Consider the following 54,825-nt stretch of genomic DNA (forward strand, 5'->3'; position numbering starts at 1 on the left):
GCGCAGAATATCGGGCGTGCCCGTCGGGTTGATGACGCGCGGTTCCGTTATGGCGAGCGGGTCAAATCCTCGCTTCCGCGCGATGTGCGTCTGGATGGTTTGAAAGTGGTGATAGACTGCGCCAATGGGGCAGCCCACCGCACGGCTCCTGAGGTCCTGTGGGAGCTTGGCGCCGAAGTCATCCCGATGGGCGTGTCGCCGAACGGCAAGAACATCAATCTCGAATGTGGGTCGACCAAGCCGCGCGTGGCTGCGGAAACCGTTGTCTCGCATGGCGCGGATGTTGGAATCTGCCTCGATGGAGATGCGGATCGGGTTGTCGTTATTGATGAAAATGGCAAGGTTGCCGATGGCGATCAACTGATGGCCCTTTTGGCCGGGGCTTGGGCTCGGGCTGAGCAGCTGCGTGGTGGTGCCCTGGTGGCGACGGTCATGTCCAACCTCGGGCTGGAACGGCATCTGCAAGGGCAAGGCCTGCGGTTGGAGCGGACAGCGGTCGGGGATCGGTATGTCGTAGAACGGATGCGCCAGGGCGGCTTCAACCTTGGCGGCGAACAATCCGGCCATATCGTCATGAGTGACTATGCGACAACCGGCGACGGCCTGATGGCTGGGTTGCATTTCCTGTCGGAGATGGTTTTGAGCGGACGCAAAGCCTCTGAGCTTGCGCAGCAGTTTGAAACGGTCCCTCAGCTGTTGAAAAACGTACGCTACCAACAGGGTCAACTGCCGCTTGAGGTGGCCAGCGTTCAAGCCGCGATTGCCGATGCCGAAGCGCGCCTCAACGGGCAGGGTCGTTTGCTGATCCGCAAGTCAGGGACCGAGCCTCTGATCCGTGTCATGGCTGAATGCGAGGACGCCACCCTTTTGATGCAGGTGGTTGATGGCATCGTGGCCGAGGTCGAGGCAGCGGCGTCCTAGCGGCCGATCAGAGCTTTGCGCAGACTGAACCACTGGCTGATGGCCATGCCCGTCAGAATCAGGGTCAGTGCGATGTAGAACCGCAGGGGCAGGGCTTCGGATAGGATCCACGCTCCGAAGACCATCGACCAAACAGGGACCTGATAGTTCACGAGGGTCAGAAATACCGACCCCGCGCTGCGCGTGATCGAGACACGCAAGAGGTTCGCCAAGGCTGTCGGTACCAGGCCCAGTACGATCAGCGCCAGAGTGGGGCGGGTGCCTTGCCATTCGGGCAACCCCTCGGTCATCAGCATGATTGGCAGCAGCAGCGCCGCGCCCACCAGCAATGTCAGGGCCGCCAGTGCAACCGGATCAACCGGGGGGCACCGTCGCGTCAGGATGGATGAAACCGCATAGCACAATGCCGCCGTGATGCAGGCCATTTGCGCAAGTGGCTCGGTTCCTTGACCGAGTTGCAAAAGCCCCGGACCTATCAGGACCAATGCGCCGGAAAACCCAAGGCACACCCCAAGAAAACGACGCAAGTTGAGCGGTTCGTCAGAGAAGAAATGCGCCAGTGGCAGCACCATCAAGGGGATGGCCGCCATAGACAGGCCCGCAAAGACCGACGGCACAAATTGCTGTCCCCAACTCAGCAGCATGAACGGTATCGCCGTGGACAGCACGCCGATCAGGATGATCGAGCCGCCGAGTGCCGGGGTGAGGGTTGGAAACCGACGTCCGGTGATCCGCATCAGCAAGAGCAGCGTCAAAGCGCCAAGCGTGGTGCGAGACGTCGCAACCGTGATTGGGCCATACCCCTCAAGCGCCATGGCCACGACCATGAACGTACCGCCCCAGATAAGGCCAAGCGAGAAGACGCCGATCCAATCCTGTTTTGTGGGCTGGGACACCATGGAAGCACCTGTGGTTTGGGAAGAAAGTCGATTTTAGTCAGATGTTTATGGGTCGAGTTATACGCGGTTGCAAATGAAAAAGGGCGGCCAAACGGGCCGCCCTTTCGCCGACGGATGCCGGGCTTAGTTCTTTTCTTTGTCGACCATTTTGCCGGCCGAGATCCAGGGCATCATGGCGCGCAGTTTGGCACCGGTTTCCTCGATCATGTGCTCGTCATTGGCACGGCGCGACGCTTTGATGGTCGGCTGGCCAACGGCGTTTTCCAGCATGAAGTCACGAACGAATTTACCCTGCTGGATGTCGTTCAGAACCTCTTTCATACGCGCTTTGGTCTCGTCGTATTTCAGGATACGCGGGCCGGTGACGTACTGGCCGTACTCAGCCGTGTTCGAGATCGAGTAATCCATGTTGGCGATGCCGCCTTCGTAGATCAGGTCAACGATCAACTTCACTTCGTGCAGACACTCGAAATAGGCCATCTCGGGCGCGTAGCCCGCTTCGACCAGAGTTTCAAAGCCGCAGCGGATCAGCTCAACCAGGCCGCCGCACAGAACAGCTTGTTCGCCGAACAGGTCGGTTTCGCATTCTTCACGGAAGTTGGTCTCGATGATGCCCGAGCGACCGCCGCCGATGGCCGAGCAGTAGGACAGGCCGGTTTCCAGCGCTTTGCCGGTTGCGTCGTTGTTGACGGCAACAAGGCAAGGCACGCCGCCGCCTTTAGTGTATTCGCCACGTACGGTGTGGCCGGGGCCTTTGGGGGCCATCATGATGACGTCGACACCTTCTTTCGGCTCGATCAGGCCGAAGTGGACGTTCAGACCGTGCGCGAAGGCAATGGCCGAGCCGGGCTTGATGTTGTCATGCACGTATTTCTTGTAGGTCTCAGCCTGTAGTTCGTCGGGCATGGTGAACATGATGACATCGCACCATGCGGCCGCTTCGGCGATACCCATGACCTCCAGACCTTCGGCTTCAGCTTTCTTGGCCGAGGGCGAACCTTCGCGCAGGGCGACGACCAGGTTCTTCGCACCCGAGTCGCGCAGGTTCAGCGCGTGCGCGTGACCTTGCGAGCCATAGCCCAGGATGGCCACTTTTTTGTCTTTGATCAGGTTGATGTCGCAATCGCGATCGTAGTAGACGCGCATTTCGCTGGTCCTTTCTGTTTCGATTGCTGTGCTTTTAGCCTGAGCCTTTGGTATTGGCGATAGGGTTGAGATTGAGTATTTGTAAAAAAGATGAAGAATAATTCTCTGAATTGTGGAAACGTGAAAAAATCATGCTTGATGATGTTGATCGGCGGATACTGCGCCATTTTCAGGCGGAGCCAAGCCTGACAACGGCCGAACTTGCCGAACGGTGCCGTATCAGTTCGGGTGTTTGCTGGCGACGGATGGAAAAAATGCAGGCGGCAGGGGTGATCGAAGGCCAAGAGGCCGTGATCGACTGGGCCGCCTTGGGCTACGCGGTTGAGGTCTCGTTGCGGATCACGCTGGACAAGACGCAGGCTCGGGCATTTGACGAATTCACCGCGGCCGCGCGCGAGGTTGCCGAGTTGATCGAAATTCAGACCTTCCTTGGCCGCGTGGATGTGCGCCTTTCGGTTTTGGCGCGGGATATGGCGCACTATCAGCAGGTCTATCGGGACCGCATTCTGACCCTACCGCATATCGCCGATATCGAGGCCTTGATGCACATCGCGCGCCTCAAACGAGACGAGGTGCTGCCAGTATGATCGAGCTGGATGAGATCGACCGCAAGATCCTGCGAGCTCTGGTTCAGGACGCGACCCAAAGCGCCGGCGCGCTTGGGCGTCGTCTGGACCTGTCGCAACCCGCCACGTGGCGGCGCATTCGCCGGCTGGAAGAGGCGGGCGTAATCAAGGGCCGTCGTCTACGCCTGAATGCTGAGGCTTTGGGGTTCGGCGTCACCGTCTTTCTCGGCGTCAAGCTGGCGCGCAAAGGGCAGGTGAGCCTTGAGGATTTCGAGCGCGCCGTCAGTGCCATCCCCGAGGTGCAGACCGTCGAGCACGTTCTGGGGTTGTACGACTACCGCCTACGAGTGGTTGCGCGAGATCTGTCGGATTTCGAACGGGTCCTGCGGCGGCGGATTATGACCCTTCCCGGTGCCGGAGATGTCGAGGCAAATGTCTTGCTCAGCGAAGAACGGTTGCCCGGACCAATTGGTTGAACCGGATCAGTACTTGGTGCGAATGCAGAAGCCCGGATGATGCGTCATCCGCGCAAAGGTCAGGGGCTTTTCATCCTTCCAGGTTGTGCGCTCCAATTGAATCATCGACGTGCCCGCGGTGGTGCCCATGAATTCGGCCAATCGGCTGTCGGCTGACACGGCGCAAAAGGCGACCTCGGCATCGGTGAACGGCGCTGCATTCAGCAGCCATTCATGTGGGCCATTATCGCTCAGGTCGGCCTCCTCGACTTCGGGCACCGTATCAAGGTTGATCCAGCGTTCCTCCAACTGAAACGGCCTGTTGTCGGCGTAGTGCATGCAAATGACGTGCAGGATGCGCGCATCTGGCGCCACGCTGAGTTGCGATGCCAGCCAGCCGGGGCTGGTGACAACGTTGCGCTCGACCAGGGCATAGCGATACGCCGCGTTCTGGTTTTCGACCACCTGACGAGTCAAGGAAAACTCCAGCTTGGCATGTTTGCTGGGCTCTTTCTTGACGCGTGTTCCGCTTTTGCGTTTGCGTTCGACGACTCCCTGATCGGCCAGTTCGCGCAGGGCGCGGTTAACGGTCGCGCGGGCGCAATTGAACTCTTCCGCCAGCTGGGTCTCGGTCGGCAGCAATGATCCCTGAGGCCAAATACGGCTTTCGATCCTGCGCTTTACTTCATCTCGAACACTCTGAAAGCTGATCCGCTTATGTGCAGTCACGGGTTTTAATTTCCCTTCGTTTTAAAAGTGTATGCATCTGGGCAGAAGCACGCAGAAGTGTAAAGGGTATGTGATACTAGTTGGCGTCAATACTAAGATAATGGCGTGTTTGAGGGTTAATTTTTACTTAAAAACAAAGGTGACTTTACGTCACCTTTTCGTCGGAAATGCGCTTTACCCGCAATGATAATGTGTTGAAGGTGCCGTCAACACTGATTGAAAGGACATCAAATGCCCGCCTTGCTGGATTCCATCGACCCAAATGGCCTCGAAGAATTTTCGGTTGTGTTTACGGACCGATCCCTGAATCACATGTCTGCGAGCTTTCAGCAGGTGATGCGCGATATCTCGGGCATGCTGAAACAGGTCTACAATGCCGACAGCGTTGCCATCATCCCTGGTGGTGGCACCTATGGGATGGAGGCCGTGGCCCGTCAATTTGCCCGTGATGCCAATGTCTTGGTGGTGCGCAACGGGTGGTTTTCGTACCGTTGGAGCCAGATTGTCGAAAACGGCGCGCTGACCGGATCGGTCACGGTGATGAAGGCGCGTGAGACCGGCAATGACAGCCCTTCGCCGTTTGCGCCCGCACCGATCGACGATGTGGTTGCGGCGATCCGCGAGCAGCGCCCGGATGTTGTGTTTGCCCCGCATGTGGAAACTTCGGCCGGGGTGATTCTTCCGGATGACTATGTCTCGGCCATGGCTGCAGCTGCGCATGAGGTCGGCGCGCTGATGGTTCTGGATTGCATCGCGTCGGGCTGCGTGTGGGTCGACATGAAGGCCACCGGTGTGGACGTGCTGATCTCGGCCCCGCAAAAAGGCTGGAGCGCGTCGCCCTGTGCTGGTCTGGTCATGCTGTCCGAACGGGCTGATGCGCGGTTGCAGGACACTCAGTCCGACAGCTTTGCCATTGACCTCAAGAAGTGGCGGCAAATCATGCAGGCTTATGAGGACGGCGGTCACGCCTATCACGCGACCATGCCAACCGACGCGCTGCGCGCGTTCCGCGATACGATGGCCGAGACGCAGGACTACGGCTTTGAAAAATTGCGAGAGGCGCAATGGGCCTTGGGCAATGGCGTGCGCGCGATGCTGAAGGACAAGGGCATCGTTTCAGTCGCGGCCGAGGGCTTTGGCGCTCCGGGCGTCGTGGTCAGCTATACCGCCGATCCCGAGATCCAGAACGGCAAGAAATTCGCCGCTTTGGGGATGCAGATCGCGGCTGGCGTGCCTCTGCAATGTGATGAGCCTGCCGGTTTCAGCACGTTCCGGTTGGGTCTGTTCGGTCTAGACAAGCTCTATGATGTCGATGGCACGATTGCGCGTTTGAAGCGCGTGTTGGATCAGGTTCTGTAAGCCACTGGGCCTCAGCGCGTACCGAGGCCCATCTGCATCAACGTCTTGCGTACCGGCGCCATGGAATAAAGCGCGTTGATGCCCATGGCGCGTGCATCCCTCAGGGGTCGCGCCTCAAGCATTGAGGTGCGGTTCAGAAGGTCGATCCCCTTCACCCGCAGCTCGATCTCGGCATGGCGGGCTTTGTGGTAGGCCTCAAGCATCTGGGCATCGCCCAGACCTTCTGGCCGGGCCTGCGCGAGGTCCATCAAAGTCCGCAGATCGCCCAGCGACATGTTCAGACCCTGCGCGCCGATGGGCGGCACGACATGGGCGGCTTCGGCCATCAGGGCAATACGTTCACCCGACAGCCGTTCGGCGGATTGGCTGATGATCGGCCAGATCGTGCGGCGTGAGGCCAGTTTCAAAGGTCCGAACAACCCGCAAGAGCGTTCTGTCATCGCGGCCTCGAAGGTCTCGGCGTCGAGGTTCAGCAGTTCGACCGCGCGGGGGCCGCGCTCCATCCAGACGATGGCCGAGGATGGCTGACCCTGCCAATCGGGCAAGGGCACCAGGGTGAACGGCCCGCCAGAGCGGTGGATCTCGGTCGAGACATTCTCATGCGCGATGGGGTGTGTCACGGTAAAGGCCAGGGCCTTTTGACCGTAACGCGTCGTGTGAACGGAAATCCCGGCGGCTTCGCGCATCGGTGAGTTGCGCCCGTCTGCCGCGATCATCAGTTTGCAGCGGATACGGCTGCCGTCGCTCAGCCCCACGCGGGCCTCGGCGGTGCGGGTGAACAGGCTGACCGTTGCGGTGCCGGGGCGGAAATCAACATTGGGCAACTCGGACAGTCGCGCGACCATCTCGCGCCGCAGCAGCCAGTTAGGCAGGTTCCAGCCAAAGGGTTGCTCGGAAATGTCCGAGGCGTTGAAATCTCGCACAACGCGCGGTTCGGGAATGTCGCCGCCCGCGTCAACGATCCGCATGACTTGCAGTGGTGCCGCGTAGCTGTCCAGCCGGTCCCACAAACCGCATTGTTCCAGTAAAAGGCGGGAGGGTTGCAAAAACGCGGTGGTCCGAAGGTCCGAGCCATCCACATCGCGTTCCATGATTGGCGGTGTAGGGTCCACGCACACCACGTTGAACCCAGCGGCGCCGAATGCGGCGGCAGCGGTCAGCCCGGCGATGCCGCCGCCGGAAATCAGTATGTCACAGCTGTCAGTCATGGCGCATTCTCCGTTCCCGGCAAAACCTAGTTCGGTTCATGCCTCTGCGCCAAGCGACATCCTGTCCCGCGTATTAGCCCCGTGAAATCAGGATGAGGACCAGAAACATCACCGGAACCATCATCAATGCAGGGATGTATAGGCCCGGCAGACCAAACAGCAATGCCGAACAGCCCCACATGCTGACAATCGCAACAGCGGTATAGCCCAGATCCTCGGGGCGGCCATCGGCCACGTCGCGGGCCATCCAGCCAAAGAGGGGAATTGCAAAGAGAAGGCGCTGCCAAATCGGCAGGCGCTGCGGCATCATGGTCGCGGTCATCGAGGTCTCCGTTCTGTTCGTCGCAGACCGGCATATAGGGATGATTTTGCAGCTGCAGAATATACAGATCGTCGCAGTGTGACAGCCTATCGCAGGCGGGCGAGGAAGGCGGTCAGATCGTCGGTATGATGGTGGATATGATCGGCATCATGCGGGTCGGGTGCGACGTGAACCGTGCGCATTCCCATCTCATGCGGAGCGGCCAGATTGCGCGGATCGTCTTCGAACATCGCAGCCGTTTCCGCTGTGATCCCGTCTTGTGTAAAGATTGCCTCGAACGCGGCCTTTTCGGGTTTAGGCCGATATCCGGCATGTTCGACTCCGTAGATGGCATCAAACAGACCGGTCAGCCCACGCGCCTCAAGAACGCGCTCTGCATAAGGGGCGCTGCCATTGGTGTAGACGATGCGGCGACCGGGCAGGGCGCGGATATGGTCGGCCAGTTCGGTGTCCGGGTCCATGTGGCTCAAGTCGACTTGGTGAACCGCGTGCAGATAAGGGTCGGGATCCAGATCATGTTCGGCCATCAAACCGGCCAGAGTCGTTCCGTATTCGCGCCAGTAATGCCCCCGCAGCCGGTCAGCCTCGGCCCGGTCGACGCCGATGGCTTGCACGACGTAGTCCGTCATCAACACCTCGATCTGATCGAACAGGCGCATCTGTGGCGGGTAGAGGGTGTTGTCCAGATCGAACACCCATTGCGTGACGTGGCTGAAGGACGGTTTGACCATGCCTAGGGTGTAGGGCGCTGCGGGCGGGTTTTCAATGCCGCACTTGATTGCAGGCGGTCAGGACGGATAGACAGGTTCGAACGAGGAGACCAATCGCCCCATGCCCCAATCCAGACACCCCAGCAAAGACGCGTATACGCTGATACTCGACGCCATTGACGTCGGTATCTACAAGCCCGGAGATCGTCTGGTCGAAAGCGAATTGGCTGAACGGTTCGGTGTATCCCGCACCCCCATTCGCGAGGCGCTGCAACGTCTTGAAACGCAGTCTCTGTTGGAGCGGGACGGGCGATCGCTGATCGTGGCTTCCCTGAACCACAACCAGATGGCCGAACTTTACATCGTGCGGCGCGAGTTGGAGGGGTTGGCTGCAAGCCTCGCGGCCAAACATGCGACCGAGGAAGAAATTCGCGTGTTGCAGGAGATGGTGGCCGAGGATGATGCCTTGGTCGATGATCCAGCGGCGCTGTCGCGGGCGAACCGACGGTTTCATGAGCAGATCCATTTGGCCTCACACAACCGCTATCTAGTGCAGCAACTGGACCTTGTGCATCGCACCATGGCGCTGATGGCGACCACGTCTCTGGCGGCGCAAGGGCGCAGTGAAATCGCCCAGAGCGAACATAAGGGCATCGTCGAAGCCATCGCTGCACGGGACGAAGAGGGCGCGGCGAAAGCGCTGAAAGAGCATATCTCGGTCGCGTTCATGACCCGTTTGAAGCAGGATGCGATCCGGCGCGACGGCTAAAGCGTTTTGCGTTTTTCTCAGGTAAAGTTATCGAAATGCGCGTTCGACCGTAGGGAGAGGCAGCGTATTTCGATTCAAATCAAACGCAAAGCGATCTAGGCGTCCTGCGGCGGCAGGTCCTCTGAGGCCTGCCCGTGTTGGGTTTTGTCCCAGAAGAACGGTTTGGCGGCCAGTTCCCACAATGCTTTGTAGGCCGCCACGACCCCGAGCGGGAAATAGAGGATCATCGTAGGGACCCAGGGTAGCAGGAACCGTCGCTCTTTCGCCCAGACGGCGATGACGCCGATTATGAAGTTCAACGCTTCTGCGGCCAAAAACAGCCAGATCAGGGTTTTGAAGGTCTGCATTGGGAGCACCTGTAGGAACGGATTGTTCAGCCCCAGCGTGGTCAGCCAGAACATCCACAAGACGGGGGCCAGCAAAAACTGCCCGACCGTACCCAAGAAAAATGCCTGAATACCGATGAATTTCGGCGGCCCCAGATCTCGCAGCAGGCGCAAGGGTGCACGCATATGGACAAGGTAGGTGACCATGAACCCCTTGAGCCAGCGCGAGCGTTGCTTGACCCAAGGCCAGGCGCGAAAGTTGGCCTCTTCAAAGGTGGTAGTGTTAACGATCTCGGTCCGGTAGCCGGCGCGGCAGAGGCGCACGCCCAGATCGGCGTCCTCGGTCACGTTGTGGGCGTCCCATCCGCCAAGCTCCAGCAGCTTGTCGCGGCGAAAGAAAAAGGTCGTGCCGCCCAGAGGGACCACGAAACCCAGTTTGGCGATCCCCGGAAGAATAACGCGGAACCAGCTGTTATATTCGATTGTAAAGCAGCGAGAGCGCCAGTTGGTGCGCGGGTTGTAGTAGTCCAGCGCGCCTTGCAGGCAGACGACTTCGGGCGCGGCCTGCGTGAAATGATCAACGACCCGCTCGATCTGATCGGGCTGCGGGGCGTCCTCGGCATCCCAAACCCCCAGAATGTCGCCCCGACAGAAATCCAATGCGTAGTTCATGGCGCGAGGTTTGGTGGTCAGGCCGTTCAACTTGGGCACTTCGATGGTTCGGATCCAATTGGGCAGGTCAACCTTTGACAATGTGTCCCGTGTGACATCGTCCTTTTCCTCTAGCACCAAAATCACGTCCAACAGCGCTTTGGGGTAGGTCAGGCGCTGAAGTCGCCGGATCAACGCGCCTGCGATCTCACGCTCTTTGTACAAAGGCACCATGATCGACACGCAGGGTTGTCGCAGAGCGGTCACCGGCGAGGAGGGGGCAGGCTGCGGGCGCAAGTTTTGGTGGGCAAAAGCCAAGAGGCCCGAGAACCGCATGACCATGAACAGCAGAAGCGACACCACAGCCGCCGTCGCCAGAACGGCCATCCCGGTCAACGGAAACGAAACGAAAGCCAGCAGCGCCAGCACCACAATGCTCGCGCTGCGGGTCCGGCTCCAGGCGGTCCAAGTGCGGCAGCTTTGATCCTCGGTCACGCGGGCCTCGGCGTTTTGGGCTAACTGGTCCGAGAAGATCTGCGCAATCGAGCGGTCGATCTGATCGGCAGCGGCGACAACCGGAACGATGGTTAAATCGCAGCCCGCCATTTCGGCCGACACCGTGGCAAAGCGATCCGGGCGTGCGGTGGCGACAAACAGAAGCGGACCGATCCGCAGCCACGGGATCACATTGTGCCGCAGCCAGAACTCCATGGGTTTGAGCGTGCTTAGCTCAGCAGAAGGCGGTGTTTGAGCCAGATCGGCGATCTGCAGATTGGTTTGCGCGGACAAAGCGGCCAGTACATCCTTGCGGCTGGCCCAGCCCTCACTCACCAGAATTTCTCCGAGCGGAGCGTTCTGGCGGGCCTGAAGGTTCAACGCGTGATCCAGCTGGTCCTGCGTGATCACTCCGGCATCAACCAGACACGCACCTACGGGTTTGCGAAGCTCAGGCGACGGGACCGGATCTGTTGCAGAGATTTGTTGTGCGTTCAAATCAACCATAAAAGAAAAAACCCCGACGCCTTTTGCTGGGGTCAGGGTTGAACGACTAAGGTTAACGCGCGGTTAACTCTGATAAACACACGGAATTTTGGTGTTTATGCCTTTGCTTTTGCATCCGCCATCGCGCTGGCAAAACGTTCGAACAGGTAGAAACTATCCTGCGGTCCGGGGGAGGCCTCGGGGTGGTATTGCACCGAGTACACTGGGCGGTCTGTCATGCGGATGCCGCAGTTGGAGCCGTCAAACAAAGAACGGTGCGTTTCAACCACCCCGTCGGGCAGCGACTGCGCGTCGACCGCAAATCCGTGGTTCATCGAGGTGATCTCGACCTTGCCGGTTTCCAGATCCTTGACCGGGTGGTTTGCGCCGTGGTGGCCGTGGTTCATCTTGACGGTCTGCCCGCCAAGCGCCAAGGCCAGCATCTGGTGACCAAGGCAAATGCCGAATACCGGCAGTTTGGTGGTGTCGAGGATCTCTTTGATCATCGGCACGGCGTATTCGCCCGTGGCCGCCGGGTCGCCGGGGCCGTTGGACAGGAAGACACCGTCGGGCTCATGGGCCAGAACCTCGGCCGCTGTCGCGGTTGCTGGCAGAACGGTCACGTCACATCCGGCCGACGCCAGGCAGCGCAGGATGTTGCGCTTTGCGCCAAAATCAAGGGCGACAACCTTGTGGGCAGGGGCCTCTTGCCGCTGGTAGCCGTCTGGCCAGGCCCAACGCATCTCATCCCAGCGGTAGCTTTGGGCGCAGGTGACGTCTTTCGCGAGGTCCATCCCTTCAAGCCCCGCAAAGCCGCGCGCGGCGGAAACCAGAGCTTCGATATCGAAGTTGCCTTCGGGGTCATGGGCCAATGCGACGTGCGGCGCACCCTGCTGGCGGATCGCGCGGGTCAGGCGGCGGGTGTCGATGCCACCTATCGCGATACGGCCACGACGCTCCAGCCAGCCCTTTAGCTCTTCAGCCGAGCGCCAGTTCGACGGCTCGGTCGGGTCCCACTTGACAACCATGCCAGCAGCTACCGGATCACCGGTTTCATCGTCTTCAGGGTTCACGCCGACATTGCCGATATGCGGGAAGGTGAAGGTGACGATCTGACCGGCATAGGAGGGGTCGGTCATGATCTCTTGGTAGCCGGTCATGGCGGTGTTGAAGCACAGCTCGGCCACGGTTTGTCCGGTGGCGCCGAAGCCCATTCCGTAGAACAAAGTTCCGTCGGCCAAAGCCAGACATGCGGTGGGCTTGGACGGGGCGTTCTGGGCCATGGCGCAACTCTCCTGCAGGTAAATCGGCGCATACCTAAGGGGGTTATACGTTCGGGTCAAGTCTGATCATTTTTTGGGCTATTGTTATTTTTCAATGGGTTAGTGGTATTCGCCCCCTGTTGTATCACGCTTTTTGTTTGGATATGTTCGGGGTTCCTTTGTCATGGGGATGGACAAACCATATGGACATGCGATCACGGGTGAATGCCGCCCTGAAGCAAGCGATGAAAGACAAGGCGGCCGAGAGGCTGTCGACTCTGCGGTTGATTAATGCTGCGATCAAGGATCGCGATATCGCCGCGCGCGGCTCGCAAAACGAAGAGGCCAAGGGCTGCGGCGACGCCGAGGTTCTTGAAATTCTTGGTAAAATGACCAAGCAGCGCAAGGAAAGCGCCCGCGCCTATGAAGAGGGCGGACGTCTGGATCTGGCAGAACGGGAATTGCTGGAAGTCTCGGTGATCGAGGAATTCCTGCCCAAGCAGCTGGATGAAGATGAGGTCTCGAAAGCGATTCAGACCGCCATCACCGCGACCGGAGCGGGCTCGATCCGCGATATGGGGAAGGTGATGGGCGAGTTGAAGACGCGCTACACCGGTCAGATGGATTTCGGCAAGGTCGGACCGATGGTTAAAGACCATCTATGCGCCGCGTCGAACGGCGACTGCTGAGATTGAACCCCTTTACTGCGCGGCTGGTCCGCGCAGTTTTGATATCAGGTCGTCATAGAGGGTGATCCGTTCATCCTCGGACAGAAACGCGCCAATCTCGACCTCGCGACCGGCTCCGATCAGGGTCACATAGTGCGGCACCGGACCACCGGTTTCATGCATCTCGGGGCGGGCCCAATACCTGTTGCAAGACCATTCCTGACGCTGTTTTCCCGGAGACTGATGGACCAGACGCGCCTGCGAGCCGCTGAGGGTCAGAACCTCGACCGCGCTGCGCGCTCGGTAGTTCGTCTGGATCGCGAGCCAAAGGCCCAGAACTGTCAACAACAGGAAGGGCAGCAACCCCCACAAGACAACCGAGCCCAGCATGGCCAGAACGGGAATAAGGCCGAAGGTGAAGACCGACAGGATCACGATCATCGCGCCGCGTGGGGGCAATGAGTTATGCGGCCAGAGGCGCAATTCCTGTTCTGTGTCCGAGGTATGATTCCATTGGTAGGGCATAGCGGAAAACTAGCGCAAAGTTATGTGCTGTCTAAGGATAAAGATCACACGACGTGGCCAACCCGAACCCATGACAACGCATCGTCCAATCTGTCATCACCCCAGAAAACCTCGCCTCTTACGACAAGGCTCGGTGCGCCGAAGACTCCGAGGCGTTTTGCGTGTTCGGTTTCAACCTCCAACGCCGCAACGGCATCAGGGCCGCGCGCGCGGGAAAGGACAAGGCGGGGATCTTGCTGGCACCGCAAAAGGGCCTCGGATAGAGCGGTCTCGCTGCCTGCCTCGACGCCGTCTTCAAACCAGATCCGGTAGAGGTTCTGGGTGAAATCCTTGCCCCAACCTTCATTCATCCCGAGTAGGGCGATCTGATTGGCCAGAGGCAGGTCCGAAATGGGGTAGGGCGCGGGCAGCTTGGCATGGATGTGATACTTGGCCGCCCGGCGTTCGATATCACGCCACATATAGGCAGATTTCACCGGCTTGCCGGCAAAGGGCACGTTCTGCTGTTCGGACATCACGCTGCGCACGTTGAACGGCCGCCAACGCACTGAGGCGTCGTTTTCGGCACACCAATCATCAAGGCGCATGATCGTCAGAAAGCTGTATGTGCTGCCGATCGAATACCAAAAGTCAATTTCGGGCATCTGGACCCTCCCCGGATTGCCGGATGAGTTTCCCTTACCAGAATAGCCTATTTTGCCCGATCTGGCGATGTGTTGTTCCAAAAGGTAAGTGCGCAAAGAAAAACCCCGCCGGGATGGCGGGGTTTCTTTGTTTCTCAGTTTGGGCTTAGTGCGCGTGGCCTTTGTCCCAGTCTTCCTGCTTTGGCAGCTGCTCGAACGTGTGCTCGGGCGGCGGTGTAGGCAGGGTCCATTCCAGAGTATCCGCGTACTCGTTCCACGGGTTCGGACGCGTTTCCTTTGCGCCGCGGAAGAGGGCGTAGAACACGATGCCGAAGAACAACAGGAACGAAGCGAAGGACACGAAGGCACCGATCGACGACACGAAGTTCCACTGAGCGAATGCCTCAGGGTAGTCGATATAGCGGCGCGGCATGCCTTGACGGCCCAGGAAGTGTTGCGGGAAGAAGGTCAGGTTGGCGCCGATGAAGAACATCCAGAAGTGAACCTTGCCCCAGAACTCCGAGTACTGACGACCGGTCATCTTCGAGAAGTAGAAGTAGACGCCAGCGAAGATCGCGAAGACGGCACCCAAGCTCATCACATAGTGGAAGTGTGCCACGACGTAATAGGTGTCGTGATAGGCACGGTCGATACCGGCCTGCGACAAAACCACACCGGTCACACCGCCTACGGTGAACAGGAACAGGAATCCGAAGGCGAACAGCATCGGTGTCTTGAACTCGATCGAGCCGCCCCACATGGTCGCGATCCACGAGAAGACCTTAACACCAGTCGGAACCGCAATGACCATAGTGGCCAGCATGAAATAGGCCTGCTGACGCAGCGACATGCCAACGGTGTACATGTGGTGCGCCCATACGACGAAGCCCAGAACACCGATCGCGATGATTGCCCAGACCATCGGCAGGTAACCGAAGATCGGCTTGCGCGCGAAGGTCGCGATCACGTGGCTGATGATGCCGAAACCGGGCAGGATCACGATGTAGACTTCCGGGTGGCCGAAGAACCACAGGATGTGCTGATACAGGATCGGGTCGCCGCCACCGGCCGGATCGAAGAAGGTGAAGCCAAAGTTGCGATCCATCAGCAGCATGGTTATCGCACCTGCCAGAACGGGTAGCGACAGCAGAATCAGCCAAGAGGTGACGAAGATCGACCAACTGAACAGCGGCACCTTGAACAAGGTCATGCCCGGGGCACGCATGTTCAGGAAGGTGGTGATCATGTTGATCGCGCCCAGAATCGACGACGCGCCCGAGACGTGAACGGCGAAGATCGCGAGGTCCATGGACATGCCGCCCTCGGTCGTGGACAGCGGCGGGTAGAGAACCCAGCCCACGCCTGAACCCAGCTGGTCGTTACCGCCGGGGCTGAGCAGCGAGGCCACACCCAGAGAGGTACCAGCGACATACAGCCAGAAAGACAAGTTGTTCATCCGCGGGAACGCCATATCCGGCGCGCCGATCTGCAACGGCATGAAATAGTTGCCAAATCCGCCGAACAGGGCAGGGATGACAACGAAGAACATCATCAGAACACCGTGATAGGTGATCATCACGTTCCACAGATGGCCGTTGGGTGTACACGGATCGGCCATGAAGCCTTCCAGGCACATGTACTGAACACCGGGGTGCATCAGCTCAAGCCGCATGTAAACGGTCATCGCCACCGAGATGAACCCGGCGATAGCCGAGAAGATCAGGTAGAGAATCCCGATGTCCTTGTGGTTGGTCGACATGAACCAGCGCTGAAAGAACGAGCGCTCGTCTTCATGATCGTGGCCATGAATGGCTGCGTCTGCCATTTTAGGTGCCTCCTGTTGCAACTACGCCGCGCAACCAGACCTCTCCGGTGCGCGGGATTACTGCTGGTTTTAGATTGCGTTGAGGTTGCCTTCAATGGCCGAGTTTGATCTGGATCAAGAATAATTGTCGCGGGCAGAGCGCTGCGCCGCGAATTCAGATCATCGATGGGTCGAATCTGGCTATTTCATCCCAGCTTTCAAGAGGTCACGCAGGTTCGTCAGCCTGAATCGGCCGAGTTCCGCCTTGACCGACGCACGTTCGAACCGCAGAACTCCTTTGAACCCATTGCAAATTCAGAGGCCCGACATGTCAGCATATGATCCGGACAATATTTTCGCCAAAATCCTGCGCGGCGAAATCCCCTCGACCCGCGTATACGAAGATGATGAGACGCTGGCATTCATGGACATCATGCCCCGCACCGATGGTCATCTGCTGGTCATCCCGAAAACCCCATGCCGCAACGTGTTGGACGCCACGCCCGAGCAGTTGAATGCCGTTATGGCAACCGTTCAGAAACTGGCACGTGCTGCCAAGCAGGCGTTCGACGCCGGTGGGGTGACGATTCAGCAATTCAACGAAGCCGCAGGCGGGCAGGAGGTCTTCCACCTACATTTTCACATTCTGCCCCGACATGAAGGTGAACCCCTGCGCGCACCCGGCAAGATGGGGGATTTCGAAGCGATCGCCAAACACGCTGAACAGATCAAGGCGGCGCTCTAGGCTTAGAACATTCGGGTATTGGGCCGCCCTAGGCACCTGAAACATAACCCGGAACGAAATTGCCGTTCCGATTTGGGGTCGGAACGGCAGACTCGTACTCATACACATTACGGGTCACCGGAGCAGATCCGGGTTACCGGTTAACATACCACTCACTCAAGACTGGTAGGACAATGTTACTCTTTAACCGGGCGAATGTATGCCGGTTTAATGGAATTTGGTTAAGCTTTTACTTAAATGGCCACAATTGCTGTCGAATATTGCAGGGTTGAAATGACCGATAGCTGCAGCTTGGAAACAGAGGGGCGCGTGCGCAGGGATTGTACCTGGATTTGGGTGCCTCGGCGATTCGATCAGGGCATTTGAGGCGCTAGGCTCAGGACCAATAGCCATTAAGAAAAGAGTGCGACGAACGAGGTCGCAGACAACAATGCCTTGGGGCTCTAGTCCTACCCTATTGCCATGCGCCGCCAGTCCTTCAGCCTTCCAAACAAGACCGCGTATCTGGGTGCCTGGAACAACCTTCTTGGCGCTAAAGTCGTTTTGTTGTGCGACAGTCAGAAAACAAAGGCGCGGCAATGGTGATCCGTCAAAGACGGGCGCAAAGCTACTTTTCATTTACAAAGAACAGTCGCAGCATCGAGGGGAAGCGGCCAAGCTATTGTTTTTGTTGGTGCGGTCGAGAAGACTCGAACTTCCACGGGTGTTACCCCACAGCGACCTCAACGCTGCGCGTCTACCAATTCCGCCACGACCGCACTGCCAATGACTTGGTAGCGCGGCGTATAGACCCTTGGAACCCGGATGTGAAGAGGCAAAAGCGCGTTGGTTTAAATTCAGCACCGGCATTCATATGTGTATCAGCCAACCACCCTGTAGGAGCCACCGATGACCACCCCGGATACCCGCCCCGTTGTTCAGATTGATGTTGTCTCTGATGTTGTATGTCCTTGGTGTATCGTCGGCTTCAAACAGCTTGATCAGGCGTTGCAACAGCAAAACGTACTCGCACGGCTCAGGTGGCATCCGTTCGAGCTGAACCCGCAGATGCCAGCCGAAGGGCAGAACCTGCGCGACCACATCATGGAGAAATACGGCAGCACCGCCGAGCAAAGCGCGCAGGCGCGCGAGAGGCTGACCTCGATTGGGGCAGAGCTTGGCTTTGCTTTCAATTTCACCGACGACAGCCGCATGGTGAATACTTTCCAGGCGCATCAGTTGTTGGACTGGGCCGAGGGGCAGGGGCGGCAGCATCCCCTGAAGCTTGCGCTTTTCGAAGCATATTTCACGGATCAAAAGGATGTTTCTGACATCGATGTACTGGCAGACGCGGCTGAGGTGGCCGGGTTGGACCCGCAAGCCGCGCGGGCGGCTTTGGCATCCGGGGATCATCAGGCCTCGGTGCGGGAGAAACAGCAATTCTGGACCAGTCGCGGCATTTCCGGCGTGCCCTCGATGGTGTTCGCCGGGAAATACCTGACTACAGGGGCGCAAGGGGTCGAGACATACGCCAATGTCCTCAAGCAATGTCTGGAAGAGGCCGCGTGACCTCTTTCCCCCAACCGACCGGCACGGTATGAGGCAAGCATGGAATGGAAGATCTCAGACGGGCTGACTGACTACCAAGAGGCCGTCGCCTTTATGGAGGCGCGTGTAGCGGCTATTGCGGCAGGCGAGGCCGAGGAATGCGTTTGGCTGCTGGAACACCCGCCTCTTTACACAGCGGGTACGTCTGCGCGCTCTGAGGATCTGACCGACCCTGACCGGTTCCCTGTCTATGAAAGCAAGCGTGGCGGGGAATACACCTATCACGGCCCCGGTCAGCGCGTCGCCTATGTCATGCTCGACCTGAACAAACGAGGCCGTGATGTGCGCCTGTTTGTAAAGCAGCTCGAGACCTGGGTGATCGCCGCATTGGATGAGTTCAACGTCAAAGGCGAGATTCGCAATGGGCGCGTTGGCGTTTGGGTGCAGCGAGACGACAAACCGCTGACAATCACCGGACAACCCGCGGAAGACAAGATCGCCGCTATTGGTCTGCGCCTGCGCAAATGGGTCAGCTTTCACGGCATCTCAATCAATGTCGAGCCTGACTTGGACCACTTCTCGGGCATTGTGCCCTGCGGCATTCGGGAGCACGGCGTGACATCGCTGGTTGATCTGGGGTTGCCGGTGACCATGTCCGACGTGGATACCGCGCTACACAAGACCTTTGCGGAAGTTTTTGAACAAGCCGACGCCTAGGGTGCCTAGGGTTCCAGCACTATCTCTTGCCGCAGTTTCGCGGTGGTTTTGTCGAAGATCAGGATGCGGTTGTCGTCGGTAACGACGGCATACCAGTTGTTCCCGATCGTTACCGCTTGTGCTTTGGCGCCATCTGGCAGTTCGATCTGATCGGGCAGGGTTGGGGTTCGGTCCGATAGCCGGATGACAATCAGTGCGAATGTAACTAGAACCCCGCCAATCATCACCGCGGTCAGCAACATGACCATGCGCCGAAGCAGCCTCAGCTGCGGCGTTTCCTGCGGTTCTTCTTGGGGTTCGGAAGGGACAGTCATGGGCACCCGACAGGTTGAGTTTCAGATCGCGGCCGCTCCGCCGCCTCGCCTTGATAAGGCGCTTTCGCGGGATGTTCCAGCCGAGGAAAACCTGTCACGCACCCGTCTGGCGCGTTTGATCGAGGAAGGTTCGGTTCTGGTCGAGGGCGCTGAGGTGCGCGATCCGAAGGCCAAGGTGGCGGAAGGAGCCATGGTGGTCATCACGGTTGCTGAGGCCGAAGACAGCCATATCGGCCCCGAGGATATCCCGCTGGATGTGGTCTTCGAGGATGACGAGCTGATTGTGGTGAACAAACCCGCCGGGATGGTCGTGCATCCTGCGCCAGGTTCGCCGAGTGGAACGCTCGTGAATGCGTTGCTTCATCATTGCGGGGCAGACTTGTCCGGGGTTGGCGGGATCAAACGACCTGGCATTGTCCACCGGATCGACAAGGAAACCAGTGGGCTTCTAGTGGTCGCCAAGTCGGATGCAGCTCACCACGGGCTGGCAGCGCAATTCGAGGCGCATAGTGTTGAACGCTATTACCGAGCGGTTTGCTACGGGGTGCCGGATGCCAATGATCCGCGCTTGCGGGGTGTCAAAGGTGTCAGTTTCGAGCCGGGCAACATCATGCGCCTGACCACTCAGCTTGCCCGGCACAAGACCGACCGTCAGAAACAGGCGGTTCTGTTTCACGGAGGACGGCACGCGGTGACGCGCGCGCGCGTGGTCGATACATTTGGTGCCCCGGCGGGGCTGGCACTAGTGGAATGCTGGTTGGAAACAGGGCGTACACATCAGATTCGCGTGCACATGGCCCATGCAGGTCATGGTCTGGTCGGCGATCCGGTCTATGGCGGCAAACGCAAATTGGCGGCCAAGGCGTTCAGTGCGGCAACCTCTGAGGCCGTACGCGCCTTTCCGCGTCAGGCGTTACATGCCGCCGTTTTGGGCTTTGAACACCCGGTAACAGGCGAAAACCTTCGATTTGAAGCGGATCTGCCGCCGGACATGCAGGACCTGATTGAAACGCTGCGCACCCCTCTGTCATAATACACAAACTCCTGTGAGTAAGAGTTTCTTAGCTTTCCTTTACCCAAGCTTAATTTCAAACTGTTAACGGTACCTCTTGAAAGGGATGGGTTCCTTACCCATATCGTATGTTAAAGAGCTAAACATTTGTCGGAGGGACATCAAAATGGCAAATTACGCAAATCTCCCCGCGCCGACGCCTGAGGGCGGCCTGAACCGCTATATGCAGGAAATTCGCAAGTTTCCTCTGCTGGAGCCGGAAGAAGAATACATGCTGGCCAAGCGCTGGGTCGAAGAGCAGGACACCGAGTCCGCTCATAAAATGGTCACGTCGCATCTGCGTCTGGCGGCCAAAATTGCCATGGGCTATCGCGGCTACGGTCTGCCGCAGGCCGAGGTTATTTCCGAGGCCAATGTGGGCCTGATGCAGGCGGTCAAACGGTTCGACCCGGAAAAGGGCTTCCGTCTGGCGACCTATGCAATGTGGTGGATTCGCGCCTCGATCCAGGAATACATACTGCGGTCTTGGTCGCTGGTGAAGCTGGGCACAACCTCGGCGCAGAAAAAGCTGTTCTTCAACCTGCGCAAGGCCAAGGCCCGTATCGGTGCGTTGGAAGAGGGCGACCTGCGCCCTGAAAACGTCACTCAGATCGCCAATGATCTTGGCGTGACCGAGGAAGAGGTCATCAGCATGAACCGGCGTATGTCCGGCGGCGATGCCTCGCTAAACGCGACCGTCGGGTCCGAAGGCGAAGGCACCATGCAGTGGCAGGACTGGCTTGAGGATGAAGACGCCGATCAGGCGGGCGACTACGAAGCCCGTGATGAACTGGACGCCCGGCGTGAGCTGCTGGCAGCCTCCCTTGAGGTGCTGAATGATCGCGAAAAGGACATCCTCACCCAGCGCCGCCTAATGGATCAGCCGGTGACTTTGGAAGAGCTCAGCACTCAATACAATGTGAGCCGCGAGCGTATCCGTCAAATTGAGGTCCGCGCTTTTGAGAAACTTCAAAAGAAAATGCGCGATCTGGCCCGCGAGAAGGGTATGTTAACTACCCGCTAGATCCAAGGATCGCACAGCCCGCAGATACCTGCGGGCTGTTTTTTATAATGATGAAAATCAAAGTGCTGCGCCGGATACCTCATCCTCTTTGCATCGTTTGTTGACACTTGCCCCGCCTCGGTCTTGAGTCAGCGGCACATCTAAATGGCCTGATCAGGGAGAGAGCGATGCAGAAACCGGTTCAATTTGGTGTTCTGGGGGCTGCCAAATTTGCGCGGCAATATATGGCGCCTGCAATTCACGCCGCAGACGGGGCGCGGTTGGCCGGGCTAGCGACCTCGGACGCGGCCAAGGCCCAGCCTTTTCAGGCCTTTTGCCCCGATCTGACCGTCTATGACAGCTACGACGCGCTGCTGGATGATCCCGAGATCGAGGCCGTCTATATCCCTCTGCCAAATCACATGCACGTCGAATGGAGCCTGAGGGCGCTGGACGCGGGCAAACATGTGCTGTGTGAAAAGCCGATGACAATGCAGGCGGCAGAGTTCGATGCGTTGATCGAAAAGCGCGATCAGACAGGTTTGCTGGCGGCTGAGGCCTATATGATCGTGCATCACCCTCAGTGGCAGTTCGTACAGAAACTCATCGCCGATGGCGCCATTGGTAAGCTGGTCCATGTGACAGGCGCGTTCAGTTTCGACAATCGTGAGGAAACCACGAACATTCGCAATCGTGCAGAAACCGGCGGGGGCGGGCTGCGGGATATCGGGGTGTATGTCATCGGTGGCGCGCGGTTTGCCACACGGCAGGAGCCTTCTGCGGTTCAATCCGCGATCCGTTGGCAGGACGGCATCGACACGTTCACCGAAATTCGTGCGCAATTCCTGGGCTTTACCTATTCGGCCTACGTCTCGATCCGGATGCATCCGCATCAAGAGATGGTGTTTCACGGCGAAGGCGGTGTCATCCGCCTGACCGCCCCGTTCAACGCACGGGTGTTCGGTGAAGCCCGGGTCGAGCTGCACCGACCGGGGCTTGAGGTTCAGGTGACCCGGTTCCCCGGCGACGATCACTACAAACTACAGGTTGAGGCCTTCTGTCGCTCGGTCCGCGGCGGGGTGGCCTATCCATGCCCGCTGGAATTCTCGCGCGGGACGCAAGAGATGATTGATCGCGTGTTCGCGGATGCCGCTCCCCTCTGACTTGCCAGCGATCGTCCAGCGCGCGTATCCTATGCTTCATCCATAAAAGGAGAGGTGTCATGGCCGGAGGTTGGGCCCGCGATGGTGCGGTCAGCGAACAGATCGAGGCGTCGATTTCCGACGAACTGGCCCGCATGCAGGCGCAAAAGCGCCCCGTAGGCGAAAGCCTGACCCATTGCGCGGAATGCGAGGAACCCATTCCCGAAAAACGTCGCCAAGCGCTGCCCGGCGTCAAACTGTGTCTGGACTGTCAGCAGGATAGGGATGGGACCTATCAACAGCGGTCAGGCATTAACCGACGCGGATCAAAAGACAGCCAGTTAAAGTAGGCCAGGCGCAGGATGCCTAACTCTACTGCAAAACAACCATTGATGCAGAACGGGTTGCTACTTGGGTTTCTAGCCGCGTTTCTCTGGGGCACGCATAGTGTAATCGTGCGCTATCTGACGAGCGATTTGGGTGGACTACAGATCGCGGTGACCCGCTTGTTCATCGCGGCACTAGCGGTTTATTGCATTTTGCGGGTCATGCGTGTGCCCGTTTCGATTGAGCACAAAGACTGGAACTTTCGGCTGGCCGTACTGTCGACAGTCGTGAACTATATCCTGTTTCACGTAGGGCTGGAATACACAGGTGCCGCCAACGCCATGGTACTGGAAACCACCGCCCCGTTTTTTGTGCTGCTTTTCCTTTATTTCTTTGCAGATACACCAGTTACGCGCGTGGATGTAATCGCTACGATACTGGCGATCTCTGGGGTGTTCTTGACCGTGTTCCGCGATTTTCAGGGCGGTGGAGAGCCTTTGTTCGGTGATCTTTTGGAAATTGGCGCAGGGCTTAGTTGGGCCGTGTTTCTGGTTTCAAGTAGCCGGGCCATGCGCAATTCGACCTCAACGGCCGAGCGATTGAACTTTCTTTTCGGAATTTTTGTCTGCGCGGGCGTACTGTTGCTGCCATTGGCTGCGTATTCCCTGCAAACCCCGACGGCGAAAGATGTGATCTTTCTGATCCTACTGGGCGTCCTTCCGACTGCGATGGCCTACTACCTCTGGTACGAGGCCGCAGCGCGCGTATCGACTTTGACGGCAACGTTGATGTTTGCCGCTTCTGTCGTTTTCACGTTTATCAATTCGGCGCTGTTTCTGGGGGCCGCGATTACACCGATAGCGGCCCTAGGAGCTATTTTGATCGTGGCTGCAGTCTTCCTGACGACAAAGAAACAGGAGTGATCAGCCTTCCATCGCCTCCAGTTCGTCAATGAATCCCGAGATCATTGACAGGCCCTTGTCCCAGAATTGTGGGTCGCTGGCGTCCAGGCCAAACGGAGCCAGCAGGTCTTTGTGGTGTTTCGACCCACCGGCGCGCAGCATCTCGAAATACTTGTCCTCGAACCCCTCAGCGCCGCTTTCGTAGACCGAATAAAGCGCGTTCACGAGGCCGTCTCCGAACGCATAGGCGTAGACGTAGAAGGGGGAATGCACGAAATGGGGGATATAGGCCCAGAACGTTTCATACCCTTCCATGAACTCGAATGACGGCCCGAGGCTTTCCGCTTGAACGCTCATCCACAGGGCGTTGATGTCGTCCGGGGTCAGCTCGCCTTCGCGGCGGGCGGCGTGCAGCTTGCATTCGAAATCGTAAAAGGCGATCTGGCGGACGACCGTGTTGATCATGTCTTCGACCTTGCCGGCCAACAGCACTTTGCGCTGTTCCTTGGTTTCGGCCTTGTCCAGCATTTTGCGGAAGGTCAGCATTTCACCAAACACGCTAGCGGTCTCGGCCAGTGTCAGCGGGGTCGAGGACAGCATCTCGCCCTGATCTGCCGCCAGTACCTGATGGACACCGTGGCCAAGTTCGTGTGCGAGGGTCATCACGTCGCGCGGTTTACCCAGATAGTTGAGCATCACGTAAGGATGGACATCGGTCACGGTTGGATGGGCGAAGGCGCCGGGCGCTTTACCCGGCTTCACCGCCGCGTCGATCCAACCTTTCGAGAAGAAGGGCGAGGCGATCTCACCCATGCGCGGATCAAACGCGTTGTAGGCATCCATCACCGTCTTTTCGGCCTCGTCCCAGCCGACGATTCTTGTGTCTTCCATGGGCAGCGGCGCGTTGCGGTCCCAGACTTGCATCACGTCCAGACCCAACCATTTGCGTTTGAGCTCGTAGTAACGGTGGCTCAGCTTGGGGTAGGCGGCGACCACTGCTTCGCGTAGGGCTTCGACCACTTCGGGCTCTACGTCGTTCGACAGATGGCGACCGGTCTGAGCGGTTGGCATGTTGCGCCAGCGGTCGACGATTTCCTTTTCCTTGGCCTGCGTGTTGTGTACGCGGGCGAAGGTTTTGATGTTCTCCTGAAACACTGAGGCCAGCTCGCGCGAGGCCGCCTCACGTTTGCTACGGTCCTGTTCTGTCAGCAGGTTGAGGGTGCCTTCGATGTTCAGCTCTTCGCCGTCGACGGTGAAGGTTAGGCCCGCGATGGTTTCGTCGAACAAACGCTCCCACGCGTCACCGACAACGCCCAGGTCGTGGAGGAATTTCTCCAGCTCGTCAGACAGTTGATAGGGTTTCATCGCGCGAATGCGGCGGAAGACAGGCTCATAACGCGCAAGATCTGTATTGGCCGCGAAATGCGCCTGCAGCACGTCATCTTCGATGCGGTTGATCTCGAGCGTGAAGAACACCAGAGGGGTGGTGAAGACGGTGATCTTTTCCTGCATGTCCGACAGGAATTTTGCGCGATCGGCGTCGGTCGTAAGTTGGTAGTAGCGCAGACCGGCGAAGGACATGATCCGCCCGGCGATGGCGTTGATCTTTTCGTTGCGATGCACACAGGTCAGCAGGCCTGCGGCGTCCAGATCGGCCAGTTTGCCTTCGTAGTCCGAGGCGAAGGAGGCGCATTCGCCCTCGAGCCAGTCCAGATCCCGCGTCAGCTCGGCCGCCTCTTCCGAGGCATAGAGGTCGGTCAGGTCCCATTCGGGCAAGTTGCCAAGGTTATCGGCACCGCCGACTGCATTTGCATCACGGACGGGAAAGGGCAGGTCGCGCATGGAACACCTCTGATTAGCTTTGTTGCCAAACATCTAGGGCTGGCGCGCCCGGATCACAAGCCGCCAGTCAAGATCAGTGCCGTGCGGACGTCCTAGGGGCGATTTGCCAGGAAATGCGCTGTCAGCTCGTCCAGAACCGGGTTGCGAACCTCGGGTGCCTCCATCAGCACCTCATGCTCACCATCGGGGATCTCGACCAAGCGACCATTGGGCCAGTTCGCCATCCGAGACCGGATCGCCTTGCGGTCCACGATCTGTTCGTGGCTGCCCAGATAGGTCAGGCACGCGGTGTCCGGCGCCGGTTGCTCCATCAGCCATTCACATTCGCTGAGCGCCTCACGCAACCACTGGTTGGACGGGGCACCAAGCGCCAGTTCGGGGTGCGCCTTCAGTTGATTTTGCATCATCTTGAACATGTCCGGGTCGCGCGTCAGCGAGTTACCCTCGAACGGTTCCGCCAGGACATAGCTGGTCAAAGAAGTGGTCGGTGGGGTGCGTTCCCCCAATCCCAGCGCCGTGCCCCAATAGGCGGTCAGACGGCTGAGGGGTTTCATGAGCGGGACAAAGAAAATGCCCCACATCGGCCCGGTAAACGCACAGGCTTCAAAGCAATCGTTCTGGATGACTGCACGCAGGCCGATGGCACCGCCCATCGAATGCCCGATCACATACCACGGGCGCGGCAGATCCAGTGTCTCAGCCAGCTCCAGCACCACGGCGACGTCATGTTGATAATCGGTGAATTTATCGACATGCCCGATGCGGGGTTCGTCCAGCATGCGGTCGGCCAAACCCTGTCCGCGCCAGTCGACGGCGAGGGCGGCAAATCCGCGATTCAGAAATTCCCCTGCGGTGCTCGCGTATTTCTCGATATACTCGGTGCGGCCCGGAAACAGGAATACCGTGCCGTTCTTTGCATCCTCGGGCAGCCAATGCCCGACACGGATGCGTTTGCCGTCGGCGGTGTGGAGCCAATGGGCTGTACCACCGGCCGGGTCGCCGGCCACATCATCATAAAAGGGGGCCGGCGAGTACTCCATCAGGCCAGAACCGATGCAAGCTGCATGGCGATTCCCATGTCACCGTCAACGCTGAGCTTGCCGGACATGAACGCGCCGGTCGGGTTCAGATCGCCGCTGAGAATCTGTTCGAACGTGTCCGCATCCGCGCTGAGTGTCACATCGGCGTCGTCATCACTGACGCGGGCGCCGTCGCCATCCAGAACAATTGCGCCCAAATCGGCGATTGCAAACTTGGCGGACGCATCAAAGCCACCACCGGCCAGCTTTTCGTTCAGCGCGGCCGCAGCCTTTTCAAGAATCTCGCTCATGCTTTTCCTCATATTGTTTATGCGCCGTGAATGGACATCCTCGGTCGCAACGCTACACTGACCATTGTTATGGGTATTGCAATCACCAATCTCAAAGGTACCGTTGCGGCACTTGCCGTTCTAGTCATGTTTTCCACCAGTGGTGGAGCGCAACAAGCGGATTCCCGCGACGAAGAAGCGCTGTTGCGGCAACTTGCGCAGGCAACACCGGAACAAGCCATCGGTCTGGATCGTCAGTTGCAGGCGCTGTGGTCGCAATCGGGCTCGGCCTCGGCTGATCTGTTGCTTGAGCGGGGGCGCGAAGCGCTGGATGATGGCGATATCGAGGCCGCAATCGAACATCTCACCGCGTTGACCGACCACGCGCCCGAATTTGCCGAAGGCTGGCACGCGCGGGCCTCGGCCTTTTTCGGCATCGACCGGTTTGGAATGGCCGCCGCCGATCTGGAACACGCGTTGACCCTCAACCCGAACAACTATCAGGCCATTTACGGTCTGGGCCTGATCTTCGAGGTGGTCGGCAAACCCGATCAGGCGCTTGAGGCTTATTCCCGCGCGTTGGCTATACATCCCCATCATGAAGAAGTAACCAATGCCATGAATCGGCTGAAGCCTCAGGTTGAAGGCAAGGCGCTGTAAGTCGGAAGGCGCAGGGGGCAAAGGTGAGCGGGTCATCCCGAGTAGTGGCCGTACTTGGCCCAACGAACACAGGTAAAACTCATTACGCGATCGAACGCATGCTGGGGTATCGGACTGGTGTTATCGGCCTGCCTCTGCGTCTGCTCGCGCGTGAGGTCTATGACAAGATAGTCGCCATTCGCGGCCCCTCGGTCGTGGCGCTGGTGACCGGCGAGGAGCGGATCGTACCGCCGCGTACGCAGTATTGGGTCTGCACGGTCGAGGCGATGCCCGAAGGCATGGGCGCAGATTTCGTCGCGATTGATGAAATTCAGCTCTGCGTGGATCCCGAACGCGGACACGTCTTCACCGACCGGTTGCTGCGGTCGCGGGGAACGAGCGAGACGCTGTTCATGGGGTCCGACACCATGCGCGGACCGATTGCGGCACTTGTGCCCGAGGCGCAGTTTGTAAGGCGCGAGAGGATGTCTCAGCTGGTGTATTCGGGATCGAAAAAGATCAGCCGAATGCCCCCGCGAAGCGCCATTGTCGGGTTCTCGGTAGAAAACGTCTATGCCATCGCAGAACTGCTGCGCCGCCAAAAGGGTGGGGCGGCCGTGGTCATGGGTGCACTCAGCCCGCGCACACGGAACGCGCAGGTCGACCTCTATCAGAATGGTGAGGTCGACTATCTGGTTGCCACCGATGCCATCGGGATGGGCCTGAACCTAGATGTGAACCACGTGGCGTTTTCGTCCCTGACCAAATTCGACGGTCGCCGGATGCGCCCCTTGGCCCCGAATGAGTTGGCCCAGATCGCGGGCCGGGCAGGCCGGGGTATGTCGGATGGCACGTTCGGCGTGACTGGCGAGGCCCCGCCATTGGACGAAGGTGTCGCGCAGGCGATCATGGACAGCCGCTTTACGCCGATGAAAAAGCTGAACTGGCGGAATGCCGCCCTTCGCTTCGGCTCAGTGGACGCGCTGATCGACTCGCTAGAGGTCAGCCCGAATGACGAACATCTGACCAAGGCCCGCCCTGCAGATGACCTGAACGTGTTGAAATCGCTGTCGCAAGTGACCGAGGTCGCGGCCCGCGCCAGCGATGGCCCATCGATCCGATTGCTATGGGATGTGTGCCGAATTCCCGATTTTCGGGGCATTAGCCATTCGGAACATGCCAATCTGCTCGAGGTGATCTACGGCCATCTGCACGAACGCGGCGCGATCCCAGATGACTTCATGGCGCGGCAAATCCGCCGGATCGACCGCACGGATGGGGATATTGATGCGCTGTCCAAAAGGTTGGCTTATATTCGCACTTGGACATATGTTGCGCAACGAAACGGCTGGGTCCGTGACGAATCGCATTGGCGTGAGGAAACGCGCACTGTAGAAGACAGGTTGTCGGACGCTCTGCATGATCGTCTGACGCAAAGATTTGTGGACCGGCGCACCTCGGTGTTGTTGCGCCGGCTCAAACAGAAGGAGGCCCTTTTGGCCGAAGTAAATGACAAGGGTGAAGTGACCGTCGAAGGCGAATTCGTCGGTCGTCTGGAAGGGTTCCGGTTTACACCGGACAAAAGCGCGCAAGGGGCTGAGGCGAAAGCGCTCAAGTCGGCCTCGCTGCAAGCACTCGCGCCGCAATTCCATCTGCGTGCCGATCGCTTCTACAATGCACCCGATACCGAAATTGATTTCACTGATCAGGGCGGCCTGATGTGGGGCGAATACGCTGTCGGCAAACTGGTTGCCGGGGCCGAGCCTCTCAAGCCGATGGTCGAGGTTTTTGTGGATGAGGCCGCGGGGCCGGACGTCGAACAGAAGGTGCAGCGCCGTCTGCAGCACTTCATCGACCGCAAAGTGGCCGCACTTTTCGAACCGCTGCTTAACCTGTCTCGAGACGAGGAACTGTCCGGTCTGGCGAAAGGCTTTGCCTTCCGTATGGTCGAGGCGCTGGGCGTGCTGCCCCGCGCGCAGGTCGCGCAAGAGGTCAAGGATCTGGATCAGGATGCCCGTGGCGCGCTGCGCAAGCACGGCATCCGTTTTGGTCAGTTCACCATCTTCATGCCCCTGCTGCTGAAACCTGCGCCCACTCGCCTGCGCCTGGTTCTCTGGGCACTGTCCAGTGGTCTGCAGGAATTCCCCGAGGCACCGCCTCCGGGTCTGGTTACTGTACCGGTCGCAAAGGATGCACCGCAGGGCTACGATACCATGTGCGGCTACCGCGATGCGGGCGAGCGCTCGATCCGGATCGACATGCTGGAACGTCTGGCCGATATGCTGCGCTCTGAGGACAGCCGGGGCGGCTTTGAAGCCAAACCCGACATGCTCTCGATCACTGGTATGACGCTGGACCAGTTCGCGGACCTGATGCAGGGCTTGGGCTACAAGGCCGAACGCGGCGAGCGTGAAAAGGTCAAAGCCACACCGGCTGAGGCCCCTGTGACTGAAGCGGCAGAACAACCCGCCGCCGAAGAAACCCCGGTAGCTGAGGTTCCGACCGATGAGGTTGCCGCACCCGCCGAGGCGCCAGCCGAGGCCACCGAAAGCACCGAGGCTCCGGCCGCAGAACCCGCGAATGACGAACCCGAGGTCGAGGTGTTCTACACCTTCACATGGGGCCGTCAGCGCCAGCAAAATCGCGGCCCGCGCCGCGAGCAGGGGCAGGGCAAAGGCAAGCCGCGTGGGAAACCTCAGGACGGTCGCAAGCCGCAAGGCAAGAAGGGCGGCAAGCCGCAGGGCGCAAAGTCCTTCTCGTCCCGGCCTCCGAAGAAGGAAAAGGCGATCGATCCCGACAACCCGTTTGCAGCAGCGCTGATGGGTTTGAAGGGCGGCAACTGATCCGTCATGGATCAGGCCAAGCTGCGGATCGACAAATGGCTATGGCAGGCGCGGTTCTTCAAGACCCGTAGCCTGTCGGCGAAACAGGTCAGCAGCGGCCATGTCAGGCTGAATGGCAACCGGGTTCTGAAACCAGCCCAGACGGTAACGCCGGGCGATGTTCTGACCTTCCCACAGGGCAAAATAATTCGGGTCGTGCGCGTTGAAAAACTCGGCGACCGCCGCGGCCCAGCCCCCGAGGCGCAAACATTGTACTTCGATATGACGGAAAAGCAGGACACACCGCCCAAAAACCCGTCATATGAGGGAAAAGGTCGTCCAACCAAGAAAGATCGGCGCGCGCTTGATCTTTCTCGCACGCCAAACGGCCCCACATCTTGAAGCCAAACCCGGACTGAACTAGCTAGACGCCAAACCTTAATGGGATTCTGAACATGACCTACGTCGTTACCGAAAACTGCATCGGCTGCAAATACACCGACTGTGTGGAAGTGTGCCCTGTGGACTGTTTCTACGAAGGTGAAAACACACTGGTTATCCACCCAGACGAATGCATCGACTGCGGCGTGTGTGAACCAGAATGCCCGGCTGATGCAATCCGTCCCGACACCGAGCCGGGCATGGAATCTTGGGTCGAGTTCAACCGCAAATACTCGGAAATGTGGCCGGTCATCGTCACCAAAAAAGACCCGTTGCCAGAGGCGGAAGAACGCGATGGCGAGGAAGGCAAGATGGAGAAGTACTTCTCCGAAGCTCCGGGTGAAGGCGGGTAAGTGATTCGCACCCCATTTGGATGGCTAAGATATGCGGTCTTCGAAGCCTAATCCCTTGATTGCAGGCCGTTTATAAAAAAATTCCCCTAGGGAAACTTTTGAGTGTCTCATTTTTGTGATATACTCTCTCCCTACATGATGACTGAGATTGGGATGTACTCCGTAAGTATGCTCGCTTTGGAGTTCTGAATTTGCGACAAACAGACCGCCTGCCGGGGCCACAATAGGCACCGAGCGTGGGTTTTTTGTTGTTCGCATCCCGGTCCAAAACCAAGGAATGAATTGAATGTCGAAGTCGAAAAAGCTTGAGTTCCGCCCGAACGACTATGTTGTCTACCCCGCCCATGGTGTGGGTCAGATCATCTCGATCGAAGAGCAGGACGTCGCTGGATTTTCGCTCGAACTGTTCGTCATCTCTTTTGAGAAGGACAAGATGACCCTGCGTGTGCCGACAAACAAAGTGACTGAATCCGGTCTGCGTTCGCTCAGCTCGCCGGATGTGATCAGCCAGGCGATGAAGACGCTGAAGGGCAAGGCCAAGGTCAAGCGGGCCATGTGGTCGCGCCGGGCGCAGGAATACGAACAGAAGATCAACTCGGGCGATCTGATCTCGATCGCCGAAGTGGTTCGCGACCTGCACCGCACCGATGACCAGCGCGAGCAAAGCTATTCCGAGCGTCAGCTTTATGAAGCCGCGCTGGAGCGTCTGACCCGCGAGGTCGCCGCCGTGTCCGGAGACGGAGAAATTTCTGCCGCCAAGCAGGTCGATGATGTTCTGACCTCACGCGCCGCTGCCGCTTAAGTCCAAGACGATTGAAACGGAAAGGCCGCTCCGGCATCGGGGCGGCCTTTTTCGTTGCTTGGTGGATTGGCGAAAACCGGTTAGTTTTTCTGTAGATGCAAGCAGATACCGGTTCCGCATGAAGAAGACGGTCAAGTTCCTATATATCGGAAAGGCTCCGATTTCGGTTTGGTTCCGCTATGGTTTGATCCTGTTCGATGTGGTCACCATCATCTTCTTTGTCGCCACCGCGCATTTTCCGCATGGCCCATGGGTTACCGGTATCAGTTGGGTGGTTGGCTTTATTATCCTTCTGGATTTTTCCGCCAGAATGTGGATCGCCAAGGATCGCTGGAAGCTGTTGCGTAAAATTTATACGCTGGCGGATATCGTGGTGATCGTGTCACTGATCCTCGATCCGTTTCTGACCGGTAATCTCGCGTTCCTGCGTATCCTGCGCGCCCTTCGGCTGATCCACTCGTACCATCTGCTGTGGGATTTACGGCGCGACAGCACCTTTTTCCGCACGCACGAAGATGCGGTCATCGCGGCCATCAATCTGCTGGTCTTCGTGTTTGCAACTTCGACAGCCGTTCTTGTCTTTTTCATCCCCGAAGATGCCAAGAACCCCTATATAGACGCGCTGTATTTCACCATGGCGACCCTGACGACGACGGGATTTGGCGACATCACCCTGTCGACGCCTTGGGGCAAGCTGTTTTCGGTGTTTATCATGGTGGTGGGTGTTGCCCTGTTCGTGCGTCTGGCGCAGGCGATATTCATGCCTCAGAAAGTGCGCCACAAATGCCCCAGCTGCGGGCTATTCCGGCATGATCCGGACGCGGTGCATTGCAAGCATTGCGGCTGCACTCTGCGGATCGAAACGGGTGGGGTGTCTTAAAGCTGAGCCGCTATTGCTACCAGGAAGGTGATTTCGGCCAATTGCTGAGAAGCGCCGAGGATATCTCCGGTCTGTCCGCCGATCTTGGCCCTTGCCATAAGGGCCAGAGCACCTACAACGAGCGCGGCGCAAAGGGCGGGCAAAATGACCTGCCCACCGATCAGCAATACTCCCGTCAAGCCAGCCAGAGCGAGCGAAACGGCGACAGGAACGACGGACGGAGCACCGACAGAATGGCTGAGGCCGGATTTACGCGCATTAGGCAATGCAGCCATCAGCAGGGGCATGAACGCGCGTGACACCACACAAGCGGCAATGATCGCCAGAAACGCGTCGGCTGACAGAAGGGCCGAGACGGCGGCAACGCGCATCAGCTGCGAACCAATCAGGGACAGAACGCCATATGTGCCGATATGGCTGTCCTTCATGATCTCCAACCGGCGATCCGGTGTGAACCCGCCCCATAGGCCATCAAACGTATCGGCCAGCCCGTCCTCATGCATTGCGCCGGTCGTCATGGTCAGGGTCGCCACAAGCAGAACGGCGCACACGAATGGCGGAACCGACAGCGTCAGCGTCAGCCACCCGATGCCGCAAGCCAATGTGCCAATCACCAGGCCGACCACCGGAAAGGCCCAGACCGCCTGCGCTTGCCGGGCAAAGACCTGTTCGGGCAAACGGGGCAGGGGCAGGCGCGTCAACAGGACCAGCGCCAGCGGGATATCCCATGCGGAAACCGGATTGGTGTCGTTTTTTTGCACTTCTGCGCCTTTCGGGGCCTTGTTGGATTCAGTGCTTCGGTTAAACACACAGGACCACTCTGATGCAATGAGGCTTTGATGCTGCCTGAACTGAATGATTTGAACACGTTCCGCGACGCGTTGACCAACGCTCAAGGGCCGGACATGGCGGCGGCGGATGGCGCGGCTGAACGCAACAGTCAGTTGACCAAACCGCCGGGCGCACTGGGGCGGCTTGAGGATCTGGCGATCTGGTACGCGGCCTGGCGTGGGGATGCGCGACCGCAGGTTACGGCCCCTCAGGTCATTGTCTTTGCGGGTAACCATGGGGTCACGGCGCAGGGCGTTTCAGCGTTTCCGCCCGAAGTGACCGTTCAGATGGTGATGAATTTTGAACATGGCGGCGCGGCGATCAATCAGTTGGCCAAGGCGGCGGGCGCGAAGATGGACGTCCACGCGCTGGATCTGGATCATCCCACTGCAGATTTCACCCAAGGCCCTGCCATGAGTGAGGCCGAGTTGCTGAGCGCACTGCAAACCGGCTGGCAGGCGGTGGACCCGAAGTCCGACCTGCTGGTGGTCGGCGAGATGGGGATCGGCAACACCACCCCCGCTGCTGCCATCGCCTGTGCCCTTTTCGGAGGTGAGGCCGCCGATTGGACCGGTCGCGGTACAGGGGTCGACGATACCGGCCTTGCCAACAAGACGCGCGTAGTGGCTGAAGGCGTTGCGCTGCATGGCAATGACGACGGGTTGGAGGTTCTGCGCTGCCTCGGCGGGCGCGAGATCGCGGCCATGGCCGGAGCGATTGCGGCGGCCCGGATGTTGCGCATTCCCGTCATTCTGGATGGCTTCATCTGCACATCGGCCGCGGCCTGTCTGGCGCGTATTTCGTCCTCAGCTCTGGATCATACCGTTGCGGGGCACCAAAGCGCAGAAGGCGCGCATGCGGCGATGCTGTCAAAACTGGGTAAAGAGCCGCTGCTGAGCCTCGGCCTACGTCTGGGTGAGGGGTCCGGCGGTGCGCTTGCGATCAACATTCTCAAAAGCGCAGTTGCCTGCCACTCGGGCATGGCAACCTTTGCCGAGGCGGGTGTCTCGGACGGGTAACCTAAGCGCCTGACCGGAGCTAGATCGCTTTGCGTTTGATTTGAATCGAAATACGCTGCCTCTCCCTCTGGTCGAACGCGCATTTCGATAGCTTTACCTCAGATAAAACGCAAAACGCTTTAATTGCTTCGGTCAGGCAGAATCCTTTGCGTGCTGTTCCGCCAATTCCAGCAACGCGGTTTCCAGATCCTTCTCAAGCTTTTGCGCGCGTTCGATGTATTTCGTATTCTCGGACGTGGGCATACCGGGAATCCAAAGCTCGGCCAAATCGCGCACGGACGTCCTGTCATGGTGATAGAAGGTCTGTTCGGCCTGCGCGGCCTCGTATTCGCTCAGCCCGATATTCTCCAGCACATAACGGCCTGCGCGCAGAGAGCTGTCGAACATTTCGCGCACGATGTCATTGGCGCCGGCCTGATACAGCTCATACACGTGGGTTCGATCATGCGCCCGTGCGATGATATGCAGATCGGGGCGCTGGCGGCGGGCGTAGCCAACCAAACGCGTCACCGTCTTTCGATCATCCATCGCAGCGACAAGTACCGAGGCTTTCTCAAGCCCCGCAGCGCGCAGCAGTTCCGGCCGGGTCGGGTCTCCTAAAAAGCCTTTGACGCCAAAACGACGCATCAGTTGGATCGTCTCGATATCGTGGTCCAGAACAACGGTTTTGAAGCCGCTGGCCCGCACCAGCCGGTTGACGATCTGACCAAATCGACCGATCCCGGCGATGATCACGGGGCCTTTTTCGTCGATCTCATCAGGTTCCGGCGTGGCGCTAGTGTCAGCCATCTTGCGGGACAGAAGGTCATAGATGATGAACAGAAGCGGGGTAATCAACATGGTCAGCGCAATGATCATCAACATCTTTTGCGACAGGTCCGGCGGGATGACATTCTGCTGTGTCGAAAACGCCAGAAGGACAAAGCCAAACTCACCCGCCTGGGCCAGTCCAAGGGTGAACAGCCAGTGATCCCGGCCCTTCAGTTTGAAGGCCTTGCCCACGAGATAGAGGATGACGCCTTTGACAAGGATGACCAGTAAGGCCAAACCGATCAGGTCAAACGGGTCGTTGAAGAAATAGCCAACGTTGATCCCGGCTCCGACTGTGATGAAGAACAGCCCCAGAAACAGGCCCTTGAACGGCTCAAGGTCGCTTTCCATTTCATGGCGGAATTCCGAGCTGGCCAAAACCACACCCGCCAGAAACGCGCCCAGAGCGGGTGACAGGCCCACCAGTGTCATCAGGAATGAAATCCCGACCACGATCATCAGCGCCAGCGCGGTGTACATCTCGCGCAGGCGGGTTGCGTGAATGAACCGAAACAGTGGCCGGGTCAGGTAGACGCCCGCTAGAATGACAAAGGCAATTGCGCCGATGGTGACCAGAGTGACAGCCCAGCCCGGCAGCCCTTCGACCAGAGACAGGCTGTGATGCCCGGCATCATGCAGATGCTCAGCGCCGCGGTCGATGGAGCCGTCTGCCTCAATATGCGGCATGGCAGGAAGCGCGAGCAGCGGCAGCAGGGCCAGAATCGGGATAACGGCAATGTCCTGCGTCAGCAGAACTGAGAACGTCGCGCGGCCTCCGTTCGTTTGCATCAAGCCCTTCTCAGACAGGGTTTGCAGCACGATCGCGGTCGAGGACAAACACAGAGTTAAACCGACCGCCAGTGCGACGGACCACGGGTGGTTCGCGTACATCGCGACACCGGCAATAACGGCGGTGGACAACAGAACCTGAAGCCCGCCAAGACCCAACAGCTTGTCGCGCATATCCCACAGGGCGCGCGGCTCTAGCTCGAGACCGATGAGGAACAGCATCATGACCACGCCGAACTCGGCGACATGTTGCAGGTCTTCAGTCTCGGCGCCGACAAGCCCGAGGACGGGGCCGATGATCAAGCCAGCCGCCAGGTATCCGAGAACCGACCCAAGGCCCAACCGCGCCGACAGGGGCACGGCGATAACGGCCGCAGCCAGATAAATAGAAGCCTGATATAGGAAATCGTCCATCTATGTCCTCATTGCCCGCTCAGGTTGGCAGGGGTGCGTCGCGTTTGAGTTGGTCCATCACGATCTGGCTTTGTACCCGTGCCACTGCAGGATGCGGCAGGATCACCTCGTGAAGCAAGCTGTTGAGCGCAGAAAGATCGTCACAATAGACGTGAAGCAAGTAGTCTGCCTCGCCCGTCATCGTCCAGGCACTTGTGATCTCGGGTTGGGTGTTAACCATCCGGGCAAAGCTGGCGGATTGATCGGGGCCGTGTGTGCCAAGATGGACCTGAACGAAGCCCTGAACCTGCAAGCCGAGTTTCAACGGATCCAGCCGGGCCGCGTAGCCGGTGATATAGCCCTCGGCCTCAAGGCGCTGACGGCGGCGGCCTGCCTGGCTGGGGGAGAGGTTCAGCAGCTCACCCAATTGATGCGCGGTCAGATGCGCGTCCTTTTGAAGCGCTGAGAGTAGGCGTGTATCGGTTGCATCAAGCATATGCGGCAAGATCTCATATTTCAGGTCATTCATGCGCAGTTTGCGCACACTTAGAGAGTTTACATGAAAACAATGCGCGGAAACAGCACTGCTTAAGGCGTATTTTAGAATCAGCAAAGAAATTCCTGTTTTCGAAGGAGACGCGCCATGGGTCCTTTCCCGCATAACGCCCCGAAATCTGTCATCAGTCCCGAAAACCCCGCAGGTACCGACGGGTTTGAGTTTGTCGAGTTCGCGCACCCTGAACCGCAGGAGCTGCGTGATCTGTTCGCCAAAATGGGCTTCGATCTGGTTGCGCGCCACAAATCCAAACCTCTGGTCGAACTGTGGCAGCAGGGCGATGTCACCTACATCCTGAACGCGGACCCCGAAAGCTATGCCGACAAGTTCGTCGCGGAACACGGCCCTTGTGCACCTTCGATGGGCTGGCGCGTTGTGGATGCGCAGAAAGCTTACGAGCATGCCGTCGCAAAAGGGGCGGAGCCGTATGACGGTGCGGACAAGACGATGAATGTCCCGGCCATCAAGGGGATTGGCGGATCGCTGATCTACTTTATTGACCAGTATTACGATACCTCGCCCTACAATGAGGAATTCGCGTGGATCAAAGAATCGAAACCGCGCGGCGAGGGGTTCTATTATCTCGATCACCTCACCCACAATGTCTACCGGGGCAATATGGACAAGTGGTTCAAGTTTTATGGCGACCTGTTCAACTTCCGTGAAATCCGGTTCTTTGACATCCAGGGCAAGTTCACCGGTCTCTATAGCCGCGCGCTGACATCGCCCTGTGGCCGCATCCGTATCCCGATCAACGAGGATCGGGGCGAAACGGGTCAGATCGTCTCTTACCTGAAAAAGTACAAGGGCGAGGGCATTCAGCATATCGCGGTGGGCAGCGAGGACATCTATGCCTCGACCGACGCCATTGCCGAGAACGGGTTGAAGTTCATGCCTGGTCCAAACCAGTCCTATTATGACATGTCCAAAGACCGTGTAACGGACCACGATGAGCCGCTGGATCGGATGATGAAGCACGGCATTCTGATCGACGGTGAAGGCGTCGTGGACGGGGGAGAGACACGGATTCTGCTGCAAATCTTCTCAAAAACCGTGATCGGCCCGATTTTCTTCGAGTTCATCCAGCGCAAGGGGGATGATGGGTTCGGTGAGGGTAACTTCCAGGCCCTCTTCGAATCCATCGAACGCGAACAAATCGAAAGCGGAGAGATTTCGGCGGCCTAAGCAGCGCCAAATACCAGCCAGGTCCAGGTTACACCTGCGCGCTGGTTGGCCGGTTGTATCGAGTCGGTTCGGGACCTGCGGTGCACCTGCAGGCCCGAACCTACCGCTTGATCAACTATGGCGTCGTCCGAAATCACATAACCGGGTCGGTCAGACGGGCAGGGGCCATGTCTGAGCGACAAAATCATCCGCCCTTGCGGCCGCAGCCGTTTAGACAGTACGCGGATAGCCAAGTGTTGGTCACGCGGAGGCAGGTGATGCAGAACTCCAATGACCAGAATGGAGTCGAACGCGGTGTCGTCTGGCAGAGCGCTTAGTCTAGGCAGGCAAGCATCAAGCAATTTAGCGGATCGGGCACCGTCACCGCGCACCGCGTGGTTTCGAAAGGCATCGACTGGCTCGATCGCCGTCACGTCGCAGCCGCGTATGGCCAGCCAACGCGCCACCGTTCCAGTGCCAGCGCCCACATCCAGAACGCTCGCCCCGGTATCGGGCACGTGATCCAAAACGGGGCGCAGGACTTCGGTAGGAGAAAGGCCGTCATAGGCCGGGATTAACCGGTGGGCGGCGTGCTCGTACCCAGCTTTGACAGTCTGAAAATACGGGTCGTCCTCAGCCACGCGGCATTTTCAAAGTCAGGTTGCGGCCCTTCTTCTGATACCGCAATTCGCTGTCGCTGATGGCGATTACCTTGCCGCCGTCAATCCGGTCTCCGATCTTGAGCTTTTTGTACCGACCACTCGGAAGCCGCACGAGGGCACGGCGATTTGCGGGTGTGCCGTAGACGCCGATCAGGTTCAGCTTGCGCAGGTTCAGGGCATTGTCGATTGTGGCCTGTCGTGCGACCGAGGCTGTTGTCGGGATTTTCGGAGCCACGGATTTCGGCTGGAAGGACCCGGCCTCGTCGTTGCTGGACGCTACTGCGGCGGTTGATCCCAGATTTGATCCGCTTGCGCTAGCCGACGCCACGGCCCGCGCGGGCCGTAGTTTGGGGCGAGGGACGCGAACAACGGCCAAGGCGGTGGGTGTGTAGTCGATCTCGGGCTGTGCCTGTAGGCTTTCAGGCCGCAATTTGGGCCTTACGACAGCAAGCTCTTCAAGACTGCGCCCGCCCAATTGCGTGCGTTCGAAATTCTCGACCAGATTGCCGGGGCGGGGCCGGGGTCGGAGTTCGGCCAGCCTCTGGTTCACCTCATCGACCACTGGTTCTTCCTCAAACCGCACCGGTACTTCGGGCGGGACTTTTGATGGGCGACCCAAATAGACTACGATACCTTCGGGCGACAGCGCGCCTTCTGCGGTCGGTACGACCAAGCCGCGTTCGTCCAGTTCGTATTGCGCGCCTGCGATTGCGGGGCCGGGGATGCGTTCAAAGGCGGCATCCGTGTCGAAACTGCCTTGATCGGGCAGGGCAATCGCGTCGCTGGACAGATCCGGGTTGTGAATAGACGCGAGGTAGAGGTCATCCTCGGAAATCAATGCCGGGGTAATCGGCGCTTCGGGGGCCTCCACTAGGGCGCCCGCGACCTCTTCGATGTCACTTTGTGCTTCGGGGTCCTGTGCAATCTGTTCTACAGGCGTCGGCGCGACTTTCAGCGCTTCGAGAATGGCCGCATCTGTCGGGGACAATTCTGGCTGGGCTTCAGGTTCTGGCGCTTCTTCCGCTGCTGGTGCCGCCGCGATTTCGGTTTCAGGCTGTGGATCCGTCTCAGGCGGTGAAGTGTCCTGAGTCTGCGGTGCAGACAGTTCGGCCGTATCGTTTTCGGTAAATGTGTCGTTGTCTGGGTCTGCCCCGATCAGAGACCACGCCCAAACACCAACCCCGACGCAGATCAGCGCGGCAATCGCGGGAATTGCCCAACGTTGCCCTTTGTTCGTTGTGGGAGACAAAGTGATTGCGGTCGTAGCAGGTTCAGGAGAGCGGAACGCCGTAGGCGCCGCGTCATCCGCTATGGCGTGAACCGGGGGTCTTTCTAGCTCGGGCTCGGGTGAAGGCGCAGCGACCTGCGGTTCGCTGGTCATGTCAAATACAGGCTCGCGCGGAAATTCGGCCTCAGTCGTGGCTGCACTATAGGTGACCGGCAGGAACCCGTGCTGCGCCGCAAATGCCTGCGCTTCACCCAGCGTCTCGCGCGCGACGGCGGCGACAAAGGTGGTCGACCCCTCGGTTGCGCTGTCGTAGGACAGATCGGCCAATTCATACGGAGTTGCCTCGGCGACCGCGGCTTGAACCTCGGACGCGATCTGATCTTCGCTTTGGCCTTCCGTGGGCAGGGCAAGATACCGCACCTGATCTGCGGGCAGCACCAGTTTGCAGCTCAGGTCGTTTTCCAGTGCAAATGCTTTGTCGTGCAGGGCTTTGATCTGGTCACTCAGATCCGGGGCCGACAAAGGCACTTCGCCAATGTCGTACCATTCACCATCCGAATGGTGTTGAAGGGAAATTCCGGTCGCAGAAAAGGTCAGCGCAAAAGCGGGTTTCATAATCCGGAGGAACCACAGTTAACCATATCAACGCAAATACCTTTGTATTCGCAGGGTGATACTAAAGCAGGAACCCGCCGAGGGAAAGAAAAAGCCGGGACTTCCCCTTGTGCGTGTGTGCCCCTCGGACCCATGTTGAGACAGAGTAAGTTGGAGGGATCACCTTGAAGACATTCGCTTTTCTGGCCGCGATGATGGCCGCAACCACCGCCGGGCTGGCACATGCGGAAGAACGTCGCATCAACGTGGATGCCACCGGAACCGTTCAGGTTGCCCCCGATATGGCGACGATCACCCTAGGTGTGACACATCAAAACCCCGAGGCCTCAGTGGCCATGAAAGCTACCTCGGACGCTGTGGCGCAGGTGCTTGCGCGGTTGGGTGACATGGGCATCGACGAGCGGGACTTGCAAACCCGTGACCTGTCTTTGTCGCCCATCTGGTCGAATCGGAATCAGCAAAACGGGGAACCACCTGAGATCACCGGATTTGTCGCCTCGAACCGGGTGTTCGTGCGGGTACGCGATCTGACCCAACTGGGTGAGGTCATGGATGCGGTCATTCAGGACGGGGCCAATGATTTCAGCGGGTTGAGCTTTGGTCTGCAAGACCCTGAACCGATTGAGGTTCAAGCCCGTGCAAAAGCCGTAAGCGAAGCAACCGCAAAGGCCGAGCAACTTGCCCAAGCTGCCAATATCACGCTGGGGCCGGTTCAGACGATCTCGGAACGTGGGGGCGGTGTGCGCCCGATGGCAGAGATGCGGAACATGGCCATGGCCGACACGGGCGGAGTGCCTGTGGCTGGCGGAGAGATCTCGGTTTCTGTCAGTGTCTCGATGGAGTTCGAGATTTCAGAATAGGCTCACGCACTTGCGCGGGCCATCAGCGGTTTTCGTTGCTGGCCCGTTTGGTCAAAATTATCCTTGGACAACCAGTCCTCAAACGCATCTCGAATACGCGGCCATTCGCTGTCGAGGATCGAATACCAGGCTGTGTCGCGATTGCGCCCCTTGTAATGTGTCGCTTGGCGGAATGTCCCCTCATAGGTGAAGCCCAACCTCTGGGCTGCACTGCAAGATGGCGCATTCAACGCGTCACATTTCCATTCATAACGGCGATAGCCCAGCTCATCGAACACACGGCGCATCATCAGATACATGACCTCGGTCGATTGCGGCTTGCGCTGCAGTAGGGGCGAGAAGTGGATATGCCCGACCTCGATCACACCTGCGGCCGGTTCGATCCTAAGGTATGATGCCATGCCAACGGGTATATCGTTGGCATCCAGAACCGTGTGAAACATCGGGTCGGCGTCTATGCAATTCGCACGAGCCCAGGTTTCGAACTCCTGTTCAGATCCAAACGGCCCGTAGGGCAGGTAGGTCCAGTTCCGGTAATCGGCATCATTGGCAAACGCCCGGAACAATCCGGGCGCATGCCTGTTCACATCAAGCGGCACGACCGAGCAATACTGGCCCTCCATCGGGGTATAGGGCGGCGTGGGGCGCGGGAACTCGCCCGTGACCGGTCGTCCGATGGGTTGACCAAGTGCGTTGGTGTCGTGGCCGCTCATGGCTTTATGCGCTGGCTTTGGCCAAGGCCTGATCCAGATCGGCGATCAGGTCGTTGGCATCCTCGATACCGATCGACACACGCACAACGTTGGGACCTGCGCCTGCTGCCTCTTGCTGTTCGGGGGTCAACTGACGGTGCGTGGTCGAGGCTGAGTGGATGATCAGCGACCGCGCATCGCCGAGGTTGGCAACGTGGCTGAAGATCTCCAATGCGTTCACCAGTTTGATGCATGCGTCATAGCCACCCTTGACCGCAAAGGTGAACAGGGCACCGGCACCACGCGGATACTGCGCCTTGACCCGGTCGTGATAGGGCGACGAAGGCAGGCCCGCATAGGTCACGTAGTCGACCCGGTCATCCGCCTCGAGCCAGGCGGCGATCTTCTGGGCGTTTTCGACGTGGCGCTCCATCCGCAGCGACAGCGTCTCGATCCCCATCAGCGTATAATGTGCCGCTTGCGGGTTCATGGTCATGCCCAGATCGCGCAGGCCAATGGCGATGCCGTGGAAGGTGAAGGCCAGCGGGCCGAAGGTCTCATGGAATTTCAGCCCGTGATAGGCCTGCTCGGGCTGGCTGAGTGAGGGGAACTTGTCATTCGCCGACCAGTCGAACTTGCCCGAATCCACGATGCAGCCGCCGGTGACGGTGCCATTGCCGGTCAGGTACTTGGTGGTCGAATGCACGACCAGCGTCGCACCGTGTTCAATCGGGCGGCACAGGTAGGGCGTGGCCGAGGTGTTGTCGACGATCAACGGAATGCCTGCGCCGTCTGCGACATCAGCCAGAGATCGGATGTCGGTTACATAGCCGCCAGGGTTGGCGATGGATTCGCAGAATACCGCGCGGGTGTTTTCGTCTATGGCGGCTTTCACGGCCTCCAGGTCATCAGTGTCGACAAATTTGGCCGACCAGCCGAAGCGTTTGATCGTCTGGCTGAACTGCGTGACAGTGCCGCCATACAGGCGGGTCGAGGCCACCACGTTGCAGCCCGGTCCCATCAGCGGGAACAGCGCCATGATCTGCGCCGCGTGCCCCGAGGAACAGCACACCGCGCCAACGCCACCTTCCAGCGTCGCGACACGTTCCTGCAAAACGGCGACGGTCGGGTTGGTCAGGCGCGAATAGATAAAGCCCACTTCCTGCAGGTTAAACAAAGCTGCCGCGTGGTCCGCATCGCGAAAAACATAGGCCGTCGTTTGATAGATGGGAGTCTGGCGCGCGCCGGTTGCGGGATCGGGGCGTGCGCCCGCGTGTATCTGCAGAGTGTCGAAACCGTAGGTGGGGCCGTCAGACATCGTGAAAATCTCCTGTTGGAATGTGCGTTGGCGAATCTGTAGGCTATTGCAGGCCCTTGCACAACGATCCTCTGGGTGATCTTGTGGGCGATCCTGTCAGCGCAGCCAGAGACCTTTGGCCTTGATCGCCTTTCGGATGGCCTGCTCGCGCCCGGGCAGGGCGTTCTGGTCAAACATCTCGCGGATTTTCTGGCCTTTTCCTTGGAAAATCAGCCTCTTCATCGGGTCATAGGCCTTGAGGACTTTCTTGACTTTGTTGGGGGCTGAGACGGTCTCGAGCACTTCAATCACGCGGTCACTCTCACGGGCGTAGAGCAGTGGAAACAATCGGTAGTGACAACTGATCGACCCATCTAGCAATCCTTCCGGCAAAGCATCGCGCCCGCCACCGAAGGAGTGGATCACCAACGGCAAAGCGGCCTGATCAAGCCAGGGATCAAGGTTCTGCCCGGTGAGTTCGGGTATCTCTTCGTCGCGTATGGTCTTGGCGTAGTCCAGAAACCGCTCGCCGAACTGACGAGGGCATTTGTAGAAGAAATACCCCGCGTTGAAATACAGAAACCGCTTCCAGTGTTCCTTGGGCTGGCTTTCATCAATCGAGCTGTCGAAATCCAACCCGAAGCGGTGATAGAGCGCGCTCCATATTCCCTCGAACCCGGGCCCATAGAGGGTGGGTTTCGGCCAAGTCCCGTCGACCTTAAGCGAGGCGCCCGGACGGTCGAAATCAAACGGGACCGAGGTCAGGTCGCCGGTGATCAGCGTATCGCTGTCGAAGAAGACAAAGGGTTCCCCCTCGGGCAGGGCCAGCAGGGCCTCGATCTTGTTGCCATGCGGATAGCTCTCTCCGAAGACATGGTTGTCGAAGGGCAGGATCTCGGCGTCCAGCTGAGACAGCGCCTTGCGCACATCTTCGTTATGTATGCTGGGGTTCTGGCTCCAACGGGGGCCGGGGTTTGGGGTGGCGACATACAGCTTGCCGTCAAAACCGGGGGAACAGTTGCGCAGCGAGGCGGCGAACAGAAGGGCCTCATATTGCAGGCGGTTGTTTTGTCCGATGACGACAATGTTGAATTTCTGCGAAGCCATTCGTGCCTGTTCCCGTCGCCCGTTTTCCTTGGGACTATAGCAAGCCGCATGGGGCGTCAAAACTGTTGGATTGATTTTCGCGTTCTCCATCCCATCTCAAGCAGGAGATTCAAAGCAGGAGGCCGCCATGAGGATCAACGCGGATTTCACCAAACGCGCTGCGGTGCATTTTGATCAGACCGAGTGGGTGCAATCGCCAGCGGCAGGGGTCGAGCGCAAGATGCTGGACCGGATCGGTGAGGAAGTCGCCCGCGCCACTACGATCGTGCGTTTCGCCCCCGGCAGTGCCTTCGCGGCCCATACCCACGATGGCGGTGAGGAGTATCTGGTTCTGGATGGCGTCTTTCAGGACGAAACCGGAGATTTTCCGGTGGGCAGCTATGTTCGCAACCCTCCGACCTCGTCCCATACCCCTTCGGCGGCGGATGGGGCGACCATTCTGGTCAAGCTGCATCAATTCGATCCGTCTGACCGGACCGAGGTTAAACGCTCGATCAACGGGCAGGGCGATCTGCGCTTGTTCAAGGATGAGCATGAGGATGTGCGCATCGCGCAATGGGCCGCGAGTGAGACCATTGATCTGAGCGCTGAAGGTGGGCTTGAGGTGTTTGTCATCACCGGCAGCTTTGATGAAGGCGGTGAATCATTCGCCGCGTGGGACTGGCTACGCCTGCCGCCCGGATCGCAGTCAAAGGCCGTTGCGGGGCCGGATGGCGCGCGGGTTTGGATGAAATCCGGGCATTTGACGGGCATGATCTGACCCGATCCCGCATCAATTTTGAGCAAAATCACGGAAATCCGGGTCAAAAGCCCGGATTTTTCATTTTTTGACCGAATGATAAAATTTACCAATTGATAAAAAATCAGATTGTGGCAAGCTGAGCCTCACAACAAACATATCTACAGGGAGTAGAGTGATGGCACAGGGCCAGATGGCACCCGGGATTGTCCCAGGGCGGCTTTCCAGCGATGAGCTGACCTCGAATTTCACCGATCTGCATCCGCCTTTGGCCCCGCATGAGGCCGCCGTAGCGGCAGATCGCTGTTATTTCTGCTATGACGCGCCGTGTGTGACGGCCTGTCCGACGGATATCGATATTCCGTTGTTCATTCGCCAGATCCAGGCTGGTCAGCCGCAAGCAGCGGGTCGCACGATTCTCGAGCAAAACATTCTAGGTGGCATGTGTGCCCGCGTTTGTCCGACCGAGACTTTGTGCGAGGAAGCTTGCGTTCGCGAAGCCGCCGAAGGCAAACCGGTCGAGATCGGTCGCTTGCAGCGTTACTCGACTGATACCGTTATGGAAGCGGGCGATCACCCCTTCGAACGCGCCGCGCCTACCGGCAAAACGGTTGCCGTGATTGGGGCAGGGCCTGCTGGTCTTGCCTGTGCGCACCGGCTGGCGATGCTGGGGCATGACGTGGTGATTCACGAGTCCAAGCCGAAACCCGGCGGTCTGAACGAATACGGGATTGCAGCCTACAAATCGACCAATGACTTCGCTCAGGCCGAAGTGGATTGGCTTTTGAAAATCGGTGGCATTGCAATCGAGACGGGCTCGGTTCTGGGAGATACGATTTCGCTGGACGGATTGGTCGAGAACTATGATGCCGTTTTCCTGTCGATCGGTCTGGCGGGTGTGAACGCGTTGCGTGCGCAAGGCACCGAAAAGGACGGTGTGCGGGCTGCTGTGGATTTCATTTCGGATGTGCGTCAGGCCGAAGATCTGGCCCACTTGCCGGTCGGGCGGAATGTGGTCGTGATCGGCGGCGGCATGACTGCGGTGGACGCTGCCGTGAAGTCAAAACTGCTGGGCGCTGAGCATGTCACGATTGCCTATCGCCGAGGGCGCGATGCGATGGGTGCCAGCCGGTACGAACAGGACCTCGCAGCCTCGCATGGGGTGCGGATCCTGACGAATGTGCAGCCGGTCGCCGTTTACGGCAATGGATCTGCGGTCGATATCGAGCTGGAATACACGACCACTCGGAACGGCAGGCTAGAAGGGACGGGTGAGATGATCCGGCTTCCGGCTGATCAGGTCCTCAAGGCCATCGGTCAGACGCTTGAAGGCGCGCCCGAAGGTCTGGCGCTGGACGGCAACAAGATCGCTGTCACCGGGGCAGGGCGAACCTCTCTGGACGGTGTTTGGGCGGGTGGTGACTGCGCCGCGGGCGGCGAGGATCTGACCGTGACAGCCGTGGCCGAGGGACGGGACGCGGCGATGGACATCCACGCAACGCTCGTTTCGTGATAAGATGGGGTATTCACCCCATTTTTATTGATGCTGAGGTATCGTCATGTCCCAGATCGAACAAGCTGTTGCCCAACACTACACAACCGGTGCCCTGACCGAACGCGTCCGCGCGGCGCTTGAGGCCAGCGGTATTGACCCGGATGCAGCCACCGTCGCCGACCTCAAGGCCGGAGACGAGTTTCATACAGGTGGTGTGAAGGCGACCGATAACTTGTTCGCTCAGCTCTCCCCCACCCATGCAACGCGTGTGCTCGACGTTGGCTGCGGTATCGGCGGGACATCGCGCTACATTGTGGATCGGTATGACTCGACGGTCACAGGCGTCGACCTGACGCCTGAGTTTGTCGAAACGGCCAAGACGCTCAGCGATCTTGTCGGACATTCCGACAAGTCGGAGTTTCTGGTCGGCAGCGCCCTCGATATGCCCGTTCCCGATTCTGGGTTCGATTTGGCCGTGATGTTCCATGTTGGCATGAACATCGAAGACAAGGCGGGATTGTTCGCCGAAGTCTCTCGGGCCTTAGCGACGGATGGTACTTTTGCCTTGTTCGACGTGATGGGCGGTGAGGCGGCTGAGCCGCTTGCGTTTCCTCTGCCATGGTCCACCGTGGCCGAGACGTCCTTCGTCCACGCACCCGATGTCTACCGCGATGCCGCAAGCGCTGCGGGCCTGGAACTGGTGACTGAGACGGATCGTACCGAGTTCGCTCTAGCGTTCTTCGAGGAAGCCTTTGCGCGCATGGCCGAAAGTGGCCCGCCCGCGTTAGGCATCCACCTGATGATGGGCGAGACGGCACCGGAGAAGTTCCAAAACTACGTAAAAAACCTAAAGGCCGGGCGCATTCGCCCGACCGAAATGATATTCAAAAAACCGGCTGAGCCGGGAAGGGAGAAGCCATGGCCGATCTGACGACAAACTTTCTGGGCATTTCCAGCCCCAACCCCTATTGGCTGGCCTCTGCGCCGCCGACGGACAAGGAATACAACGTCCGCCGCGCGTTCGAGGCCGGATGGGGTGGTGTTGTGTGGAAAACGTTGGGGGCCGAGGGCCCTCCGGTCGTGAATGTGAACGGGCCGCGCTATGGCGCGATCTATGGTGCTGATCGGCGGCTGCTGGGTCTGAACAACATCGAGTTGATCACCGACCGCCCGCTAGAGGTGAACCTTGAGGAAATGGCGCGGGTCAAGGCGGACTATCCGGATCGCGCGCTGATCGCCTCGATCATGGTGCCCTGCGAGGAGGAGGCGTGGAAAGCCATCCTGCCGCGCGTCGCCGAGACAGGCGCCGATGGGATCGAACTGAACTTCGGCTGCCCGCATGGCATGAGCGAGCGAGGCATGGGGTCTGCCGTGGGGCAGGTGCCGGAATACATCGAAATGGTGACCCGTTGGTGCAAGAAATACTATGACCGCCCGGTCATCGTGAAGCTGACGCCGAACATCACCGACATCCGCAAACCTGCGGCAGCAGCACGGAATGGTGGCGCGGATGCGGTGTCGCTGATCAACACGATCAACTCGATCACCAGCGTCAATCTGGACACGTTCAGCCCCGAGCCTTCGATCGATGGCAAAGGCAGCCATGGCGGCTATTGCGGCCCGGCGGTCAAACCGATTGCTCTGTCGATGGTGTCCGAAATCGCGCGGGCCGAGGCCACGCATGGTATGCCCATCTCCGGCATTGGGGGCGTGACCACTTGGCGTGACGCGGCCGAGTTTATCTCGCTGGGTTGTGGCAATGTACAGGTGTGTACCGCTGCGATGACCTACGGGTTCAAGATCATTGATGAGCTGACGGCGGGACTGTCCGAATGGATGGATGAGAAAAGCTATACCAGCATCGATCAGGTCATCGGTCGTGCGGTGCCCAATGTCACCGACTGGCAGTATCTGAACCTGAACTATGTTGCCAAGGCCAAGATTGATCAGGACCAGTGTATCAAATGCGGCCGGTGCTATGCGGCTTGTGAGGATACCAGCCATCAGGCGATCTCAATGTCTGATGACCGTGTATTCGAGGTGATGGATGATGAATGTGTTGCCTGCAACCTCTGCGTCGATGTCTGCCCGATCGAAGGTTGCATCACGATGGAGCCGATGGTAGCTGGTGAGGTCGATCCGCGCACCGGGAAGACCGTGCAGCCGGACTATGCCAACTGGACCTCGCATCCGAACAATCCGATGGCGAAAGCGGCGGAGTAAGGGAAACCTTCATCCCTAAAACACCGGTTCGGTGCTACACTGCCGCGGACAGACAGGATCAAAGGAGAATGTCATGCCAGCGGCACCACCGGGCCGGAGCAAGGGCGGCAACAAGGTCACCAAGCTTGACCGTGACACGTCCAAAAAGAACGTTGCCCTCTCCAAGGCCAAGCAACGTGATGCGATGGCCGCCAAGAATTTTCTTCAGCATCAGAAGCAGATCAAACGTGACGTGGACAGTCTTGAGAAGCTGAAACGCTCTCTCGAAGAGATGATGGCGAAGTTGAAGGAAGAGCGTCAGCTGGACCAACGGTTCCTTGGGCAGGTGGTCAAAAAGGTCAAGGCGCTGCAGAATTTTGACGCCTTCGTGAAGGCCTCGGCCAAGGATCACATGGCTGGGGTGCAGCAGCCGAAAATGTACACCGCGATCGTCAAGGATGCCGGAAAGGTGCCCAAGATCAACACCGTCAAAACCATGGGCGACCTGACCATCCTGATCGCCATGGTGATCGTGCTTTTGCGTCGAATTCTGGCGTTAAAGCCCGCGAAATAACGGTTACAGCGTCAGAAGGCGCGTGAACACCTGATCAAGGTAGATTTTCGCGTCGGGGTAAGGATCGGCTTCATCCGAGCCAAGAACGGCGCGGATCTGGACGTCGAAATCTGCGTAATGCTGGGTCAAAGACCAGATCGAGAAGATCAGGTGATAGGGGTTCACTTCGGCGATATGCCCCTCGGCCATCCAGCGGCGGATCAGGGTCGAGGTTTCATCGACCAGCGCTTTCAGATCTGTGGACAGCACGTCATAGATATGTGGAGCGCCGCGAATGATCTCATTGGCAAACAGGCGGCTTTCGCGAGGGTAGTCGCGACTCATTTCCAGCTTGCGGTGGATGTATCCTAACAGCTCGGTCAGAGGGTCGCCATCGGGATCAATGGCGCGCATCGGGTCTAGCCAAGTGTCCAGAAGACGCTCGAGCAGGGCCGCATAAATCGCGTCTTTGCTGCGGTAGTAATAGAGCAGGTTTGGTTTGCTCAGCCCGGCAGCGGACGCGATCTGATCCACGGTGGCCCCGCGAAACCCGTGGGTCGAAAAGACTTCGAGCGCGGCTTCCAGAATCGCAGCGCGATTTTTCTTTTGTATTCTGGTGGGTGCGCGGTCTTTCGGCATGTGTCCAACGTGTCTGTTTTTGCGCCATTTCATAGGGGATTTTGCTGAAAACTCCAGCGATGGCGCGCAATTTCTTGACTGATGTCGAACCCGTGATAGCGTGAGTTTGACCAGTTGGTCAAATCAAGACACCAAAAGCGAGCAAACTCGCAAGCAACAGGGAAGAAGACTATGGCAGCTCCGGCGCAGAATCTCAGGATCAATGGCGATAGGTTGTGGGATAGCCTGATGGAGATGGCCAAGATCGGCCCTGGCGTTGCGGGCGGCAACAACCGCCAGACGCTGACCGATGATGACGCCGAAGGGCGCGCGCTGTTCCAAAGCTGGTGTGAGGGTGCGGGCTGTTCCATGGGCTTGGATCAGATGGGCAACATGTTCGCGCGGCGAGAGGGCACGGACCAGGAGGCGCTGCCGGTCTATGTTGGCTCGCATCTGGATACACAGCCAACCGGTGGGAAATATGACGGGGTTCTGGGCGTTCTGGGCGGGTTGGAGATCATCCGCACGCTGAACGACCTGGGAATCAAAACCAAACATCCGATCGTGGCGACCAATTGGACGAATGAAGAGGGTACACGCTACGCCCCCGCGATGCTGTCTTCGGGCGTTTTTGCCGGAATGCACACGCAGGATTGGGCCTATGACCGCGAGGATGCCGAGGGAAAAAAATTCGGCGATGAATTGCAACGTATCGGCTGGCGCGGCGAGGAAGAGGTCGGCGCACGCAAGATGCATGCCTTCTTTGAATTGCATATCGAACAAGGGCCGATTCTGGAGGCCGAGGACAAGGATATCGGCGTCGTCACCCACGGTCAGGGGCTAAGTTGGACCCAGATCACAGTGACCGGCAAGGATGCCCATACCGGCTCGACCCCGATGCCGATGCGCAAGAATGCGGGCCTCGCGATGGCACGTATTCTTGAAAAAGTGGATGAGATTGCGTGGTCACATGCGCCGCATGCGGTTGGGGCAGCGGGGCATATTGATGTGTATCCGAACTCACGCAATGTGATTCCGGGCAAGGTGGTGTTCACGGTCGATTTCCGCTCGCCCGAATTGGATGTGATCACTGATATGGAAAATCGCCTTCGTGTGGCGGCTGAGGATATCGTGAACGAAATGGGCCTGCAGATTGAATTCGAAAAGGTCGGCGGTTTCGATCCAGTCAAATTCGATGAGGGATGTGTGGCCGCCGTGCGCGACGCGGCAGAGCGGCTGGGGTATTCCCATACGGATATCATTTCGGGTGCCGGTCACGATGCCTGCTGGATTAATCGGGTCGCGCCGACCGCGATGGTGATGTGCCCCTGCGTAGATGGCCTGAGCCACAACGAGGCTGAAGAGATCAGCAAGGATTGGGCGGCTGCCGGGGCGGATGTTTTGCTGCATGCGGTCGTTGAGACGGCGGAGATCGTGGAATAGGGGGCGCTGCCCCCGTCGCGGCAAGCCGCGACTCCCCCGGGATATTTTTAGCCAGATGAAGCAAGCGGCGCAGACCGCAACAGGGAGTTTGAAATGAGTACTGTCATCAAGAACGGGACCATCGTAACCGCTGATCTGACCTATAAGGCGGATGTGAAAGTTGAGGGCGGCGTGATCACCGAGATTGGGCCGGACTTGCGCGGCGACAAGGAGCTGGACGCCTCGGGGTGCTACGTGATGCCCGGTGGGATCGACCCGCACACGCATCTTGAGATGCCTTTTATGGGGACCTATTCCAGCGACGATTTCGAAAGTGGAACGCGCGCGGCCTTGGCAGGTGGCACCACGATGGTGGTGGATTTCGCGCTGCCCAATCCGGGCGAAAGCTTGCTAGATGCGCTCAAGCGTTGGGACAACAAATCGACGCGGGCGAATTGTGACTACTCGTTCCACATGGCGGTGACCTGGTGGGGTGAGCAGGTGTTTGATGACATCAAGACTGTCATCGAGACGCGTGGCATCAACACGTTCAAGCACTTCATGGCCTATAAGGGCGCGTTGATGGTGAATGACGATGAGTTGTTTGCCTCGTTCAAACGTCTGGCCGAATTGGGTGGCACCGCGATGGTGCATGCCGAGAACGGTGACGTAGTGGCCGAGCTGAGCGCCAAGCTGCTGGCCGAGGGCAATACCGGCCCCGAGGCACACGCCTATTCCCGCCCGCCGCAGGTCGAAGGCGAAGCGACCAACCGCGCGATCATGATTGCCGATATGGCTGGTGTGCCTTTGTACGTGGTGCACACCTCCTGCGAAGAGGCACATGAGGCCATTCGGCGCGCAAAGATGCAGGGCAAGCGCGTTTGGGGAGAACCTCTGATCCAGCACCTGACCTTGGATGAGAGCGAGTATTTCCACCACGATTGGGAACATGCGGCGCGGCGGGTCATGAGCCCTCCGTTCCGGAACAAGCAGCATCAGGATAGCCTATGGAACGGTCTGCAATCGGGCACGTTGAGCGTGGTTGCTACGGACCATTGCGCCTTTACGACCGATCAGAAACGCTATGGCGTGGGAGATTTCACCAAGATCCCAAATGGGACCGGAGGGCTGGAGGATCGGATGCCGATGCTCTGGACCTATGGGGTGAATACCGGGCGTTTGACGCCGAATGAGTTCGTGGCAGTAACTTCAACAAACATCGCCAAGATATTGAATTGCTATCCGAAAAAGGGTGCCGTTCTGGTTGGTGCAGATGCTGATTTGGTGGTGTGGGATCCGGACAAGGCCAAGGTGATTTCAGCTGAGACGCAGCAATCTTCGATCGACTACAACGTGTTCGAGGGTAAAGAAGTGCGCGGGTTGCCGAGGTTCACGCTGACCCGTGGTGCGGTCGCTGTGCATGATGGCGAGATCCAGACACAGGAAGGGCACGGGAAGTTCGTGGCGCGTGAGGCCAACACCCATGTGAACAAAGCGCTGAGCACCTGGAAAGAACTAACCGCCCCGCGCCCGGTGGAGCGGACGGGTATTCCAGCGACAGGTGTCTGACGCATTCGGGCCGCTCTATGGGCGACCCGCAATCAAATTTTTCAAGGCTATGGAATGAACACTGACTCTACGACCCAGCCTGTGATCGAGGCAAGGCAGCTGGATCTCACCTTCCAGACGAATGATGGCCCGGTTCACGCGCTGAAAGATGTGAACCTGACGATCGACAAAGGCGACTTTGTCAGCTTTATCGGCCCTTCGGGCTGCGGCAAGACCACCTTTCTGCGCTGCATCGCGGCTTTGGAGACGCCAACCGGCGGCACTCTGACCGTCAACGGCATGACCCCGGATGAGGCGCGGCGCAAGCGTGCCTATGGATATGTGTTTCAGGCGGCGGGTCTGTATCCGTGGCGGACCATCTCCAAAAACATCAAGCTGCCGCTTGAGATCATGGGCTATTCCGCGTCAGAGCAGGAAGAGCGTGTGAATAAAGTTTTAGAACTTGTTGATCTTGCTGGGTTTGGTGGGAAGTTCCCTTGGCAGCTGTCGGGCGGTATGCAGCAGCGGGCCAGTATCGCGCGGGCGTTGGCTTTTGACGCGGATATCCTGCTGATGGATGAGCCGTTTGGTGCGTTGGACGAGATCGTGCGCGACCACCTTAACGAACAGCTTCTGGCGCTCTGGGCGCGTACGGAGAAGACGATTGGCTTTGTGACGCACTCGATCCCCGAGGCCGTGTATCTCAGTACCAAGATCGTGGTCATGAGCCCTCGGCCCGGGCGGATTACGGATGTGATCGACAGCCCTCTGCCCAAGGAGCGGCCCTTGGATATCCGCGATACGCCGGAGTTTATTGAGGTTGCACACCGGGTGCGGGACGGCCTGCGGGCGGGGCATTCCTATGATGACTGATAAGGCCTCGGATATGATCAGGCGCGCAACGTTGCAGGACGTGCCGGCCTGTGCCCAAGTGATCCATGATTGGGCTTGCCAGACGGATTGGATGCCGGAAGAGCTACCGGTTGAGCAGCTGACAGCCTTGATCGAAGAGGCGTTTGATCATCGTGAGATCTGGGTCACGGGCAACCCGGTCGATTGCTATATGTCCGTGGACCCGAAGGAGCAGAAGATCGGTGCGCTTTATTGCAGACGGACCGGTCAGGGCATCGGCAAGCGCTTTGTCGACAAGGCCAAAGAGGGCCGCGCGTTTCTTTGGCTGACGACACACACGCCGAACACGGCGGCGCAACGGTTCTATCAGCGCGAAGGGTTCGAGGTAACAAGCGAAGAGCCGCCCGTGCCCCCGGACACCGTGCCGGTCTACCGGATGGAGTGGCACGCATGAAGCAGGTCTTATCGGTTCTGACCGTGCTGCTGGCCATTGCGGTTCTTTGGTATCTGGCCGTCGCACCAATGAATGTTCGCGTCTCGCTCGATCAGGCGGAACGGGCAGGAGAAACCGTGACGCCCGAGGCGTCGAGGGATCGTCAGCAGGTCTCGGTTTGGGTTCTGATGGTGCAGAAC

At 58.7% G+C, this 54,825-nt stretch carries 57 protein-coding genes and 1 tRNA gene (2 of these 58 running past the window's edge); 33 read left to right on the plus strand and 25 right to left on the minus strand.

Annotation, left to right across the window (positions count from 1 at the left end):
• On the plus strand, positions 1-921 hold the 3' portion of the coding sequence (glmM, locus tag ACR0C3_RS03400) for a phosphoglucosamine mutase (RefSeq protein ID WP_170478391.1). It extends 423 nt beyond the left edge of the window; the window shows 921 of its 1,344 coding nt (coding positions 424-1,344); its start codon lies off the left edge, out of view; it ends in the stop codon at positions 919-921.
• Here glmM and ACR0C3_RS03405 read toward each other — a convergent pair.
• Both ACR0C3_RS03405 and ilvC read right to left on the minus strand, forming a co-directional pair.
• Positions 918-1,820 carry a DMT family transporter gene (locus ACR0C3_RS03405; protein WP_480757153.1) on the minus strand — a complete coding sequence of 301 codons (903 nt, stop codon included), beginning with the start codon at positions 1,818-1,820 and terminating at the stop codon, positions 918-920. The two genes, glmM and ACR0C3_RS03405, sit on opposite strands and share 4 nt — an antisense overlap.
• A 123-nt stretch (positions 1,821-1,943) precedes the next feature.
• Positions 1,944-2,966 carry a ketol-acid reductoisomerase gene (gene ilvC / locus ACR0C3_RS03410; protein WP_480757154.1) on the minus strand — a complete coding sequence of 341 codons (1,023 nt, stop codon included), beginning with the start codon at positions 2,964-2,966 and terminating at the stop codon, positions 1,944-1,946.
• A 131-nt stretch (positions 2,967-3,097) separates the two neighbouring features.
• Here ilvC and ACR0C3_RS03415 point away from each other — a divergent pair, with 131 nt between their 5' ends.
• Both ACR0C3_RS03415 and ACR0C3_RS03420 read left to right on the plus strand, forming a co-directional pair.
• Positions 3,098-3,553 (plus strand): Lrp/AsnC family transcriptional regulator, encoded by a 456-nt coding sequence (locus tag ACR0C3_RS03415; RefSeq protein WP_480757155.1) that lies wholly within the window; start codon positions 3,098-3,100, stop codon positions 3,551-3,553.
• The gene (locus ACR0C3_RS03420) at positions 3,550-4,008 is read left to right on the plus strand and encodes an Lrp/AsnC family transcriptional regulator (RefSeq protein ID WP_170376412.1); all 459 of its coding nucleotides are present in this window, start codon (positions 3,550-3,552) and stop codon (positions 4,006-4,008) included. The genes ACR0C3_RS03415 and ACR0C3_RS03420 overlap by 4 nt, the downstream gene beginning before the upstream one ends.
• A gap of 6 nt (positions 4,009-4,014) precedes the next feature.
• Here ACR0C3_RS03420 and ACR0C3_RS03425 read toward each other — a convergent pair whose 3' ends face one another.
• On the minus strand, positions 4,015-4,716 hold the full coding sequence (locus ACR0C3_RS03425; protein ID WP_480757157.1) for a GntR family transcriptional regulator: 702 nt from the start codon (positions 4,714-4,716) through the stop codon (positions 4,015-4,017).
• Between the two features lie 231 nt (positions 4,717-4,947).
• Between ACR0C3_RS03425 and ACR0C3_RS03430 the strand changes: the two genes are divergently transcribed.
• Positions 4,948-6,075, plus strand: a complete 1,128-nt coding sequence (locus tag ACR0C3_RS03430) for an aminotransferase class V-fold PLP-dependent enzyme (protein ID WP_480757158.1) — start codon at positions 4,948-4,950, stop codon at positions 6,073-6,075.
• Positions 6,076-6,086: 11 nt separating this feature from the next.
• On the opposite strand, the gene ACR0C3_RS03435 is transcribed toward ACR0C3_RS03430, so the two are convergent.
• The 3 genes from ACR0C3_RS03435 to ACR0C3_RS03445 all read right to left on the minus strand — a co-directional run bounded on the left by ACR0C3_RS03435 (position 6,087) and on the right by ACR0C3_RS03445 (position 8,336).
• Positions 6,087-7,283 (minus strand): UbiH/UbiF family hydroxylase, encoded by a 1,197-nt coding sequence (locus ACR0C3_RS03435; RefSeq protein ID WP_480757159.1) that lies wholly within the window; start codon positions 7,281-7,283, stop codon positions 6,087-6,089.
• 73 nt (positions 7,284-7,356) lie between these two features.
• A complete protein-coding gene (locus tag ACR0C3_RS03440) occupies positions 7,357-7,605 on the minus strand; it encodes a hypothetical protein (protein WP_170638952.1) in 249 nt (82 codons plus the stop codon).
• 86 nt (positions 7,606-7,691) lie between these two features.
• A complete protein-coding gene (locus tag ACR0C3_RS03445) occupies positions 7,692-8,336 on the minus strand; it encodes a pyrimidine 5'-nucleotidase (protein ID WP_170642214.1) in 645 nt (214 codons plus the stop codon).
• Between the two features lie 100 nt (positions 8,337-8,436).
• Between ACR0C3_RS03445 and ACR0C3_RS03450 the strand changes: the two genes are divergently transcribed.
• Complete coding sequence (locus ACR0C3_RS03450) at positions 8,437-9,084, plus strand: GntR family transcriptional regulator (RefSeq protein WP_170470033.1); 648 nt, start codon at positions 8,437-8,439, stop codon at positions 9,082-9,084.
• A 95-nt stretch (positions 9,085-9,179) separates the two neighbouring features.
• On the opposite strand, the gene ACR0C3_RS03455 is transcribed toward ACR0C3_RS03450, so the two are convergent.
• Together ACR0C3_RS03455 and carA are read right to left on the minus strand one after the other, a co-directional pair.
• A complete protein-coding gene (locus ACR0C3_RS03455) occupies positions 9,180-11,063 on the minus strand; it encodes a glycosyltransferase (protein WP_480757161.1) in 1,884 nt (627 codons plus the stop codon).
• Between the two features lie 95 nt (positions 11,064-11,158).
• Positions 11,159-12,325 carry a glutamine-hydrolyzing carbamoyl-phosphate synthase small subunit gene (gene carA, locus ACR0C3_RS03460; RefSeq protein ID WP_480757162.1) on the minus strand — a complete coding sequence of 389 codons (1,167 nt, stop codon included), beginning with the start codon at positions 12,323-12,325 and terminating at the stop codon, positions 11,159-11,161.
• Between the two features lie 182 nt (positions 12,326-12,507).
• On the opposite strand from carA, the gene ACR0C3_RS03465 reads away from it, so the two are divergent.
• The gene (locus ACR0C3_RS03465) at positions 12,508-12,993 is read left to right on the plus strand and encodes a GatB/YqeY domain-containing protein (RefSeq protein ID WP_170457931.1); all 486 of its coding nucleotides are present in this window, start codon (positions 12,508-12,510) and stop codon (positions 12,991-12,993) included.
• 12 nt (positions 12,994-13,005) lie between these two features.
• Here the strand turns inward: ACR0C3_RS03465 and ACR0C3_RS03470 are convergent, their stop codons facing one another.
• The 3 genes from ACR0C3_RS03470 to ctaD form a co-directional block, all read right to left on the minus strand.
• Positions 13,006-13,497: a DUF2244 domain-containing protein gene (locus ACR0C3_RS03470; RefSeq protein ID WP_480757164.1), complete on the minus strand. Its 492-nt coding sequence runs from the start codon at positions 13,495-13,497 to the stop codon at positions 13,006-13,008.
• Between the two features lie 44 nt (positions 13,498-13,541).
• On the minus strand, positions 13,542-14,141 hold the full coding sequence (locus ACR0C3_RS03475; protein ID WP_480757166.1) for a DsbA family protein: 600 nt from the start codon (positions 14,139-14,141) through the stop codon (positions 13,542-13,544).
• 145 nt (positions 14,142-14,286) lie between these two features.
• Positions 14,287-15,945, minus strand: a complete 1,659-nt coding sequence (gene ctaD, locus ACR0C3_RS03480; protein ID WP_170470015.1) for a cytochrome c oxidase subunit I — start codon at positions 15,943-15,945, stop codon at positions 14,287-14,289.
• 307 nt (positions 15,946-16,252) lie between these two features.
• Here ctaD and ACR0C3_RS03485 point away from each other — a divergent pair, with 307 nt between their 5' ends.
• Positions 16,253-16,669 carry an HIT family protein gene (locus tag ACR0C3_RS03485; RefSeq protein ID WP_480757168.1) on the plus strand — a complete coding sequence of 139 codons (417 nt, stop codon included), beginning with the start codon at positions 16,253-16,255 and terminating at the stop codon, positions 16,667-16,669.
• A 671-nt stretch (positions 16,670-17,340) separates the two neighbouring features.
• Here the strand turns inward: ACR0C3_RS03485 and ACR0C3_RS03490 are convergent.
• Positions 17,341-17,427, minus strand: a tRNA-Leu gene (locus tag ACR0C3_RS03490).
• Between the two features lie 130 nt (positions 17,428-17,557).
• On the opposite strand from ACR0C3_RS03490, the gene ACR0C3_RS03495 reads away from it, so the two are divergent.
• On the plus strand, positions 17,558-18,217 hold the full coding sequence (locus tag ACR0C3_RS03495; protein ID WP_480757170.1) for a DsbA family oxidoreductase: 660 nt from the start codon (positions 17,558-17,560) through the stop codon (positions 18,215-18,217).
• A 39-nt stretch (positions 18,218-18,256) separates the two neighbouring features.
• Positions 18,257-18,913: a lipoyl(octanoyl) transferase LipB gene (lipB, locus tag ACR0C3_RS03500; protein ID WP_480757171.1), complete on the plus strand. Its 657-nt coding sequence runs from the start codon at positions 18,257-18,259 to the stop codon at positions 18,911-18,913.
• Between the two features lie 5 nt (positions 18,914-18,918).
• On the opposite strand, the gene ACR0C3_RS03505 is transcribed toward lipB, so the two are convergent.
• Positions 18,919-19,227, minus strand: a complete 309-nt coding sequence (locus tag ACR0C3_RS03505; protein WP_170487624.1) for a DUF6476 family protein — start codon at positions 19,225-19,227, stop codon at positions 18,919-18,921.
• Between ACR0C3_RS03505 and ACR0C3_RS03510 the strand changes: the two genes are divergently transcribed.
• The 5 genes from ACR0C3_RS03510 (at position 19,226) to ACR0C3_RS03530 (ending at position 23,673) form a co-directional block, all read left to right on the plus strand.
• A complete protein-coding gene (locus ACR0C3_RS03510; RefSeq protein WP_480757172.1) occupies positions 19,226-20,260 on the plus strand; it encodes an RluA family pseudouridine synthase in 1,035 nt (344 codons plus the stop codon). The two genes, ACR0C3_RS03505 and ACR0C3_RS03510, sit on opposite strands and share 2 nt — an antisense overlap.
• Positions 20,261-20,405: 145 nt before the next feature.
• Positions 20,406-21,302, plus strand: a complete 897-nt coding sequence (rpoH, locus tag ACR0C3_RS03515; protein ID WP_170469987.1) for an RNA polymerase sigma factor RpoH — start codon at positions 20,406-20,408, stop codon at positions 21,300-21,302.
• A gap of 167 nt (positions 21,303-21,469) precedes the next feature.
• Positions 21,470-22,444 (plus strand): Gfo/Idh/MocA family protein, encoded by a 975-nt coding sequence (locus tag ACR0C3_RS03520; protein ID WP_480757174.1) that lies wholly within the window; start codon positions 21,470-21,472, stop codon positions 22,442-22,444.
• Between the two features lie 59 nt (positions 22,445-22,503).
• Complete coding sequence (locus ACR0C3_RS03525; RefSeq protein WP_170469981.1) at positions 22,504-22,773, plus strand: DksA/TraR family C4-type zinc finger protein; 270 nt, start codon at positions 22,504-22,506, stop codon at positions 22,771-22,773.
• A gap of 42 nt (positions 22,774-22,815) precedes the next feature.
• Positions 22,816-23,673 (plus strand): DMT family transporter, encoded by an 858-nt coding sequence (locus ACR0C3_RS03530; protein WP_480757175.1) that lies wholly within the window; start codon positions 22,816-22,818, stop codon positions 23,671-23,673.
• Here ACR0C3_RS03530 and ACR0C3_RS03535 read toward each other — a convergent pair whose 3' ends face one another.
• The 3 genes from ACR0C3_RS03535 to ACR0C3_RS03545 form a co-directional block, all read right to left on the minus strand.
• A complete protein-coding gene (locus tag ACR0C3_RS03535; RefSeq protein WP_480757176.1) occupies positions 23,674-25,494 on the minus strand; it encodes a M3 family oligoendopeptidase in 1,821 nt (606 codons plus the stop codon). It lies immediately after the preceding gene.
• A gap of 92 nt (positions 25,495-25,586) precedes the next feature.
• Entirely contained in the window at positions 25,587-26,534 is a 948-nt protein-coding gene (locus tag ACR0C3_RS03540) for an alpha/beta hydrolase (protein WP_480757178.1), read from the minus strand.
• Complete coding sequence (locus tag ACR0C3_RS03545; protein ID WP_170457946.1) at positions 26,534-26,824, minus strand: SCP2 sterol-binding domain-containing protein; 291 nt, start codon at positions 26,822-26,824, stop codon at positions 26,534-26,536. The genes ACR0C3_RS03540 and ACR0C3_RS03545 overlap by 1 nt, the downstream gene beginning before the upstream one ends.
• A 30-nt stretch (positions 26,825-26,854) precedes the next feature.
• Between ACR0C3_RS03545 and ACR0C3_RS03550 the strand changes: the two genes are divergently transcribed.
• The 6 genes from ACR0C3_RS03550 to ACR0C3_RS03575 all read left to right on the plus strand — a co-directional run bounded on the left by ACR0C3_RS03550 (position 26,855) and on the right by ACR0C3_RS03575 (position 32,740).
• Positions 26,855-27,463 (plus strand): tetratricopeptide repeat protein, encoded by a 609-nt coding sequence (locus ACR0C3_RS03550; RefSeq protein ID WP_170469968.1) that lies wholly within the window; start codon positions 26,855-26,857, stop codon positions 27,461-27,463.
• 23 nt (positions 27,464-27,486) lie between these two features.
• Positions 27,487-30,285, plus strand: a complete 2,799-nt coding sequence (locus ACR0C3_RS03555; protein ID WP_480757180.1) for a helicase-related protein — start codon at positions 27,487-27,489, stop codon at positions 30,283-30,285.
• Between the two features lie 6 nt (positions 30,286-30,291).
• A complete protein-coding gene (locus ACR0C3_RS03560; protein WP_480757182.1) occupies positions 30,292-30,666 on the plus strand; it encodes an RNA-binding S4 domain-containing protein in 375 nt (124 codons plus the stop codon).
• Between the two features lie 53 nt (positions 30,667-30,719).
• A complete protein-coding gene (gene fdxA / locus ACR0C3_RS03565) occupies positions 30,720-31,058 on the plus strand; it encodes a ferredoxin FdxA (RefSeq protein ID WP_170376495.1) in 339 nt (112 codons plus the stop codon).
• A gap of 286 nt (positions 31,059-31,344) precedes the next feature.
• A complete protein-coding gene (locus tag ACR0C3_RS03570) occupies positions 31,345-31,860 on the plus strand; it encodes a CarD family transcriptional regulator (RefSeq protein ID WP_170376497.1) in 516 nt (171 codons plus the stop codon).
• A gap of 118 nt (positions 31,861-31,978) precedes the next feature.
• Positions 31,979-32,740: a potassium channel family protein gene (locus ACR0C3_RS03575; protein ID WP_170469956.1), complete on the plus strand. Its 762-nt coding sequence runs from the start codon at positions 31,979-31,981 to the stop codon at positions 32,738-32,740.
• On the opposite strand, the gene cobS is transcribed toward ACR0C3_RS03575, so the two are convergent.
• Positions 32,737-33,501: an adenosylcobinamide-GDP ribazoletransferase gene (gene cobS / locus ACR0C3_RS03580; RefSeq protein WP_480757183.1), complete on the minus strand. Its 765-nt coding sequence runs from the start codon at positions 33,499-33,501 to the stop codon at positions 32,737-32,739. The genes ACR0C3_RS03575 and cobS overlap by 4 nt on opposite strands.
• 78 nt (positions 33,502-33,579) lie before the next feature.
• On the opposite strand from cobS, the gene cobT reads away from it, so the two are divergent.
• Positions 33,580-34,590: a nicotinate-nucleotide--dimethylbenzimidazole phosphoribosyltransferase gene (gene cobT, locus ACR0C3_RS03585; RefSeq protein WP_480757184.1), complete on the plus strand. Its 1,011-nt coding sequence runs from the start codon at positions 33,580-33,582 to the stop codon at positions 34,588-34,590.
• Between the two features lie 132 nt (positions 34,591-34,722).
• Here cobT and ACR0C3_RS03590 read toward each other — a convergent pair whose 3' ends face one another.
• A complete protein-coding gene (locus tag ACR0C3_RS03590) occupies positions 34,723-36,603 on the minus strand; it encodes a monovalent cation:proton antiporter-2 (CPA2) family protein (protein ID WP_480757185.1) in 1,881 nt (626 codons plus the stop codon).
• A 19-nt stretch (positions 36,604-36,622) separates the two neighbouring features.
• Positions 36,623-37,078, minus strand: coding sequence for an Lrp/AsnC family transcriptional regulator (locus tag ACR0C3_RS03595; protein WP_170376867.1), 456 nt, complete (start codon positions 37,076-37,078; stop codon positions 36,623-36,625).
• A gap of 147 nt (positions 37,079-37,225) precedes the next feature.
• Between ACR0C3_RS03595 and hppD the strand changes: the two genes are divergently transcribed.
• Positions 37,226-38,323: a 4-hydroxyphenylpyruvate dioxygenase gene (gene hppD, locus ACR0C3_RS03600; RefSeq protein WP_170376512.1), complete on the plus strand. Its 1,098-nt coding sequence runs from the start codon at positions 37,226-37,228 to the stop codon at positions 38,321-38,323.
• Here hppD and ACR0C3_RS03605 read toward each other — a convergent pair.
• Positions 38,320-38,943, minus strand: coding sequence for a class I SAM-dependent methyltransferase (locus ACR0C3_RS03605; RefSeq protein WP_480757187.1), 624 nt, complete (start codon positions 38,941-38,943; stop codon positions 38,320-38,322). The two genes, hppD and ACR0C3_RS03605, sit on opposite strands and share 4 nt — an antisense overlap.
• Positions 38,936-40,807 carry a hypothetical protein gene (locus tag ACR0C3_RS03610; RefSeq protein WP_480757188.1) on the minus strand — a complete coding sequence of 624 codons (1,872 nt, stop codon included), beginning with the start codon at positions 40,805-40,807 and terminating at the stop codon, positions 38,936-38,938. The genes ACR0C3_RS03605 and ACR0C3_RS03610 overlap by 8 nt, the downstream gene beginning before the upstream one ends.
• A 164-nt stretch (positions 40,808-40,971) precedes the next feature.
• Here ACR0C3_RS03610 and ACR0C3_RS03615 point away from each other — a divergent pair, with 164 nt between their 5' ends.
• The gene (locus ACR0C3_RS03615; RefSeq protein ID WP_480757189.1) at positions 40,972-41,667 is read left to right on the plus strand and encodes an SIMPL domain-containing protein; all 696 of its coding nucleotides are present in this window, start codon (positions 40,972-40,974) and stop codon (positions 41,665-41,667) included.
• A gap of 2 nt (positions 41,668-41,669) precedes the next feature.
• Here the strand turns inward: ACR0C3_RS03615 and ACR0C3_RS03620 are convergent, their stop codons facing one another.
• The 3 genes from ACR0C3_RS03620 to ACR0C3_RS03630 all read right to left on the minus strand — a co-directional run bounded on the left by ACR0C3_RS03620 (position 41,670) and on the right by ACR0C3_RS03630 (position 44,763).
• Positions 41,670-42,380, minus strand: a complete 711-nt coding sequence (locus ACR0C3_RS03620; protein ID WP_480757190.1) for a GNAT family N-acetyltransferase — start codon at positions 42,378-42,380, stop codon at positions 41,670-41,672.
• Positions 42,381-42,384: 4 nt separating this feature from the next.
• A complete protein-coding gene (locus tag ACR0C3_RS03625; RefSeq protein ID WP_170551394.1) occupies positions 42,385-43,677 on the minus strand; it encodes an O-acetylhomoserine aminocarboxypropyltransferase/cysteine synthase family protein in 1,293 nt (430 codons plus the stop codon).
• Positions 43,678-43,773: 96 nt separating this feature from the next.
• Positions 43,774-44,763 (minus strand): hypothetical protein, encoded by a 990-nt coding sequence (locus ACR0C3_RS03630; protein ID WP_480757191.1) that lies wholly within the window; start codon positions 44,761-44,763, stop codon positions 43,774-43,776.
• Between the two features lie 127 nt (positions 44,764-44,890).
• Here ACR0C3_RS03630 and ACR0C3_RS03635 point away from each other — a divergent pair, with 127 nt between their 5' ends.
• The 5 genes from ACR0C3_RS03635 to ACR0C3_RS03655 all read left to right on the plus strand — a co-directional run bounded on the left by ACR0C3_RS03635 (position 44,891) and on the right by ACR0C3_RS03655 (position 49,773).
• Positions 44,891-45,523, plus strand: a complete 633-nt coding sequence (locus tag ACR0C3_RS03635) for a cupin domain-containing protein (RefSeq protein ID WP_480757193.1) — start codon at positions 44,891-44,893, stop codon at positions 45,521-45,523.
• A gap of 157 nt (positions 45,524-45,680) precedes the next feature.
• Complete coding sequence (locus ACR0C3_RS03640) at positions 45,681-47,015, plus strand: NAD(P)-dependent oxidoreductase (protein ID WP_170677670.1); 1,335 nt, start codon at positions 45,681-45,683, stop codon at positions 47,013-47,015.
• A gap of 46 nt (positions 47,016-47,061) precedes the next feature.
• Positions 47,062-47,928 (plus strand): class I SAM-dependent methyltransferase, encoded by an 867-nt coding sequence (locus tag ACR0C3_RS03645; protein ID WP_480757194.1) that lies wholly within the window; start codon positions 47,062-47,064, stop codon positions 47,926-47,928.
• Positions 47,916-49,220 carry an NAD-dependent dihydropyrimidine dehydrogenase subunit PreA gene (gene preA / locus ACR0C3_RS03650; protein WP_480757196.1) on the plus strand — a complete coding sequence of 435 codons (1,305 nt, stop codon included), beginning with the start codon at positions 47,916-47,918 and terminating at the stop codon, positions 49,218-49,220. Before ACR0C3_RS03645 ends, preA begins: the two co-directional genes overlap by 13 nt.
• Positions 49,221-49,293: 73 nt before the next feature.
• Positions 49,294-49,773 carry a hypothetical protein gene (locus ACR0C3_RS03655; protein ID WP_480757197.1) on the plus strand — a complete coding sequence of 160 codons (480 nt, stop codon included), beginning with the start codon at positions 49,294-49,296 and terminating at the stop codon, positions 49,771-49,773.
• A 3-nt stretch (positions 49,774-49,776) separates the two neighbouring features.
• Here the strand turns inward: ACR0C3_RS03655 and ACR0C3_RS03660 are convergent, their stop codons facing one another.
• Positions 49,777-50,391, minus strand: a complete 615-nt coding sequence (locus ACR0C3_RS03660) for a TetR family transcriptional regulator C-terminal domain-containing protein (RefSeq protein ID WP_170689966.1) — start codon at positions 50,389-50,391, stop codon at positions 49,777-49,779.
• Between the two features lie 171 nt (positions 50,392-50,562).
• On the opposite strand from ACR0C3_RS03660, the gene ACR0C3_RS03665 reads away from it, so the two are divergent.
• The 5 genes from ACR0C3_RS03665 to ACR0C3_RS03685 all read left to right on the plus strand — a co-directional run.
• The gene (locus tag ACR0C3_RS03665; protein WP_480757199.1) at positions 50,563-51,813 is read left to right on the plus strand and encodes a Zn-dependent hydrolase; all 1,251 of its coding nucleotides are present in this window, start codon (positions 50,563-50,565) and stop codon (positions 51,811-51,813) included.
• A gap of 93 nt (positions 51,814-51,906) precedes the next feature.
• The gene (gene hydA, locus ACR0C3_RS03670; protein ID WP_480757201.1) at positions 51,907-53,361 is read left to right on the plus strand and encodes a dihydropyrimidinase; all 1,455 of its coding nucleotides are present in this window, start codon (positions 51,907-51,909) and stop codon (positions 53,359-53,361) included.
• Between the two features lie 54 nt (positions 53,362-53,415).
• Positions 53,416-54,213: an ABC transporter ATP-binding protein gene (locus ACR0C3_RS03675; protein WP_170376555.1), complete on the plus strand. Its 798-nt coding sequence runs from the start codon at positions 53,416-53,418 to the stop codon at positions 54,211-54,213.
• Positions 54,206-54,646 (plus strand): GNAT family N-acetyltransferase, encoded by a 441-nt coding sequence (locus tag ACR0C3_RS03680; RefSeq protein WP_480757203.1) that lies wholly within the window; start codon positions 54,206-54,208, stop codon positions 54,644-54,646. Before ACR0C3_RS03675 ends, ACR0C3_RS03680 begins: the two co-directional genes overlap by 8 nt.
• Positions 54,643-54,825: the beginning of an ABC transporter permease subunit gene (locus tag ACR0C3_RS03685; RefSeq protein WP_170526477.1), read on the plus strand. It continues 750 nt past the right edge of the window; 183 of the gene's 933 nt are visible here — the first part of the coding sequence; the start codon lies at positions 54,643-54,645; its stop codon lies off the right edge, out of view. The genes ACR0C3_RS03680 and ACR0C3_RS03685 overlap by 4 nt, the downstream gene beginning before the upstream one ends.

It is taken from the genome of Ruegeria sp. CK3, from assembly GCF_056536565.1.

Excerpts from the sequence above, each read along its gene's own strand:
- lipB (WP_480757171.1), top strand. The coding sequence starts at position 18,257 with ATGGAATGGAAGATCTCAGACGGGCTGACTGACTACCAAGAGGCCGTC.
- preA (WP_480757196.1), top strand. The coding sequence starts at position 47,916 with ATGGCCGATCTGACGACAAACTTTCTGGGCATTTCCAGCCCCAACCCC.
- ACR0C3_RS03485 (WP_480757168.1), top strand. The coding sequence starts at position 16,253 with ATGTCAGCATATGATCCGGACAATATTTTCGCCAAAATCCTGCGCGGC.
- ACR0C3_RS03470 (WP_480757164.1), bottom strand. The coding sequence starts at position 13,497 with ATGCCCTACCAATGGAATCATACCTCGGACACAGAACAGGAATTGCGC.
- hppD (WP_170376512.1), top strand. The coding sequence starts at position 37,226 with ATGGGTCCTTTCCCGCATAACGCCCCGAAATCTGTCATCAGTCCCGAA.
- ctaD (WP_170470015.1), bottom strand. The coding sequence starts at position 15,945 with ATGGCAGACGCAGCCATTCATGGCCACGATCATGAAGACGAGCGCTCG.
- ACR0C3_RS03505 (WP_170487624.1), bottom strand. The coding sequence starts at position 19,227 with ATGACTGTCCCTTCCGAACCCCAAGAAGAACCGCAGGAAACGCCGCAG.
- ACR0C3_RS03450 (WP_170470033.1), top strand. The coding sequence starts at position 8,437 with ATGCCCCAATCCAGACACCCCAGCAAAGACGCGTATACGCTGATACTC.
- ACR0C3_RS03590 (WP_480757185.1), bottom strand. The coding sequence starts at position 36,603 with ATGGACGATTTCCTATATCAGGCTTCTATTTATCTGGCTGCGGCCGTT.
- ACR0C3_RS03435 (WP_480757159.1), bottom strand. The coding sequence starts at position 7,283 with ATGACTGACAGCTGTGACATACTGATTTCCGGCGGCGGCATCGCCGGG.
- ACR0C3_RS03680 (WP_480757203.1), top strand. The coding sequence starts at position 54,206 with ATGACTGATAAGGCCTCGGATATGATCAGGCGCGCAACGTTGCAGGAC.
- ACR0C3_RS03575 (WP_170469956.1), top strand. The coding sequence starts at position 31,979 with ATGAAGAAGACGGTCAAGTTCCTATATATCGGAAAGGCTCCGATTTCG.
- ACR0C3_RS03550 (WP_170469968.1), top strand. The coding sequence starts at position 26,855 with ATGGACATCCTCGGTCGCAACGCTACACTGACCATTGTTATGGGTATT.
- hydA (WP_480757201.1), top strand. The coding sequence starts at position 51,907 with ATGAGTACTGTCATCAAGAACGGGACCATCGTAACCGCTGATCTGACC.
- ACR0C3_RS03415 (WP_480757155.1), top strand. The coding sequence starts at position 3,098 with ATGCTTGATGATGTTGATCGGCGGATACTGCGCCATTTTCAGGCGGAG.
- ACR0C3_RS03630 (WP_480757191.1), bottom strand. The coding sequence starts at position 44,763 with ATGGCTTCGCAGAAATTCAACATTGTCGTCATCGGACAAAACAACCGC.
- ACR0C3_RS03595 (WP_170376867.1), bottom strand. The coding sequence starts at position 37,078 with ATGCTTGATGCAACCGATACACGCCTACTCTCAGCGCTTCAAAAGGAC.
- ACR0C3_RS03430 (WP_480757158.1), top strand. The coding sequence starts at position 4,948 with ATGCCCGCCTTGCTGGATTCCATCGACCCAAATGGCCTCGAAGAATTT.
- ACR0C3_RS03660 (WP_170689966.1), bottom strand. The coding sequence starts at position 50,391 with ATGCCGAAAGACCGCGCACCCACCAGAATACAAAAGAAAAATCGCGCT.
- fdxA (WP_170376495.1), top strand. The coding sequence starts at position 30,720 with ATGACCTACGTCGTTACCGAAAACTGCATCGGCTGCAAATACACCGAC.
- rpoH (WP_170469987.1), top strand. The coding sequence starts at position 20,406 with ATGGCAAATTACGCAAATCTCCCCGCGCCGACGCCTGAGGGCGGCCTG.
- ACR0C3_RS03465 (WP_170457931.1), top strand. The coding sequence starts at position 12,508 with ATGGACATGCGATCACGGGTGAATGCCGCCCTGAAGCAAGCGATGAAA.
- ACR0C3_RS03530 (WP_480757175.1), top strand. The coding sequence starts at position 22,816 with ATGCAGAACGGGTTGCTACTTGGGTTTCTAGCCGCGTTTCTCTGGGGC.
- ACR0C3_RS03620 (WP_480757190.1), bottom strand. The coding sequence starts at position 42,380 with ATGAGCGGCCACGACACCAACGCACTTGGTCAACCCATCGGACGACCG.
- ACR0C3_RS03535 (WP_480757176.1), bottom strand. The coding sequence starts at position 25,494 with ATGCGCGACCTGCCCTTTCCCGTCCGTGATGCAAATGCAGTCGGCGGT.
- ilvC (WP_480757154.1), bottom strand. The coding sequence starts at position 2,966 with ATGCGCGTCTACTACGATCGCGATTGCGACATCAACCTGATCAAAGAC.
- ACR0C3_RS03440 (WP_170638952.1), bottom strand. The coding sequence starts at position 7,605 with ATGACCGCGACCATGATGCCGCAGCGCCTGCCGATTTGGCAGCGCCTT.
- ACR0C3_RS03665 (WP_480757199.1), top strand. The coding sequence starts at position 50,563 with ATGGCAGCTCCGGCGCAGAATCTCAGGATCAATGGCGATAGGTTGTGG.
- ACR0C3_RS03510 (WP_480757172.1), top strand. The coding sequence starts at position 19,226 with ATGGGCACCCGACAGGTTGAGTTTCAGATCGCGGCCGCTCCGCCGCCT.
- ACR0C3_RS03475 (WP_480757166.1), bottom strand. The coding sequence starts at position 14,141 with ATGCCCGAAATTGACTTTTGGTATTCGATCGGCAGCACATACAGCTTT.
- ACR0C3_RS03405 (WP_480757153.1), bottom strand. The coding sequence starts at position 1,820 with ATGGTGTCCCAGCCCACAAAACAGGATTGGATCGGCGTCTTCTCGCTT.
- ACR0C3_RS03675 (WP_170376555.1), top strand. The coding sequence starts at position 53,416 with ATGAACACTGACTCTACGACCCAGCCTGTGATCGAGGCAAGGCAGCTG.
- ACR0C3_RS03645 (WP_480757194.1), top strand. The coding sequence starts at position 47,062 with ATGTCCCAGATCGAACAAGCTGTTGCCCAACACTACACAACCGGTGCC.
- ACR0C3_RS03545 (WP_170457946.1), bottom strand. The coding sequence starts at position 26,824 with ATGAGCGAGATTCTTGAAAAGGCTGCGGCCGCGCTGAACGAAAAGCTG.
- ACR0C3_RS03525 (WP_170469981.1), top strand. The coding sequence starts at position 22,504 with ATGGCCGGAGGTTGGGCCCGCGATGGTGCGGTCAGCGAACAGATCGAG.
- ACR0C3_RS03420 (WP_170376412.1), top strand. The coding sequence starts at position 3,550 with ATGATCGAGCTGGATGAGATCGACCGCAAGATCCTGCGAGCTCTGGTT.
- ACR0C3_RS03635 (WP_480757193.1), top strand. The coding sequence starts at position 44,891 with ATGAGGATCAACGCGGATTTCACCAAACGCGCTGCGGTGCATTTTGAT.
- ACR0C3_RS03560 (WP_480757182.1), top strand. The coding sequence starts at position 30,292 with ATGGATCAGGCCAAGCTGCGGATCGACAAATGGCTATGGCAGGCGCGG.
- ACR0C3_RS03625 (WP_170551394.1), bottom strand. The coding sequence starts at position 43,677 with ATGTCTGACGGCCCCACCTACGGTTTCGACACTCTGCAGATACACGCG.
- ACR0C3_RS03540 (WP_480757178.1), bottom strand. The coding sequence starts at position 26,534 with ATGGAGTACTCGCCGGCCCCCTTTTATGATGATGTGGCCGGCGACCCG.
- ACR0C3_RS03495 (WP_480757170.1), top strand. The coding sequence starts at position 17,558 with ATGACCACCCCGGATACCCGCCCCGTTGTTCAGATTGATGTTGTCTCT.
- ACR0C3_RS03570 (WP_170376497.1), top strand. The coding sequence starts at position 31,345 with ATGTCGAAGTCGAAAAAGCTTGAGTTCCGCCCGAACGACTATGTTGTC.
- carA (WP_480757162.1), bottom strand. The coding sequence starts at position 12,325 with ATGGCCCAGAACGCCCCGTCCAAGCCCACCGCATGTCTGGCTTTGGCC.
- ACR0C3_RS03445 (WP_170642214.1), bottom strand. The coding sequence starts at position 8,336 with ATGGTCAAACCGTCCTTCAGCCACGTCACGCAATGGGTGTTCGATCTG.
- ACR0C3_RS03455 (WP_480757161.1), bottom strand. The coding sequence starts at position 11,063 with ATGGTTGATTTGAACGCACAACAAATCTCTGCAACAGATCCGGTCCCG.
- ACR0C3_RS03520 (WP_480757174.1), top strand. The coding sequence starts at position 21,470 with ATGCAGAAACCGGTTCAATTTGGTGTTCTGGGGGCTGCCAAATTTGCG.
- ACR0C3_RS03610 (WP_480757188.1), bottom strand. The coding sequence starts at position 40,807 with ATGAAACCCGCTTTTGCGCTGACCTTTTCTGCGACCGGAATTTCCCTT.
- cobT (WP_480757184.1), top strand. The coding sequence starts at position 33,580 with ATGCTGCCTGAACTGAATGATTTGAACACGTTCCGCGACGCGTTGACC.
- ACR0C3_RS03640 (WP_170677670.1), top strand. The coding sequence starts at position 45,681 with ATGGCACAGGGCCAGATGGCACCCGGGATTGTCCCAGGGCGGCTTTCC.
- ACR0C3_RS03655 (WP_480757197.1), top strand. The coding sequence starts at position 49,294 with ATGCCAGCGGCACCACCGGGCCGGAGCAAGGGCGGCAACAAGGTCACC.